Origin of the sequence: Streptomyces sp. NPDC055955, assembly GCF_042270245.1 — a bacterium.
Classification (GTDB): domain Bacteria; phylum Actinomycetota; class Actinomycetes; order Streptomycetales; family Streptomycetaceae; genus Streptomyces.
This window is the reverse complement of record NZ_JBHJYS010000032.1, coordinates 1-57,671: the sequence shown is the minus strand read 5'-3', so window position 1 is coordinate 57,671 and position 57,671 is coordinate 1. Positions and strand designations below refer to the sequence as shown.

Sequence of the window (57,671 nt, the reverse complement as noted above, 5' to 3'; positions counted from 1 at the left end):
GTGGCGGAAAGCCTCACAGGCAACAAGTTCCTCGACACCATATTTGGTAAGGCCCTTGACTAATCATGGGCCGAAGCCGAAAGAATCAGTCCGCTCAAGTTGCTTTCTGGTGAGTGGTGTTGGCTTCGAGGGGACTCGTTCATGCATGTCACCCGTAGAACAGTGCTGGCCGCGAGCGCGGCCGGCTCCATGGCCGGGACGTTCGCGCTGCCCGCGCCCGGTGCGGTCGCCGCCGACCGCACCGGACCCGTCGGCCGCCGCACCGTCGGCCTCGACGACGGATGGCGGTTCGCGCTCGTCAGCCCCGACGCCATCACCGATCCGACGGGAGCCTACGCGGACGCCGAACAGCCCGGGTTCGACGACGCGGACTGGCGGATGGTCGCCGTCCCCCACGACTGGAGCATCGAGCAGACCCCCACGACGGAACACAACACGACCAGCGGCACCGGCTTCCTGCCCGGTGGACTCGGCTGGTACCGAAAGAAGTTCACCGTCCCGGCCGCCTGTGCGGGCAAGCGGATCTCCGTCGAGTTCGACGGCGTCTACATGGACGCGAACATCTACGTCAACGGCGAACTCGTCGGCAACCACCCCTACGGCTACACCGGGTTCGCCCACGACATCACCGACCTGCTGCACGTCGACGGCGCCACCGCCAACGTCCTCGCGGTGGAAGTCCGCAACCGGCTGCCCAGCAGCCGCTGGTACTCGGGCAGTGGCATCTACCGCCGCGCCCGCCTGGTGATCACCGAACCGGTGCACGTGCAGCGCTGGGGCACTTTCGTGACGACGCCCGACCTCGCCGCCACGCTCGACAAGGGATACGCGACAGTCGACATACGCACGGCCGTCGTGAACGACTCGGGTGAGACCGCATCGGCCGTGACCGTCGTCTCCACCGTCCGCGACGCCAAGGGCCGCCGCGTCGCCCGCACCGAATCCGTACTCAAGGACGTCGGGCCCGAACCGGCCACGGCGCACAGTCACATGACCCTCCACAAGCCGCAGTTGTGGTCCATCGACACTCCCGGACACCGCTACACCCTGGTCACCGACCTGCGTGTGGACGGCCGCACCGTCGACACCCACCGCACCCGCTTCGGCGTACGGCACGCGACCTTCGATCCGGACAAGGGTTTCTCGCTCAACGGCACCCACGCCAAGCTCAAGGGTGTCGACCTCCACCACGACCTCGGCGCGCTCGGCGCCGCCGTCCAGCCCGACGCCGTCCGCCGCCAGCTGACGATCATGAAGTCCATGGGCGTGAACGCGCTGCGCACGTCCCACAATCCGCCCGCGCCCGAGGTGATCGGGGCCTGCGAAGACCTCGGCATCGTCATGCTCGTGGAGGCATTCGACTGCTGGCGCACCGGAAAGAACCGCTACGACTACGGCCGGTTCTTCGACGCCCACAGTGACGCCGACATCGCCGAAATGGTGCACGCCGCCCGCAACTCGCCCGCCGTCCTGATGTGGTCGATCGGCAACGAGATACCGGACTCCACCCGCGCCGAAGGGGTGGAGATGGCGCGGCGGCTCGTCGCCGGCATCAAGGCCCTCGACACGACCCGGCCCGTCGTCATCGGCTCCGACAAGTACCGCTCGCTGCCCGCCGCCGGGTCACCGGCGGACCTGATCCTGGCCGAGCTGGACGGCCTCGGCCTCAACTACAACACCGCCGCGTCCGTCGACGCGCTGCACGCCCGCTACCCGCACCTGTTCCTCTTCGAGTCCGAGTCGTCGTCGGAGACCTCCACCCGCGGCGCGTACCAGGAGCCCGAGCACCTCAACACCGGGGAGAACCACACCCCGGGCCGGCGCGCCACCTCCTCGTACGACAACAACCTCGCCTCCTGGACGATGAGCGGCGAGTACGGCCTGAAGAAGGACCGCGACCGGCGCTTCCTCGCGGGCGAGTTCCTCTGGTCCGGCATCGACTACATCGGCGAACCGACCCCGTACGACGTGTTCCCGGTGAAGGCGTCGTTCTTCGGCGCGGTCGACACGGCCGGGTTCCCCAAGGACATGTACCACCTCTTCCGCAGCCAGTGGACCGACGAGCCGATGGTGCACCTGCTGCCCATGGACTGGACCACGCACCGGCCCGGCCAGGAGGTGGAGGTGTGGGCGTACGCGAACGTCGCCGAGGTCGAACTCTTCCTCAACGGCCGTTCGGTGGGCGTGCGTTCCTTCGACGCGAAGAAGACCACCGACGGCCGCGCCTACCTGGAGACCACGGAAGCGACGCATGACGACAGGACGGTCACTTCCGGTCCCTACCCCGGCAGTTACACGTCGCCGAACGGCAGCGCCGGGAAACTGCATCTGTCGTGGAAGGTTCCCTACGCGGCAGGCGAGCTGAAGGCCGTCGCCCGAGCCGGCGGGAAGGTCGTGGCGACAGACGTGCTGCGCACCGCAGGAACGCCGCACAGCGTGCGGCTGACCGCCGACCGCGGGTCCCTCGCAGCCGACGGTCGTTCGCTGGTCTTCGTCACGGCCGAGGTCGTCGACGCGCGCGGCGTGGTCGTCCCCGACGCCGAGCACCTCCTCGAATTCACCGTGAAGGGCGGTGCGCTGGCAGGCCTCGACAACGGCAGGCAGGAGAGCGCCGAGCGGTACCAGGCCAGCACGCGCACCGCCTTCCACGGCCTCGCGCTCGCCATGGTGCGGGCGGGAACCGAGCCGGGATCGCTGACCGTCACGGCCGCCGCCGACGGGCTGCGCTCAGGCAAGGTCTCCGTGCGGGTGGCAGGACCGGCGGGCGGGCCCGTCACGCCGGCCGACCCCTTCGCCCCCGACCCCGGTCCCGGAGCCACCGCGTACCCCCTCGCCGACGCGAGTTACTCCGGCGCGACGGGCACTCTCCCCGCCGCCATGCTCGACGGGGACCCGGCCACCCAGTGGTCCAACTCCTTCCAGAAGGCGGCCACCGCCCTGCTGCCCGCCTTCGACGGCGCCCGGCCCACCGACTGGGTGTCGGTGGCATGGGCACAGGAGCGCGAGATCGGCCGGGTCGAAGTCTCCTTCACGGTCGACGCGAAGCACTCTCTGCCCGCCTCGGTCGACGTGTCCGTATGGGACGGAAAGGGCTACGTCGCCGTGCACGACGCCGACATCGACTGGGCAGCGACCTCCGGTGAGCCGACCGTCATCACCTTCGACGCGATACACGGCAGCCGCCTCCGGCTGGACCTGACCAGCGACAGGCCCGGGGAACCCGCCGGAGCGTTCGGCATCGCCGCGCTCGATGTGGCCGCGTCGTGACCGGACCGAACACCATCGACCCCGCATGGCTGCCCGACGCGGCGCTGCGCGGCATCGGATCACGGCGCGTCACGGTCGAAGGAGAAGGGCCGCTCGTCGACACCCTGCGGGCCGAAGTCGCCCACGCACAAGACAAGTTCGCCACCTCGCCGACCGACGGACACGTCGCATTCCGACTCGACGCCGAAGCCGACACCGGCCCCGAGGGTTTCACCCTCACGCGGTCCGGCGGACGCACCACCGTCACGGCTGCAGCAACTGCCGGCCTCCTGTACGGCTACTTCCACGTCGTCCGCCTCGGTGCCGCCGCGTTCACCGACGCCCCCGAGCAAACCCACCGCCCCGCCCTCTCCCGGCGCATGCTCAACCACTGGGACAACATCGACGTCCACCCCGTGATGGGCCAGGTCGAGCGCGGCTACGCGGGCGGCTCGCTGTTCTGGGACGACGGACGGCCGCGCGGGGACCTCGGCCGTGTCCGCGCCTACGCACGCCTCCTCGCGGCATGCGGGATCAACGCCGTCTGCGTCAACAACGTCAACGTCCATGCGACCGAGGCCCGACTCCTCACCGACCGCATCGACGAAGTGGCAGCCATCGCCACGGAGTTCCGGGCATACGGCATCAGCGTCCACCTCTCCGTGAGCTTCGCCGCCCCCGTCGTCCTGGGCGGGCTCAGCACCGCCGACCCGCTCGACCACGGCGTACGGGACTGGTGGCGCACGGCCGCCGACCGCGTGTACGCACACATCCCCGACTTCGGCGGCTTCGTCGTCAAGGCCGACTCCGAAGGACAGCCGGGGCCGTTCGCCTACGGCCGCAGTCACGCCGACGGCGCGAACCTGATCGCCGACGCACTCGCCCCGCACGGCGGCACCGTCCACTGGCGGGCCTTCGTCTACAACCACACCCAGGACTGGCGCGACCGGAGCACCGACCGGGCGCGCGCCGCGTACGACCACTTCGCACCGCTCGACGGCCGCTTCAGGGACAACGCGGTGCTCCAGGTCAAGCACGGACCGATGGACTTCCAGACCCGCGAACCCGTCTCCCCGGTCATCGGCGCGCTGCCCCGCACCCGGGTCGCCGTCGAACTGCAGGCCACCCAGGAGTACACCGGGCAGCAGCGGCACGTGTGCGCGCTCGCACCCATGTGGGCCGAGGTCCTCGGCTTCCGACCCGAGGGTGACGACGGCCCGACCGTCGGCGGGCTCGCCGGCAGCGGCGGACTCGTGGCCGTCTCGAACGCCGGAGCCGACCCATACTGGACCCGGCATCCGCTCGCCCAGTTCAACCTGTACGCCTTCGGCCGCCTGGCGTGGCAGCCGGACGCCAAGCCCCAGCAACTCCTGGACGAATGGATTGAGTTGACCTTCGATCCGGAGGAAACCATCGACCCCGAAAGGCTTCGCTCCGGCCTCCACGCGGTACTGCGCGACTCCTGGGCAACGTACGAGAAGTACACCGCGCCGCTCGGCGTCGGCTTCATGGTGCAGCCCGGACACCACTACGGGCCCAGCGTCGACGGATACGAGTACAGCCCCTGGGGCACCTACCACTTCGCCGACCGCGACGGCATCGGCGTCGACCGCAGCCGCGCCACCGGCACCGGATACGCGGCGCAGTACTCCAAACCCTGGTCGCAGACGTACGAGACGCCCGAGAGCTGCCCCGACGAACTACTCCTCTTCTTCCACCACGTCCCGTACGGCCACGTCCTGCACAGCGGCACGACAGTGATCCAGCACATCTACGACACCCACTTCGAGGGCGTCGAGGAGGCCGAGGCGGCACAGCGCGTGTGGGCGTCGCTGGCCGATCTGGTGGCGCCCGCGCGGCACGCCCGGGTGGCCGAGCTGTACGAGGAGCAGCTGAACAGCGCCCGAGAGTGGCGGGACCACGTGAACAGCTACTTCCTGCGCAAGTCCGGGATCCCGGACGCGGGCGGGCGCCGCATCCACTGACGGATCAGGCGACCCGCAGAACGCACACGCCCAGCGGGTCGAGCCCGAGGGCCTCGCCGGGCTCATACGCCTTGCCCGTCAGGAGGTCCGTCGCCGATTCGTGGACCGTCAACTCCGTCGCCTCGCCAGTGTGGTTGAGGAGGAACAGCAGACGTGTCCCGTCGAGGGCGACGCGGTTCGCCGTCTCCACCCCGGCCACCTCGGCGTACGGACCGACGAGACCGTGCCGGGCGAGCACCCGGCCCACCACCAGGTCCGTCCCCGCGTCATCGAGCAGCGTCCCCACGTACCAGCCCTCGCCGCCGCCGTCCCCGAAACGGTTGCGGGTGACGGCCGGTGTCCCCGCATAGAAGTCGGAAACGTACGTGGCAACGGGCTCGGCCCCCTGCGGCACCACCAGCTCGAAGACCAACCGGGCCGGTGCACGCACGCCGCTGAAGTCGACCGGGTTCGTCACCTCCCTCGCCCGGGAGTCCCATTCGTCGACCCGGACACCCATCAGCGGAGCGAGCGGACCCGGCACATCCGTGAGAAACGCGCGGTCGTGCTCGTCGCCACGCCCCGACAAGAACGTCGTGAGCACCGTCCCACCCCGCTCCGCCACCTCCTCAAGCCGTGCCGCCAAGTCCCCCTTCACCAGGTGCAGCAGGGGCGCCAGGACCACGTCGTACGCCGACAGGTCCGCCGTCACCGGGACGACGTCGACGTCCGCGCCCGCCGCGCGCGCGGCACGGTAGTAGGAGTGCACGACATCCTGATAGCGCACCAGCCGCGACGGGCCGTCCGACATCTCCAACGCCCACCAACTGTCCCAGTCGAAGAGCAACGCCGTCCGGGCGGGCGTACGGGCACCCAAGGTCGCCCCGCCCGCCTGCCCCAACTCCCGCCCCAGCTCAGCCACTTCACGGAAGACTCGCGTGTCGTCACGGCCCGCGTGCCCGATGACCGCACCGTGGTACTTCTCGCACGCTCCGCGCGAGGCCCGCATCTGGAAGTACAGGACCGCGTCCGCGCCGTGCGCCACCGCCTGCCAGCTCGCGAGACGCAGCTCGCCCGGCCTGCGCAGCGGATTGACATCGCGGCAGGCCGTCGTCGACGGCGTCTGCTCCATCAGCCAGAACGGGGCGCCGGCCTTGAGACCCCGCATGAGATCGTGAGCCAGCGCCGACCAGGTCGGTGGCGCATCCAGCGGCGGATAGCTGTCCCAGGACGCGAAGTCGAGATGTGGCGCCCAGCGGTGATAGTCCAGCGGCCGGTACATACCCATGAAGTTGGTCGTCACGGGCGTGTGCGGACTGCGGGCGCGCACCGCCTCCTTCTCGGCGACGAAGCAGCCGAGCAGCGCGTCCGTGGTGAACCGGTGGTAGTCGAGCGTGATGCCCTGGAACGCCGTGTGGTCCGGACCTCGCCAGTGCTCGGTCAGCGCGCTCGGCGGCTCGATCTCGGACCAGTCCGTGTAGCGGTGCGACCAGAAGGTCGTCCACCACGCGTCGTTGAGCGCACCCAGTGAGCCGTACTTCTCGCGCAGCCAGCCACGGAACGCCTCCGCGCACAGATCGCAGTAGCAGGCTCCGCCGTACTCGTTGTTGATGTGCCAGGCGAGCAGCGCCGGATGGTCCGCGTACCGCTCGGCGATCCGTCCCGCGAGCGCCGTGGACAGTCGACGGTACGCGGGGGAGCTCGGGCAGAAGTTGTGCCGCTGCCCGTAGCCGTGCCGGCGGCCCTCGAAGTCGGTGCGGTTCACCTCCGGGTGCGCCTTCGCGAGCCAGGGCGGCACCGCGGCCGTGCCGGTGGCGAGGACGACGCGCCGCCCCTCGGCCGCCGCCCGGTCCACGATCCGGTCGAGGACCGTGAAGTCGTAGGTGTCCGGCGCGGGCTGGAGCAGCGACCACGCGAACACACCCACCGTGAGCGTGTCGATCCCGGCCCGGGTGAACAGCCGGTGGTCGGCGTCCCAGACCTCCTCGGGCCATTGCTCGGGATTGTAGTCACCGCCGTAGGGGATGCCGGGGGTGGCGGGCACGCCGTTCATGCGGTGAAGTCCTCCTGGGTCTCGGCGATGATCGGGCGGCTGGTGTGCAGCAGTGACAGGAGCAGCACCGGAGCTAGTAGCAGGGGCAGTGCCTCGGTCCACCACACGGTGGCCGCGGTCGTGACGACGAGGAGACTGGCCGCGCCGAGCGTGGCCCGTCCGTGCCGCAGCAGGTAGTACCCGGCGAGCCGCGCCGTGTCGACGGTGCGGAAGGTGAACAGGGCTGTCAGGACCAGCGCGTGTGCGCCCCAGAGCAGCGCGCCCACGCCGATGACCCCGAGCAGGACCGCCCACCAGCCGGGGAGGCCCGTCGCGGCGAAGTGGGTGAGGCTGTACGCGATGAGGGTCAGCCAGGCCAGCAGCGGGAGCCATATCCGCAGCGCCGGGGCGGAGTTGAGGCGCAGCCCGCGCAGATAGGAGCGGGCCGGGCGCAGTTCCGTCAGGTCGTGACCGCGGTGGTGCAAGGCGTAGAGGGCGGCGGACAGGGCCGGGCCGAGCGGAGTGAGACACAGCGCGGCCAGCGGCAGGTTCGACGGGTCCGTGCCGAGGAACAGCAGGCCGAGCAGGCCGGGCGCGAGGGTGAGGAGCAGCAGGCCCTCGACGGTGAGGAGGGTGTGGATGAGGGCGCAGGCCCGCGACAGGGGTCCGTCGCCGAAGAGGCGGGCGGTGCGCGGCAGGGTGGTCCCGGCGGAGCCGGTCTGTGCGGCGCTCATCCGGGTCCCCTGCCCCCGAGAATCCGGTCCTCGTCCCACCAGTCGGGCGATTCCTCGATCACGGCGCTGAGTTCGACCAGCGTCACTTCGTTCCTTTCCAGCGTGAGGTCGACGTCGGCTCTGAAGTCGGCCGTGGGCAGGCGGAGATGGGACCGGGATGGCTCCGCGGCCTCGTGCAGCACGTCGAGCTGGTGCGGGCGTGGGGAGCGGGGGCTGCCCATCCGGCGCCATGCCGTGTACGCGTTGCCGCGTTCGTCGTCGACGCTGGAGCGGCGCAGGAAGGCCGTGCCGCGCTCGGCGTCGCCGACCGGGACGGAGAGCCGCAGCGTGTGACGGCCGGTCCCGGGCGGTGCCCACGCCAGGACGGTGACCCGTCCGTCGGGGTGCCGGGTGACGAGATGGTCGTCGCCGCGGGCCAGCACGTCGCGGCCCATACGGGCCATGAAGGCGTACAGGTGGTAGGTGGGCTTTCTGACCTGGCGGTGCGTCAGGAGTCCGAAGCCGCCGTGGAACAGCGCCGTCGGGACCCCCACCTCCTCGAACATGTCGCTGAAGGTCCAGTACGAGAAGGAGTCCACCAGGTCCCCGCCGGCCGCCAGGACCGGGGCCAGGTACGCGGCGTGGAAGGCGGTGTCGTGGATCGGGTTGTCCGGGCGGTAGGAGGAGTTGAACTCCGTGATGTGGACCGGGAGGTCGGCGAGTGACGTGCCCTTCAGTTCGCGGCGCGGAGCCTCGAACTGCGCGAGGAGACGCTCGGCCGGGGCCAGGGTCTGGTACGTCCCGAACGGGACGGGCTGCGCGGGTCCCGAGGTGTACGCGTGGCGTGACACGAAGTCGACCGGAAGGCCCCGCCGCTCCACGAACTGGGCGAACCGGGCGAGCCAGCCCTCGTCTGCGCCGGGTGACAGGGCGGGCCCGCCGACCTGGAGCGAGGCGTCGACGTCTTTCACGGCGTGTGCTGTCGCCTCGTACAGCCGGTGGTAGGCCGTCTCGTCGGCGCCCTGCCAGAAGTCCGGGAGATCCGGCTCGTTCCACACCTCGACGGGCCAGCCGCGTACCTCTTCCAGGCCGTAGCGGTCCACGAGGTGGGTCATCGTCGCGCGTACCAGGTCCGCCCACTCCCGGTGTGAGGAAGGTGGGGTCACGTTGCCCTGCCACCAGAAGACCGTCTGTGCGCCGGACGCCAAATCGCCGGGCATGAAGCCGAGTTCGAGGAAGGGGCGGATACCGAGTTCCAGGCAGGCGTCGATGACCTGATCGACGTAGGTGAACGCATGATGCACTCGTCGGGCGCCCTGCCACACGTAGGGCCGGTACACGCCCATCCCGTCGCTGAACAGGCCGTGGCCGCGGATGTGCCGGAAGCCGATCTCCTTCTGGATCAGGGCCAGGGAGTCCTGGTAGTCGCGCCGTAGGGCGAGCTCCAGGCGGCCCGTGCCGACGCACGCCCGCCATGCTTCGGAGAGCTCGCCCTGCGACTCGGCAGGGACCCGGATCATCCGTTCTCCTTCTTGTACCGCTCGTAGGCCTTGTTGTGCAGATCCACGAGTTGCTGCATGTTCTTGGCCTTGAGTTCGGCGACGTAGTCGTCCCATTCGGACAGTGGCCGCTTGCCGAGAGCGAACTTGAGGGTGTTCTGGTTCATGTGGTCCGTGAGGGGCGTGTCCCAGAGCGAGGCCTGCTCCTGCTCCGCGGCCCGCAGCGGGTGTGCCGGGGCGATGGGCATCTGCTCGCGCAGTGCCATGACGTCCTGGAACTTCTTCTCGTCCGGGCTGAAGGAGGAGGACACCAGCTCCCAGCTGCCGCCGTAGGTGAAGACGCCGTTGAAGAAGCCGTAGTCCTTCTGCAGGTCCTTCGGGGCCTTGGGGTCGGAACCCATGAGGCTGATGCCGGGCTTCAGCTTGTACTGACTGCCGGACTTCGTGTAGGTGACCCCCTCGACACCCCACTTGCAGAACGTCTGGCCCTCGTCCGAGTAGAAGAGCCAGTCCGTGAACTGCATCAGCGCGACGAAGTTGTCGCTCTTGAGCGCCTTGCTGGAGATCATGAGACCGTTCTCCATGCGGATGCCGTCGATCACGACCTCACCGGCCGGGCCGATCGGCACCGGAATCATCTCGATCTTCGCGCCCTTGACTTGCCGCTCCAGGTTGTAGCGGTACTTCTGCACCAGCTCCTGCGGGTTGGCGCTGATCGCGAAGGATTTCTGGGCCAGCAGCTTCTTCACCGCGTCGTCATCGGTCTGGGTGAAGCTCTCGGGGTCCATCAGCTTCTCGGCGACCAGCTTGCGCAGATACGCGAGGACCTGCCGGAACTCGTCCATGGCCCCGGTGAAGACGAACTTCTGTGCTTTCGCGTCGAAGCTGATGTTCTGGTAGTTCCAGCCGGCCCGGACGCCGTACGCCTGCCCGAGATAGCCCAGGAGGGCGCCCGCGGGGAAGACCGTGTTGGTGCTCCAGCGGTCGGAGAGGGGGTAGCTGTCGGGGTGCTCCGCCTTGATCGCCTTGAGGACGTCGTACACCTCGTCCCATGTCGTCGGCAGGCTCACGCCGATTTTGTCGAGGACGTCGGTGCGGAAGGACAGCGAGTATCCGGACTTGGGCTTCTCGTGGAGCCCGGGCAGCAGGTAGTACTTGCCGTCGGACTGGCGGATGGAGTCGAGCTCGGGCTCCAGCTTCCACCGCTTCACCTTGTCCTGGAAGTTGGGCATCAGGTGCACGTACTCGCTGACCGGCAGGATCGCGCCCGACGAGACGAACGCGACCTCGGAGGGGTGGTACGTCTTCGGGATCAGGAAGGGGGCGTCACCCGAGCCGATCAGCAGGCTGCGCTTCTTCTCGTAGTCGCTCAGCGGGACGTCGACGGGCTGCAGTGTGATGCCGGTGCGCTTGGTGACCTCCTTCCAGAAGAGCCAGCCCTTCTTCAGCGGGTATGTCGGGTTGTCGTTGTGCAGGACGGAGAAGGACAGCGCTCTGGTCGCCTTGAACTGCTCGCCGGCGTCGTACTTCTTCATGGCGCCGTTCTGCTTCTTCGACAGGTCCTTGCTGTCGCCGCCGTCGTCACCGCTGCCGCAGCCGGTGAGTGCGGCGAGTCCGGCGAACCCCGCCGCGGCGAGCAGCGACCTTCTCGACAGCTGGCCCGTGTTCGTCACGTGAACTCCCAAGTCTTGTCGATCTGTTGATGCGTGAAGGGGGTGTGCTCAGCCCTTGACGGCGCCGAGCATCACGCCCGAGACGAAGTACCGCTGCACGAAGGGATAGACCGCGAGGATCGGCAGCGCAGTGAGGACGATGGTCACCGACTGGATGTTGGCGGCGGCCTGGGTGAGCTGGTCGGTCGCGGCCCCCGCGTTGCCGCCCTCGGTGGCGCCCGCGATGAGGTTGCGCAGATACACGGTGACCGGCATGAGCTCGGCCCTGTCCATGTACAGGAACGCCGAGAACCATGAGTTCCAGAACGACACCGAGTAGAAGAGCACCATGGTCGCGATGACGGCTTTGGACAGCGGCAGTACGATCCGCAGCAGAGTCCCGTACGCGCTCAGGCCGTCGATCTGCGCGGCCTCCTCGAGTTCGGCCGGCATGTTCTCGAAGAACGCCTTCATCACCAGGAGGTTGAAGACGCTGATGGCGTTCGGCAGGGCGATCGCCCAGATCGAGTTCTTCAGGCCGATGCTGGTGATGAGCACGTAGTTGGGAATCAGGCCGCCGGAGAAGAACATCGTGAAGACGGCGATGCCGACGAGGAACGTGCGCCCGCGCAGGTCCTTCTTCGACAGGACGTATGCGTAGAGCGTGGTGAGGACCATGGCGACGGCGGTGGAGAGCACCGTGTAGAGGACGGTGTTCCCGTAGCTGCGCCAGAACGTCCCGTCCTGGAAGACGATCTTGTACGTGGTGAGGTTGAAGCCCTTGGGCCACAGTGTCACCTCGCCCGCCCGGATCTGGCGCTCCCCGCTGAAGGAACGGGCGACGATGTTGATGATCGGGTAGAGCGTGACCACCACGACCAGGGTCAGGATCACGGCGTTGACGCCCTGGAAGAGGCGGTAGCCGCGGGTCGGGCTGTTCACGGACGTCCCGGCGCGGGGCCGGGTCTCGATGCTCACCACAGGCTCGTCCCCACGGTCTTGCGCGACACCCGGTTCGCCGAGGTGATCAGCACGAGGCCGATGACTGCCTCGAACAGTCCGATGGCGGCGGCGTAGCTGAAGGAGTTCGACTCGACACCGGTGCGGTACAGGTAGGTCGAGATGACGTCGGCCGTCGGATACGTCAGTGGGTTGTAGAGCAGCAGGATCTTCTCGAAGCCGACGACCATGAACGTGCCGATGTTGAGGATCAGCAGGGTGACCATGGTGGGGCGGATGCCGGGCAGTGTGACGTGCCACGTCTGCTGCCAGCGGTTCGCGCCGTCGATCCGTGCCGCCTCGTACAGGTCCTCGTCGATGGTGCTGAGCGCGGCGAGATAGAGGATCGTGCCCCAGCCGGCCGTCTGCCAGACCTCGGAACCGACGTAGATCGTGCGGAACCAGCCGGGTTCCTGGATGAACCGGACCGGATCGTGGCCGAACGTCGCGAGGACATGGTTGACCGGGCCGTCCGACGCCAGCATCTGCACGGTGATGCCCGCGACGATCACGATGGACAGGAAGTGCGGCAGATACGAGACCGACTGCACGAAGCGTTTCACGGCCGTGCGCCTGACCTCGTTGAGCAGCAGGGCCAGCACGATCGGTACGGGGAAGCAGAACAGGAGCGTCAGCAGGCCCATCCACAGCGTGTTCCGGAAGACCTGCCAGAACGTCGGGTCGCTGAGGAACATCTGCACATAGCGCAGCCCCACCCATTCCTCGCCGAGGATCGAACCGCCCGGCTCGAAGCGGCGGAACGCGATCACGTTGCCGATCATCGGCAGGTAGCGGAAGACCAGGAAGAACAGGATCGGCAGCACCGCAAGGGAGTACAGCTGCCAGTCGCGGCGAAGCGATCGGCGCCAGGAGCGGCGGCCGGCCGGGGGCTTCCTGCCGGGTGGCGGGGCGGGCGGGCCGCCGGTGCGGGGCTGGCTGCCCGTCATGGTGGGGGAGCTCATGCTGGGCCTTTCGTCACACGGGCAGGCAGAGGTCATCACAGAAGCGGGGAAAGACGCACCGAGAACTTTCAGGAATCTTCCGGTAACGTCGCCGCAACCTAAAGCCGCTCCCGACCCCTGTCAATGGGTGCCGCGTCAAAGGGAGTTGGCTCCGTTCCCGGCTGTGAGGTGCCTGTGCCCGCCTTCGACCTGCCCCTGGACGAACTTCAGCGCCACCGACCCGAGCCCGACGAACCCGCCGACTTCGACGCGTTCTGGCAGGCCACGCTGAAGTCCGCCGCCCACCGCGAACCCCTGATCAGCGTCCGCCCCGCCGACAGCGGCCTGCGGCTCGTCGAGAGCTGGGACGTCACCTTCCGCGGCTTCGCCGGAGATCCCGTCAGCGCCTGGTACACGCGACCCGCGGGCAACAGCGAACTCCTGCCCGCGGTGGTCGAGTTCGCGGGCTACGGGCGCGGCCGCGGCCTCCCGCACGAGCGCCTCACCTGGGCGAACGCCGGATACGCCCACCTGCTCATGGACAACCGCGGCCAGGGCGACCAGTACGGCAACGGGGGCGCGACCCCCGACCCGCACGCGAGCGCTCCCGGCGGCCCGGGGCCCGCTGTGCGCGGGCTGCTCGATCCCCACGACCACCACTACCGCCGTCTGATCACCGACGCCGTGTGCGCGGTCGCCGCGCTGCGGGCCCTGCCCGGAGCCGACCCCGGCCGGGTGGCCGCGGTGGGCAACAGCCAGGGCGGGGGAGTGGCCCTCGCCGTCGCCGGACTCGTCCCCGACCTCGCCGCGGCTCTGATCACGGCACCCTTCCTGTGCGGCATCCGGCGCGCCCTCGACCTCACCGACGTGGGGCCCTACGGCGAGATCGCCGCCTACCTCGCCGTGCACCGGGGCGCGGAAGACGCGGCGTTCCGTACGCTCGCCTACGTCGAGGGCATCTCCTTCGCCCGGCGCGCTCACGCCCCGGCCCACTTCGGAGTGGGCCTGCGCGACACCGTCTGCCCGCCCAGCGGCGCCTACGCGGCGTACCACCGCTACGGCGAACACGCCGGGACGGACCCCGTCCGGGAGATCCACGCCTACCCGTTCAACGGCCACGAGCACGGCGACGCGGTGCACGTACGACGTCAACTGGCCTGGCTGCGACAGGTGCTGGAAGCCGGGGTCGCGTAGATTCGGGTCCGGGCGTTCGGCGGGTCGTACAAAAACGCGGCTTGACCGGCGCGTGGTCGACGGCATGTCCTACGGTTTCCGGAAGGAATCCGGAGAACTTTCAGGATGCAGAGGTCGATGGAGGTGGGGAACGTGGCCCGGGTTGGCGGGACAGGCAAGGCAGCCGCGCAGAGCCCGGACGGGCCGGCCAAGGTGACGATCACCGAGATCGCGCGGGAGGCGGGAGTGTCGGTCCCGACCGTCTCGAGGGTCGTCAACGGGCGCTCCGACGTGTCGCCCGCCACCAGGGCGCGGGTCGAGGACCTGCTGCAGCGGCATGGCTACCAGCGACGTCCGCCCGCTCCCGGCGACCGGGCGGCGCTGCTCGACCTGGTCTTCAACGACCTGGACAGCCCCTGGGCGGTGGAGATCATCCGGGGCGTGGAGGAGGTCGCGCACGAGGCCGGGGTCGGCACGGTGGTCTCCGCGATTCACGACCGGGCGGGCGCGGCCCGGCAGTGGATGACGAATCTGCGGGCCCGCGCGTCGGACGGGGTGATCCTCGTGACCTCGGTCCTCGAACCGGGGCTGCACGACGAACTGCGGCGCCTGGGCGTGCCGCTGGTGGTCGTCGACCCTGCCGGTTCACCGGCCACCGAGGCGCCGACCGTCGGTGCCACGAACTGGGCGGGCGGGATGGCCGCGACGGAGCACCTGCTGGGTCTCGGTCACCGCCGGATCGGGTTCATCGAGGGCCCGCCCCGGCTGCTGTGCTCGCGCGCCCGGCTCGACGGGTACCGGGCCGCTCTGGACGTGGCCGGCGTGCCCGTAGACGACGCGCTGATCGTGCCCGGCGACTTCTACCACGAGTCCGGATTCACCGGCTGCAACGCGCTGTTGGAGCTGGCCGAACCGCCCACCGCCGTCTTCGCCTCCAGCGACCAGATGGCGCTCGGGGCGATCGAGGCGCTGCGCCGGCGCGGGCTGCGGGTGCCGGAGGACATGAGCGTCCTCGGGTTCGACGACCTCCCGGAGGTGCGCTGGTCGGCGCCACCGCTGACCACGGTCCGCCAACCACTGGCGGAGATGGGCAAGTTGGCGGCGCGCTTCGTCCTCGACCTGGCCCGGTCCGTAGCACCGGCCTCGTCACGGGTGGAGCTGGCGACGGAACTGGTGGTCAGGGCCAGTACGGCGGAGCCGCGGCAGAGCTGACACACCCGGCACCCATCGGGGGTGTCAACGGCCATTTGTGTCCGGGCCGTTGACACCCCCGTCGTGTGTCCGTAACTTCCGAAGCCGTCCACCGATAGTTTCGGAACACTTCCGGAAGGCGGTCATGTCAGCCTCCGTCTCCCTGCTCCCGCCACTCCTGCGCGGAGTCCGTGCGGCAGCCCACCGGAGCCATCGCGAGAGGCAGGGCCAAGGGCCGGCCGGTCACCGGCCCGGCGCCGATATGACGGCACCGTCGCCCGAACCCCACCTGCTCGTAGCGCACTTGAGGAGTTCCATGGCTCAGCCTTGGCAGGACACCACCCTGCCCGACCATGTCCGGGCGGCGGACCTGCTCGCCCGGATGACCCCCGAGGAGAAGACCGCCCAGCTGTCCAGCGTGTGGCTCGGCGCCGACATCGACACCGACACCGCCGCGGTCGCCCCGGGCCAGCACGCGTACGTGGCGCGCAGCGCTGCCCTCGACGCCTTGCTCCCGCACGGCCTCGGACACCTCACCCGCCCCTTCGGCACCGTCCCCGTCGGACCGGCAGAGGGGGCCGCCCGGCTCGCCGCACTGCAGCGGCGGATCCGTGCGGGCAACCGCTTCGGCGTGCCCGCCATCGCCCACGAGGAGTGCCTGACCGGCTTTGCCGCCTGGCAGGCCACCGTCTTCCCGACCCCGCTGGCCTGGGGCGCCACCTTCGACCCGGCCCTGGTGACCGAGATGGCGCAGGCCATCGGCGCGTCGATGCGCGCGGTCGGCGTCCACCAAGGCCTCGCCCCGGTCCTCGACGTCGTGCGGGACCCGCGCTGGGGCCGTACCGAGGAGGCCATCGGTGAGGACCCGTACCTCGTCGGCACCATCGGCACCGCGTACGTACGGGGCCTGGAGGCCGCCGGGATCGTCGCCACCCTGAAGCATTTCGCCGGGTACTCCGCCTCGCGCGGCGCCCGCAACCACGCCCCGGCCCCGCTCGGCCCCCGCGAGCTCGCGGACGTCATCCTGCCCCCGTTCGAGATGGCCGTGCGCGACGGCGGCGCCCGCTCCGTGATGGCCGCCTACAACGACATCGACGGCCTCGCGGCCCACGCCCACCCCGGCCTGCTCACCCACGTCCTGCGCGAGGAGTGGGGGTTCACCGGGACCACCGTCGCCGACTACTTCGGCCTCTCGTTCCTGGAGTCCGCCCACAAGATCGCCGACTCGCCCGCGGAGGCCGCCCGGCTCGCGCTCGCGGCCGGGGTCGATGTCGAACTGCCCACCGCCCGCTGCCTCACCGCGGCCGACCACCTCCCCGGGGACCTCCTCGACCGGGCCGCCCTGCGCGTCCTGACCCAGAAGTGCCAGCTGGGCCTGCTCGACCCCGGCCCCGACCACGAACAGGACGGCGACGACGCTCCCGTCGACCTCAACCCCCCGCACCTGCGCGACCTGGCCCGCAGGGCGGCGCAGGAGTCCGTCGTGCTGCTCGCCAACGACTCCGGCGTCCTGCCGCTCGACGACGGCCTCCGCATCGCCGTCGTCGGACCCCTCGCAGACGAACAGGCGGCCATGCTCGGGTGCTACACGTTCCCCCGGCACGTCGGTGTCAACCACCCCGAACTGCCCACCGGCATCGATGTACCGACGCTCGGTGAGGCGCTGCGTGCCGAACTGCCCGGGGCCGAGTTCGTCGACGACCCCGGGGCGGCCGACGTGTGCGTGGCTGTCGTCGGCGACCGCTCCGGCCTGTTCGGGCGAGGATCGTCCGGCGAGGGCTGCGACGCCGAGGACCTGGAACTCCCGTACGACCAGGGCGCATTGCTCGACGAGGTGGTCGACCGCGGCACCCCGACCGTCATCGTCGTGCTCAGCGGGCGGCCGTACGCGCTGGGCCGCTGGGCGGACCGCGCCGCCGCCGTCGTGCAGGCCTTCTTCCCCGGACAGGAAGGCGGCGGAGCCGTGGCGGGGGTCCTGTCCGGGCGCGTCGAGCCGTCCGGCCGGCTGCCCCTCGGCGTGCCACGCACCCCCGGCGGCCAGCCCGCCCCCTACCTCTCACCGCCACTCGGCCGCCACGGCGCCCCGAGCAAGGTGGACCCCACCGCCCTCTACCCCTTCGGGCACGGCCTGTCATACACCACCTTCGCCTGGGACACCCCGCAGTGCGAGGCCCCCGAACTGCCCACCGACGGAGAGACGTCGATCCGCCTCACCGTCCGCAACACCGGCGAGCGCCCCGGCACCGAGGTCGTCCAGCTCTACCTCCACGACCCGGTCGGCACCGTCGCGCGGCCGGAGGTCCGGCTCGTGGGCTACGCCCGGGTCCCGCTCGACGCCGGGGCGTGCGCGGAGGTCCACGCCACGTTCCCGGCCGACCTCGCCGCGTACACCGGCGCCGACGGCCGCCGCGTCGTCGAACCCGGCGCCCTCGAACTGCGTGTCGCCGCGTCCAGCACCGACATCCACCACGCCGTGCCGCTCACCCTCACCGGGCCGGTACGGGAGGTCGGGCACGAGCGGCGCATGCGGTGCGAGCTGCGCGTGAAGTGACGCGCGCGGCGCCGCCGCGAGCAGGTCCGCACCAAGGCAACCACCCGCACGGCGGGCATCGCCCTGATCCACCGCCTGCGGCCAGGCAGCGAATGAACCACCCACTCGCACACTCCAGTTGAGGAGCCGAACCATGCGCACTCCCGCACGCCGCACCCGAGCCAGAGCCGCTGCATTCGCCGCGTCCACGGCCCTGCTGCTCGGTATCGCCGCGGTCCCCGCCGCCCACGCGGACGGCGCCCGGCACCGCCCCGCGACGCTCGACGACCTGGCCCAGCGGACCGGCCGCTACTTCGGCTCAGCCGTCGACAACCCCGAACTCGACGACACCGCGTACGCCGACCTTCTCGGCAGTGAGTTCGGCGCCACCACCCCCGGCAACGGCATGAAGTGGTACGCCACCGAACCCCAGCGCGGCGTCTTCGACTTCACGGCCGGTGACGAGATCGTGGCGTACGCGAAGGCCCGTCATCTGAAGGTGCGCGGCCACACCCTTCTGTGGCACAGCCAGCTGCCGAGCTGGCTGACGGACGGCACCTGGACCGCCGACGAGCTGCGCTCCATCCTCAAGAACCACATCACGACCGAGGTCAAGCACTACAAGGGCAAGGTCTTCGCCTGGGACGTCGCCAACGAGATCATGAACGAGGACGGCACGTACCGGGAGAACATCTTCTACAAGACGCTCGGCCCCGGCTACGTCGCCGACGCGCTGCGCTGGGCGCACGCCGCCGACCCGAAGGTGAAGCTGTACCTCAACGACTACAACGTCGAGGGGCTCGGGGCGAAGTCGGACGCCTACTACACGCTGATCAAGCAGCTCAAGGCGGACCGGGTCCCGATCGACGGCTTCGGCATGCAGGCGCACCTCGCCCTGCAGTACGGCTTCCCGAGCGACATGAAGGGCAACATCCAGCGCTTCGCCGACCTGGGCCTCGACGTCGCGATCACGGAGCTCGACGTCCGGATGATCCTGCCCGCCGACGCTGCCAAGCTGACCCAACAGGCCGACTGGTACGCCCAGGTCACCGACGCCTGCCTGGCCGTGCGGCGCTGTGTCGGCATCACGCTGTGGGGCTACTCCGACCGGCACTCGTGGATCCCGGCGGTCTTCTCCGGCCAGGGCGCGGCGCTGCCCTGGGACGAGAACCTCCAGCGCAAGCCCGCGTACGACGCGATAGCGAAAGCGCTGGCGGCGGCCGCGAAGTAGACCGCGGGGGCAGATGTCCGATTCGCCAGAGCGGGCGCCCTCGCCAGGGCCGCCGACCGCCGGGTGACGGCAGAGCCGCTTGTCCCGCGGGCCCGACAAGCCCGTGGGACAAGCGCGCGGGTCACCCGCGGCCGTGGCCCACAGGATACGAGTGGCCGACCGCGATCTCGTCGATCCTCAACTGGTGGTAGTAGGGGACGACGGTCGCCGCCGACCAGGTGCTGTCCACCTCCAGCCTGATGTAGCGGGCCGTGGTGTCCAGGTCCACGTAGCGGGTGCTGCGGGCGCTCTCCATGACACCGGTCCTCACCGGATCGCCCCAGTGCTCGCCGTCGTCACTGACGAAGACCTTGTAGTCCTTGATCCGGGCCGAGTCCTCCTTCCTGCCGAACGACTCACGGTTGTACGTGGGCGACCATTCGGTCTGGTTCACGGCCAGGTACCGGGCCTTCTTGACGGCCCCTAGATCCAGCGTGACCGAGACGGGCACCTGCCCGTTCGCGTCCCAGTACCGGGTGAGGTCGCCGTCGGTGAGGTTGGTCGCCGGGTGGCCGTCCTTCGACGACGTGGCGGTGGCCCGCACCGTGTCGGACGGGTACAGACCCTGGCGGTGTCGCACCGTCTCGACCTTGAAGACCGTGTCGTACGGGTCCCAGGTGGTGATGCCCTTGAGCGTCACGGTGCCGTCGTGCTGGTCGAAGGCGATCCTCTCGCCGGTACGCAGATCGCTGATCCGCTTCACCTTCGTGCCGTTGTCGCGCACGACGAGAGTGCCGGAGTCGCCTCCCGTCGGCCGCGTCGTGACATGGATGTACTGGCGCGTCGGATCCTCCTTGGCCACCGTGGTGTAGCCGTACGCCCCGTCGTTCCAGGCACCCGGACGCAGCCCGCCGTAGAGATAGCCGCCGCCCTCCACGCTGTGCAGCGACTCCCAGATCGGGTCGAGATACTTCGACATGTAGTCGGTGAACGCCTGCTGCTGGGGTGGGAACGTCCCGTCCACCTGGGCCTGGAGGTCCATCAGGGACTTGTACGACGTGCCCGCGTTGGCCACGTAGCGGCGGATGTTGAGCGCCGTGTCGACCGGACGGTCCTGACCGTCGTACCACCAGGCGCCGCTCGACGGCACCTTGTAACAGGACTCCGTGAGGCGCGGCATGGACGTCCAGTACGCCGCCGGCATGTCGTAGTCGGGCGTCATACCCGTCTTCTGCTCGTTGCTGACGGTGTCCATGATCGGTGTGTCTTCGTTGTTGTTGCTCAGGAGCATGTCCGGGCGCTGCTCACGGATCTGCTCGTACAGGTGGTGCTGCTCCCAGTACTCGTTGTCGTTGTCGATCCAGAAACCTTTCAGGTCCGGGTAGTTGTGCATCACCTCGAAGAAGTTGTCATAGCTGAACTCGCCGAAGCCGGGGCGCGTCGTCAGGTCGACGTCCTTGCCCTTGTACGCGGAGTAGGCGGCGGAGTCGAAGGACTCAGGGCCCATGACGTCGTGCCACTGCGGATCGTCGGTCATGTAGAGGATGACCTTGATGCCTTCGGCCTTGGCCGCCTTGATGAGCTCCCCGAGGATGTCGCGCTTCGTCGAGCAACTGCCGGGGATCTTCGACGGCCAGGGGCGGGCATAGCCCAGGCGGCTGTGAAAGGTGGCCAGGACGATGTACGAGCCGTGGATCTTCTGCGTCTCCTTGACCCAGTAGTCCGGGTTCCAGCCGCTGTCGTTCACGGCCTTCTGCCAGGAGTCGCAGTCGTAGTGCTCGGGCTGGGTGTACATGCCCCAGTGCAGGAAGAGACCCGCGGTGGAGTCGCGCAGCCAGGTCTGGCGCGGGTTGAACATGCCCGGAACCGGGTCCGCCTGCGCGGTGGCGGTCATGTCGGGGGCCGCGGGGGCGGACGCGGGGGTGAGCAGGAGGGGGCTGAACAGGGCGAGCAGGGCCGCCCACAGGGCCCACAGGCGCCGTGGCCGGCGCGCTGGTCTGCTGGACATGAGGGGTTGTTCCTCCTTCGGGTGCGGCACCGTGATCTTGCCGGGACAAGGGAACTGCCGTGCAGGGGAGTTGGGGGACCTCCTCGGGTTCAGTCGGGTGGCCGGACGGTCAGCAGGCCGGAGGGCGGTACGTCGAGGCGGACCGCCCCGGGACCGAGGGTGTGCGGGCCCGAGTGGGTGACCCGGCCGCGTGCGTCGTACGTGGTGAGCGTGGCCGGCACCGGGCCGTGCGCAATGACGCAGACCAGGCCGTCCGCGGCGGTGGCGTTCACCAGATCGGCCCGGGGATGACGCATCAGGTCGAGCGGTACGGGGCGTTCGGCATGCGCGACGATCACCTGGGCGTCGCCGGCGTGGGCCCGCACGAGGGGGTACAGCTCGTCCGGACGCCCCGGCTCCATCTCGCCGTCCAGCAGGACGGGGTGCAGTCGCTGCCACTGGCACAGCCAGAACGTCAGGGACTCGCGATGGTCTGAACTCAACTCGGCCAAACGGCAGGACAGTTGGGGAACCGCGTGCAGCACGGACTGGATCTGCCGGGCCACCGTCTCGGCCGTTGCGTCCGGGTCCCACATCAGCATGTCCGAATGGACGGCACCGCCGGTCGCGCAGAGCGCCGCGTCGATCGTGCGGATCCGGTTCGCGGTGGCGTCGGCCGGGCAGTCGGTGGCACGCAGCAGATTCCCGTACGCGCTCATGCCGGGGCCGAGATAGGGCTGGCGCAGTTCGATCAGCGGGCCGCGCGGGCACAGCGAGCCGAGGGTGGCGCGGAGCTCCCCGAGCAACAGCGCCATCGCGGGTCCTACCGGGGCGCCGCCGTCATCCGCGTACACGGTGGCGTCGTCGAGGAAGTCCAGCTTCAGGCCGTCGAGCCCGTGGTCGGCGACGAGCCGGGTGCACATGTCCAGGACGTGTGCGCGCACCCGGGGCTCCCTGGGGTCGAGGACGTGTGCGCCCGGCGCGGTCGGGCTGGGGGCGCGGGCGTACGGGGCGAGCCGCCGCCATGCGGGCGAGTCCGGCCCCAGGAGCAGCGGGGCGATCCACGCCATGTACGCCAGGCCCAGGCCCTGCACGTGGCGCACATGCCCGGCGAGATCGGGGAACTTGGCCGTGTCCACCCGCCAGTCGCCCGCCCAGGCGTAGCCGCGCTCCCGGCCGCCTCGCTGCCAGCCGTCGTCGAGGATCAGCAGTCCGCAGCCGAGTGCGGCGGCGTGCTCGGCCTCCCGCGCCACGCCGTCGGCCGTGACCTCCTGCCCGAAGGCGTACCAGGTGGAGTAGGCGGGAGTCCGGCCCGCCTCCGGCAGGGCCAGTGGCGGAGGCTGCGCGGAGCCGACGAGCCGTCGGCGCAGTGGGCGCAGCGCCGCCGCGGGGGAGGGGCTGTGGCCCGCGAAGAGCAAGGTGAACGGATGCCGTCCGGCGCTGAGTTCGAGATGCACCGCGAACAGCTTGCGCTGCTCCGAGACGCCGAAGACCAGGTGCGTCTCGGCCGTCGCGTCCTGGGCGGCGAAGGCGAGCAGCGTCCGCCCAGACGTCTCGTACAGGCAGCCGATCGCGCTGCCGTGCACCAAGCCGGCGTTCAGCCGACCGGCCCAGTCCGGCGGCAGGGACCGCTGCCAGCCGGCGTCCGGGTGCCAGTAGCCGACGGCGTCCCGCAGGGGCGTCAGCAGACGGATCTCCACGGCGGCGCCCTCGGGGGCCGGCACGTCCAGTGCCTTCACCGCGTCGGGGAGTTCGCGCACGACGGGCTCCATGGGCACCCCGTCGACGAGCACGGCGACGCTGACCTGGTCGATGAGTGCGGTGGTGGGCGTGGGCGGGCGTTCTGCCGTGGTGACCGCGATCGACGTCACGTATGCCCTCCGGGGAGGCGGCTGCGGGGACGGGTGGCCGATTCGTGAGCGTTCCCGTGAGCGTTCACGGAGTACCTTGGAGCCGCCGCATGTCCCCGTCAAGACCGCTGCGAGGGATTCCTTGGTTCAGCTTGATCACCTCAACTACCCCTTGGCGAGGCATCGTTGACAGCAGGGAACGAGCTGCTCATCATGTCCGTGAGCGCTCACGTGAACCGTCCGGCAGCGACGACGGACGGCACGTGGACAGGCGGAGAGAGGAACCTTCCCGAGATGCCCACCCCCCGCACGTCCCGGCGCGGGCGTCACGGCGTCACCATCGACGACGTCGCCCGCTCCGCGGGTGTCTCCCGGCAGACCGTCTCCCGCGCCATCAACGACAAACCGGAGATCGACCCGGACACCCGGGCACGGATCCTGGAGGTGGCCCAGACACTCGGCTACCGGCCCAACCGGCACGCGCGCGGCATGGCCGGCCCCGCGACGACCACACTCGGCCTGGTCGTCGCCGATGTGCTCAACCCGTTCTTCCCCGAGGTCGTCGCCGGCGTGATGGAGGCCGCCGACGAGCGCGGCTGGCAGGTCGCCGTGTACAGCACCGGGTCGGCCCTCGAACGTGAGCAGAGGGTGGCGGCCACGGTCGCCGACCATGTCGACGCGTGCGTCGCCTACTTCTTCGCCGAGAGCGCCATCGAGCGGGTGCGCAGCACCGGTATCCCCCTGGTGCTCCTGGACCACGACACCCGGCCGCCCGCCGCCGGCGGCGTCCGCATCGACTTCGAGTCCGGAATGCGGCAGGCACTCGGGCACCTCATGGCCGCCGGGCACCGGCGCGTGGTCATGCTCGACGACAAGGCCCGCGGCGACGAGGCTGACCCGCACTCCCGGCGCGCCCTGTTCCTCGCCCTCGCCGCCGAGCGCGGCCTCGACACCGGAGGGACACCGGTCGTGCCCGTGGCCAACTCCGTGCAGGGCGGCGCCGACGGCATGGACCGCCTGCTCGCCGAACACCCCGGCACCACCGCCGTCCTCGCCTACAACGACCTGATCGCGGTCGGAGCCATGCGCCGAGCGCTGCGCCGGGGCCTGGACGTACCGGGCGACTGTGCCTTCGTCGGGTGCGACGGCCTGATGCTCGGCGAACTGATGGACCCGCCGCTCACCACGCTGTACGTCGACAAGCGCCAGGTGGGACGAGCAGCCGTCGAGCAGGTCGAGGCGCTCGTGCAGGGCCGCGGCCCGCTCGCCGAGCGAGTGATCGTGCCGCAGTTGGTGGTACGCGAGTCGGCCTGAGCGGAGCACGCCGGCCGGCCCCAGACGCGGCAAGCGGCACACCGCCTGCCCGCAGACGCACGGAGCGGCGACCGCAACAGCGCCAGGAACCGGCCCACCTGCTTCTCAGGAGCGCCCCTCATCGCCTGTGGTTCGATTCCGCGTCGGCGCGTGGGGGCGTAGCGTTCCGAGTGATCGACCGACCGGTATGAGGAGGCCGACGTCGCGACGTCGGCCGGAAGGGGCACGCATATGCTCGGCGGAGTCAACGGAGGCGGCAGCGTGCCCGACTGCTCCCTGATCGACGAGATCGTCCGCGAGAGTGCCGGCAGGACGCCGGCCGTTACGCCGGAAACCGAAGTCGGCACCCCTACACCCCAGTTGGCCGCCACATGAAGCGGCCCGCACCCACGGATGCGCCATGGATGGTCCTGATCGGCCCGGCCGGCACCGGGAAGACCACCCTCGGCCAGGAGATCGCGAGAAGGGCGCAGAGGCCGTTCGTCGATCTGGACGCCGCTGCCGATGAGTACTACGCGCAGGTGGGATGGAGCATCGCGAGACTCCGCGAGCGCATCGCGACCGTCGGACGCCTCGCGGCGGAGACCGAGTGGGAAGGCGCCCGGGCGCACGCTGTGGCGCGTGTGGTGGCCGACCGTCCTGACGCCGTGATCGCACTGGGCGCAGGCCACACCACCTACACCGACCCCGTACACCTGGCCGACGTACGCACCGTGTTGGGACACTGCCGACACGTGGTCCGGGTTCTGCCCTCACCCGACCGCGAGATCTCGCTCACCCTCCTACGGCAACGCTGCACAGCGACCAAGGGGCAGTCCTGGATCATCGACGGACACGACTTCCTGGGACAGTGGCTCGACGACCCCGGCGCGCGACAGCTGGCGACGCGGACGATCTATACGGAGAAGGAGACTCCCGCTCAGACCGCAGCGCGGCTGATCCGATACGCCTGAGCAGAGCGTCGTGGGGAAGCGGGGGCCGGCCCCCGGACAGGACTCGGTGATGACCGATGCGGCGAAAGCAGTCCTCGACGGCGGCCACGAGGTCCGGTGCTCGCCTCGCAGGTACGCAGCGATGCCATGAAAGGCATGGCTGATCCGCGTGACGAGCGGCTTCGGCGGTCTCGGACGTCACGGCCGCATCCAGGAGACGCACCGTGAGGGGAACCAGGCTCAGCGGGACTTCGACGCCGAAGACGAGAAGGCGTCGGTCGGCACGCCGGACGTGGTCCGGCCTTGGCCTTGTTCCGCGACGAGGCGGAGCACGCGCTCTCGCTCATCACGGCCCCAGGTCTCCTTGGTCAAGAGGATGCCGACGAGCCCGATCACGGCCGCGCCGAGGTAGAGCAGGGCCGCGCCTGGCCAACCGAAGGCCCCTACCAGGGCCGCGGCGAGCAGCGGGGCGAAACCGCCGATGGCCGCGGCGATCTGGTACCCCAGCGAGGCTCCCGAGGTACGGGTCGCGGTGCGGAACTGCTCGGTGAGCAAAGAGCCCTGGGTTCCTGTGAGTGATGCGTGGATGAGGCCGATTCCGATGATGAACACCGTCGCTACGAGGGCGGGCCGGGCGGAGTTGGTGAGGAGATACATCGGGAACGCGAAGAGGATCGCCGCGACGCAGGCCGCAATGTACAGCGGACGGCGTCCGATGCGGTCCGTGAGCGCGCCCGCGAGGAAGGTGACGGCGACGGCGAGGAGGCTGGCGGCGGTGATGGCGCCCAGAGCGACGGGCCTGAGATCGGGGTGGCGCTCGGTGATGTAGTTGAGAAGGTAGGTGGCGGTCGAGTAGTAGGCAAAGGATTCGACGACGCGCAAGGCGATGACACGCAGGATGCCCCGCCAGTCGTCAGCCAGGGTGGCCCGGAGCGGGTTCTTCTTGGTCTCGCCGCCGGCCTGGGCTTCCTGGAATTCGGGGGATTCGGAGAGCCGGGAGCGAACGATCAGAGCGACGATCACGAGGACGGCGCTGAGCAGAAAAGGCGTCCGCCACTGCCAGTTGCCGTCGAGGGTGTCGCTCCACGCGAACACACCGCTGGCCAGGGCAATGCCCAGCGGGTTGCCGGACTGGGGTATCGCGGCGAACATGCCCCGACGGTGCCACGGTGCGTGTTCGTAGGCCATGGTGATCGCTCCGCCCCACTCGGCTCCGAACGCGAGGCCCTGAATCATGCGGATGGCCACGAGCAGGATCGGTGCGAGCACGCCGACCTGTCCGTAAGTGGGCAGCGCGCCGATGAGGAACGTGGCCGCGCCCATGACGGTCATCGCTGCGACGAGGACGGGTTTGCGGCCGAACCTGTCGGCGAAGTAGCCGCCGATGGCGCCTCCCAACGGGCGCATGACGAAGCCGACGGCGAGAGTCGCGAAGGAGAGCAGAGTGCCGACGAACCGGTCGCTCCCGGGAAAGAAGACCGCTCCGAAGTAGAGCGCGGAGGCTGTGCCGTACGCGATGAAGTCGTAGTTCTCGACGCTGGTGCCGAAGGCGGCCGCGATCGCCGTCTTGAAGCGGTCCTTGGAACCGAGCGCGCTTCGCCGTTCGGCGGGGGTACTGCTGGACATGTGGTTCTCCTTGATCGGTCGCCGGACCGTTGCCGGCGTGTGCGCAGCGAGGAGGAGGGGCCGCACGAAGGCAGGCCGGGGCCATTGAGCAGCTGTTTCGGGCATGCCGAGGAGCCGCCCGGCGTAGTCGTCCTTGGGCAGGGCGAGTTCGGAGTCGGCGACAGCGCGGGCGCTCTCGCCGAGAGAGATGTGGGAGGTGGGTCAGGAGGCCGGGGTGACGGCGTCGAGCGCGTTGAGTTTCGCGACGCGACGACGGGTGTCCTCGTCGTCGTCGAAGACGGCCCCGAGGAACTCACGGATGATGTCGGGCACGAGTGCGTGCGGGACGAGCCAGGCCCCCATCGCGATGGTGTTGGCGTCGTCATGCTCGACGGCCTGGTGGGCGGAGTAGGGCTCGTGGGCGAGGCCGCAGCGGATGCCGGGCAGCTTGTTCGCGGCCATGACGGCGCCCTGGCCGGTGCCGCACACGAGCACGGCCCGATCGGCGGCGCCGGAGAGCACGACTTCGCAGGTGGCGCGGGTGATGTCCGGGAAATCCACGGGCTCGCAGCTGTGGGTGCCGCAGTCGATCACTTCGTGGCCGAGCGCCTCAATGGCCGCGTGGACGGAGGCCTTGAGCGCGTATCCGGCGTGGTCTGCGCCGAGGGCGACCTGCATCGTTGGTCCTTTCAAGAGGGGTGCACCGTCTTCCGCCTGACGGGTGAGGGGCGTTGCAGTGCTGGGGCGTGTGTGCCGGGGATGCGGCCAATCGGGCTGGGCAGCCCTTGAGCCCACGCTGCGCGGTGGCGTCAGCGCAGTGACTGTCTTGTGGGTGTGGTGTGGGGCATTGCCCGCTCGGCCGCGGGCCCCATCAGTTGCACACCCATGCGCTTCGGAGAAGTGCTCTCCGCTCGGCCGACTGTGGGGCGGTCGATCGGGCTGCGGGAGATCGGCCGGGATGAGGAGAATGCCTGAGGCGATCGCTGTCCTCGGTGGAGGCGGCGCCGAGGGCGATCCGCATCCTCACCGGATGTCCTGCACGGACCGGTCGACGAAGGTGGTGGGAACACGTTGTCCGGGTGCGGCGCGGTCTGCGATGAGGTCGACCAGCCCACGTACACCGAGCCGGCCGATCGACGACGCGTCGTTGCGGACCGCGCTGATGGGCGGCGAGGTGAACTCGAACCAGTCCAGGTCGTCGAAGGAGACGACCTCGATACGGGATGCCTGCTCGGCGCCGAGTCGCTCGCGCAGTGCGCGGACGGCTCCCAGCGTCGTCTGCCCGTTGGCACCGAACACGGCCGAGAACGTGACACCACGGTCAAGGACGCGACACATGGCCTCTGCCGCACCGCCGGCCAGGAAGTCACCGGCGTCGAGCAGTCTGTCGTCGGTACTGATGCCGTGCGCCTGACGCCCGGCGAGGTAGGCGGCGCGGCGCTCGGCTCCGGTGGAGAGTGTGTCCGGGCCGCCGATGAACGCGACGTCGTGATGCCCCCGGCGCTGCAGCCAGGCGAGTACCTGCTGGACGCCTTGAGCGTTGTCGGTGCCGTACAGCGGCGCGTCGACGCCCTCGATCGAGCGGTTGAGGAACACCAGCGGCAATCCGGACGCCAGCGTGGCCGCCACCTGCGGCGAGACGGTGCCCTGCGGCGAGAACAGCAGGCCGTCGATGCGTTGAGAGGCGAAGGTCCGAAGGTAGGCGTCGGCCTGCTCGGCGTCCTCGTTCGCATTGGCCAGCAGCACGGTGTAGCCGTGGCGGCGTGCCTCCTGCTCGGCGGCGTGGGCCAGCTCGGAGAAGAACGGGTTGCGGATGTCCGAGACGATCAGTCCCAGTACCTCGGTCCGGGCCCGCCGCAAGGACCGGGCGGGTCCGTTGGCGATGTAACCGAGCTCCGCCGCGGCCGCGAGCACGCGGGACCGGGAGTCGGCCGAAGTCTGGCTGCTGCCGCTGAGCACCCGGGATGCGGTACCGAGTGCGACCCCGGCTCGTGCCGCGACGTCTTTGATGGTGGCCATCCGCCCCATCTCCTCGTGGAAACGTTTCCATGAACCGAACAGAACTAAGATCGCACATCGACTGCGAGATGAGCAAGGTTCCGAAAGGCACGCGGGAGCGCGGGGCCGGTGCCGAAGTGCCTGACAGCCGTGCGTACTTCGCTGCTGGGCGCGGGCTCTGAGACGGGGGTGGGGGGACTCGCCGCCCGGACGACGCATGGCTCGGCGGGTCCGTCGGAACGGCTCCACGCCCCCGCTGTCGCCGTTGATCACGTCATGCGCTCTGCCCGCGCGGGAGACACGGGCGGGGGAGTCGGGTGGTCTCCCGTAGGGCGGGGCAGTTCGGCAAGTCGCTGTCGGAACTGGTTCCGGCGCCCTGCGGATCCGCTGGGAGCTCCGCGACGGCAGACGCGAAGCCTGCCTCACTTGGGAGGTGCACACCTCTGCTGGCGTCGGCTCAAGGAGCACCGTCTGTGATGCCGACGCGACAGCGGCCTTCTACAGCGAGGCCTTCCGTTCGTCGGCATCGAGGCCGCGAAGTGTCCAAAGCCCGTACAGGGCCAGCAGCGGTTTGACGACCATCCATTCGCCAGGACGGTAGTCATCCGCTTGCACGAGCTTCTTGGCGAGATCAGGGCGCTGCCGCCGCAAGTACGCACGCGCCTTGAGCCCGTGAGCCGGCTGGGAAGCGATCTTGATGCGGTCGACGCCCTCCAACAGAGGGATCACGTTCCTGATGTTCTCCCATGTCGTCATGCTCTTGTCCTCGAGAAGCACTGTGCCGTCGAACGCGAGCGCCGACTTCGCGTAGTCAGCCATCAACCGGGCCTCCGCAACGCCACCGCTGGTGGCACCGCCAGTGAAGACCACGCGAGTGTCACGGGCGCTGTCAGCGGCGATGGACCGGATTCCAGCACGGACGCGCCAGCGGTTGATGAAGTTCGCCGTCGCTTGGGGGTTTTGGTAGCCCAGCACGATCACGGCCTCGGAATCGCCCCCGCTGTTTCCGACGAGAGCGCGAGACCAGCGCCGGTTCAACCACTCGCCCCAGGCCAATGTTGCAGCCCCAGCGATCGCGAGTCCTGTACTTCGTCGCATGCGGCGACTCTAGGGCACCTCGCTAATCAGCAGCGAGGCGCTAAGGCTTGTCCCGCAATGATTTTCTCCTGCGTGTCGGCCGGTCACGGCGCGATGGCCGACCTATCCGGAGAGGTTGAGGTTGTGCAGGCGGGCGACGCCGAGCATGGCGTGGTGGACGCCGTCACCTTTGAGACGGCAGTCGCGGAGGGACTTCCAGGTCTTCATTCGGGCGAAGGTGTGCTCGACGCGGGCGCGGACCTGCTTGTGGGCGCGGTTGTGTTGCCGTTTCCAGTGGGGCAGTTCCTCGCCGGCCCGGCGGCGGTGCGGCATCGCGAGTCAGGTACCTGGATGGCCGCCGTCGGCGATCGTCACGGTCTTGCCGACGGCGGCCTGGACGTCGGTTGGGCCACGGATCGGATACCGGACCACCCCCCAGACAGAACCAGGGATGCAGCTGCATTTCAGAGCTGGATACCTCGCCGCCGACCGCGCCCGCCGCCCTAAAGGTAGTCCTGCAGCTGTGTGGAGTAGGCCGAGAGTCAGTCCAGGGAACTCACTTCACTACGACGTTGTCACCGGCCGAAGTCGACGGCCCGGTGGTGGTGTTGCCGTAGTAAGCCCAACGCCACGTACCGGTCTGGGATGCCTTCACGGTCGTCCTGAGATCACCCGAGCCGTTCGCGTATACCTTCTTCACCGTGGTGTAGGAGGTGGCTCCGGTGGGCTTGAACTGCAGGGTCACCAGACGGCCTTCGTAGGAGGCGTACTTTCTGGTCTCCCAGTTGGCCCGCGTGACCTTGCCGGTCACGGTGATGGTCTTGCCCTTGGCCACCGGCTCGGGCGAGGCGTTCACGGTCAGGCGGGAGTTGCGCTTGACGTAGGCCGTGAGGCCCTCGTCATCGGTGTCACCGCCGCCGCCCTGGAAGTAGACCTCGGCCGCGACCTTCCAGGCTCCGGCCTCGCTGTTGCGCATCTCCCACTCGCTCGGGTCGAAGTACATCGTCTCCTTGAAGTCGCACACGCCGGTGCTCACCTTGATGCAGTCGCTCGTCTCGATGGCGTGCCACAGCCGATCACCCGTCGGGTCCGCATTGCCGCGGTACAGGAACACCGCCGGCCACTTCCACTCGTGGGTGGTCGCCATCCGGAAGGATGCGGGCGCCGCGACCTCGTTCGACACCCCGATCACGATCGCATTGCCGCCGTTCACCTGGACGCGGGTGAACGAGACCCCGCCTTCGGCCGCCCCGGCCGGTCCCGCGGCCATGGCCGTGAACACCGCCGCCGCGCCACCGGCCGCGACAGCTCTCCAGAACTTCTTCCCCACCTGATCCCCGATCTCTGTACTGAACGGCGCCGGAGACTCATCGTCCGGCGCCTTTCAGACAGCCGGGATCCACACGGGGTTGTACACCCTTGGATCACGATCGGGCATCAGGCGATCGTCGCCTCGCACGAGGCGGTCGGCACCGGTCGAAGATCATTTACGGGACTACCTTTAGCCCCGCCACGAACGACCCGGCAGCCCGGCAGCCCCAGCCCGGCAGTCGGGCCAAAGGCCTCTTGGCCTCATTTCGAGGGTGGATACGGCGGCAGATGCTGTGCCCCCGCGAGACAACCGCTCTGCCATTCGTCCAGGTACGGGGCTTGGTAGAAGAGTTCACCGCATTTCTGCCGGGCGGCGTCGGCCGTGATCGTCTCGTCGGCGTCAGGGATTTTCTGCCCCGCCAGATATCCGTCCCGATAGACGTCGGCCCGGCTCTCGCCGTGGCTGCCGTTGCTGTGGCCCTTGGTGGCTGTGGCGTTGCCGACGCCGTAGCCCGCCGCGAAGACAAGGAGGGCAGCTGTGGCCGAGCCGATCGCGAGCCGCGCCTTGGGTATCGGGAATGGGCGGCTCGGTGCGTCGTCCTTCGCGGACATCTGGTCTCCTCAGGTGAGGCCGCTGAATCGATCAGTAGTGTGACCGCCGGCTCGGCGCGTGTCAGCTGCTTATGCGTTCCGCCGGTTCCTGAGGGGGTGTTGAGGCCTCGGCGGCCAGGGGTGGCAGCCGATTCGGGGCCGGCCGTGGAATGACAAGCTGAGAGTGCGGGTGGCGGCGGCCGTGAACGGCCTGCGACTGCCCATTGCCCATTGACGATTGACGTAGGCGTCGCAGGGAGCACCTCGGCAACGAGGCACTCCCCGAAGGCCGCACTTATGCACGCTCGGCACTTCATGGCACGGCGGGAAACTATGGCCGACAGACCCTCGTGAGGTGTTGGCGCGATATGCGGGGTGACCGGCCTGCTCGCCCTGGAGGCAGTTGCTGCTGTCGTAGTCGGCAGGGCACATGGGTGATGGAGGAGCGACTTCCCGCCCCGGCGGCGCGGGAAGTCGCGCTCGGGCGTCTGTGATGGGTCCATGTGCCATTACTGCGGTTGCCGTGAGATTCCGTTGATCAAGGAATTCATCGCCGAGCATGAGCGGGTTACCGACGCGGCAGGGGACGCGGTGCGGGCGCTGGAGCGTGGTGACACCGCGACCGCGCGGGAGCTGGTCGTCCTGATGTCACGGGAGCTGGCCACGCACTGGCAAGGTGAGGAGGACGGTCTGTTCGCGGTGATGCGGGACGATCCGGAATACACGGACTACATCGACGCGCTGGTCGCCGAGCACCGTGAGCTGGCCGTGCTGCTGCCCGCCCTGGACCTCGCTGACCCCACCGATGTACGCCGTTTCAGGGAGGCGGCCGACGAGCTGCACCGTCACATCGCCAAGGAGGAGGACGGACTCTTCCCGGCGTCGCTGACGGCGCTGTCCGGCGACGAGTGGAACGCGTCGATGGCAGCGTGGCGCGCCGCGCATCCGCAGGAGAGCCTGGGGTAGGCCCAGTGTCGAGCCGAGCGTCGCCCAAAGCGGGTACAGGAAAGCCGCTATGAGCGGGGCGACAACGATGATGGGAGCACCGGCGAGCTGCCCACCGCCGAACGCAATTGACAAACCTTCCTGACCCGATGAGTTCCTGGGTGTTCTGCTCGGTCCATGACGTGAGGGCTTCACCGGCGGCCTGCTCGCCGACGGCATGGCTCCGCTCACCGCGCATCGGCCGGGCGGTCGCCCGATCCGCTGAAGTATGGACGCGCGCCTGCTCTGACCGCTCAGAGGCGCGACCGCCAAGTTGCTTGTAGCGGTGAGCCCTTGAGGTGCGGACGGGCCTGGGCGCAGAATCGTTGCCGGCGCTGTAGGCGGGGTGCGGCGGGAAGAGGCGATGGGCATGTCACGGAGGCGAAAGATTGCCTTGGCCGGATTGGCGGCGGGAGCTCTGGCCGTCGGCGCGTGTTGGGTCTTCGGGCCGGGCTTGATCATTGCCTGGGCGGACAACGACCCGGTGAGGTAGGGCCGAGTGTGGGCAGTCGTGAACCATCGGGCCCCTCTGGGGTGGCCGCCGTTGTGGTGGTCCGTCTGTGGGGTGCGTGACTGCCTTGTACGGTGCGGCGGTTGAACGCGTCGCCGGTGTCGAGCCGACGATGCTGAGCCCCATACGGTCGTGAGGTGTGCCGCCGGACACGGGCCATGAGTGTGTTGGGCAATTCGCCTCGCCAGAACTCGCGCTCGCCCGTGCGCATGAAACCCGCGACGCTCGTCGAAGCGAAGCGAAGCGAAGCGAATTGAATTGAAATGAAACGAAGCGAGTGTGGCGTGGCCGGGACCGTCTGACCGGGCTCGCGGCCGAGACGGAGTCAGCGGACCCCGGGTGGCGGATGCCGCAGAAGACAGGTTTCTTCCAACCGCTGTGCGTGGCGTGCGCGGACGCCTCCTCGGCCTGGTCGCCCGCGTGATCATCCACCGCCACGACCGACGCCTTGGTCAGGATTCTCAAGCCTCTTCCGAGGAAGGGCCCTTCGAAGGCGGGTTCTTCGGGTACCGGACGAAGAGGACGCCCTGGACCTCACCGTCCGGTGCGCTGTAGAAGTGCGGGGCGTCGGCCGGCCAGTGGGCGTGGCCGCCGGGTCCGGCCGTCTGTGGGGCGTCCGGCGGGCCGACGACCGCCGTTCCGGAGAGCACCATCAGGCTTTCCGTGGTGTGCGGGACGTGTGCGGCCGATTCCTGAGTGGCGCCGTCGGCGATGGTGACGCGGAAGACGTCGGTGGCGGCGTCCTCGTCCTCGTGCCGCTCCAGGAGCACCGCGGTGACGGCGCTGCCCGAGACTCCGCCCGTGCCCGCCGCGACGCCGGGCGGTGGGTCGTCGAGGACGGCGCTGACCGGGCGGCCGAGCGCGGTGGTCAGGGCGTAGAGCGTTTCCAGGGTGGGGTTGCGCCGACCCGTCTCGAGTTCGGAGAGCGTGCCCTTGCCGACGCCTGAGCGGCGCGCGAGCTCCGACAGGGACAGGCCGTTGTCCTGCCGCAGCCGCTTCAGCCTGCGGCCCACCTCGTCATTCAGTCCCATCTGCCCGGTTCTGTCCGTTCTGCGCTCGCCGACGCTTTGACGTGCCGCCACCCACGTCCTTAGTGTTCCACAAACAGAACGTTCCGTTTACGGAACACTCGGAACCCGCTCTCCCGCACCCAGCCCCCTTCGGAAGTGATGCCCGCATGTCCCCGCTCGCCCGTATACGCGCCACCGCACCGCCCTCGGCCGTGGCGGCGGGGCTCATCGCGGTCACCGTCGGCGTGACCAGTGCCGCTGCCATCGTGTTCACCGCGGCGCGGGCCGCCGGCGCTGACGCGCGGGAGATCTCTTCATGGATGCTGGCACTCGGCGTCGGAATAGCCGTGACCTGCGCGGGCCTCTCGCTGCGCTACAAAGCCCCGGTCGTCACCTCCTGGTCGACGCCGGGAGCCGCGCTGCTTGCCACGAGCCTGAGCGGGGTGGGCATGGCAAAGGCGGTGGGCGCGTTCGTGTTCAGCGCTGTGCTGATCATGTTGAGCGGTCTGACGGGGTGGTTCGCGCGGATCATGGACCGCATCCCGGTGCCGCTGGCATCGGCGCTGCTCGGCGGTGTGCTGCTCGAGTTCGGGACAGGGCTGTTCTCCCAGATGGGCGGCAGTTTCGCCGTCGCGTTCCCGGTGTTCGTGCTGTACCTCCTCGCGCGTCGGCTGCTGCCGCGCTACGCGGTGTTCATCGCGCTCGGTGGCGGAATCATCGCCTCCGTCCTCACCGGGGGTTGGCATCTGGAACGGGTCCGACTGTCGCTCGCGCAGCCGGTGTTCACGGCTCCCGAGTTCGACTGGAAGGTGCTGATCAGCGTCGGCGTGCCCCTGTTCGTCGTCACCATGGCCTCGCAGAATCTGCCCGGGGTCGCCGTGCTGCGGGGGTCCGGCTACGAGGTGCCCATCTCGCCGGTCCTGACGTGGACGGGGGCGGTGCAGGCGGTGCTCGCGCCGTTCGGGGCGTTCGGCATCAACCTGGCCGCGATGACCGCCGCGATCTGCACCGGCGACGAAGCCCACCCCGACCGTCAGCGGCGCTACCTCGCCGCCGTGTGGGCCGGCTTCTTCTACCTGTGCGTCGGCCTGCTGGGCGCGACCGTCGCCTCGCTGCTCACCGCGATGCCGCACGCGCTGGTCCTGGCCGTCGCCGGGGTCGGCATGCTCGCCACGATCGAGGCGGCCCTGGCCAGTGCCCTGTCGGACCCCGGATCCAGGGAGGCGGCCGTCGTCACCTTCCTCGCCACGGCCTCCGGAGTGACGCTGCTCGGCATCGGATCCGCGTTCTGGGGGCTGCTCGCGGGCGTGCTCACCAGCGTCATCGCGTCGGTGGGACGGAGGCGCGGCGCCGCCGCAACCGCGCCCGCCCCACGGTCGGTCACGGCAGCTTCGCGCACACCTGAGCGAACCTCCGCGTGAACACCGACCACGCCGCGATCGCAGCGTCTTCGTGGGCCACGGCTTCGGCGTGCAGCCGCTCCCTGTCGAAGCCCCGGGCCAGCTTCTCCCGATCCCACCCGGCGATCCGCTCGGCCTCCGCCTCCGGGTGAAACTGCACACCCCAGGCCCGCGCCCCGACTCGGAACGCCTGGTGGGGGCAGGCCGCGCTGGACGCCAACCAGGCGGCGCCCGGAGGGAGTTCGGTGATCGCGTCGACGTGCCTCTCCATCGCGGGAACTGTCGCGCCGAGCCCGTACAGGAGCGGATCGTCGGCGGCTTCGGGGCGCAGCCGGATCTGTGTGCTGCCGAACTCGGGCCGGCCATGATTCGCTCGTACGCTGCCGCCCGCGACCTGTGCGAGCAACTGGCCACCCAGGCAGATGCCGAGCACGGGTGAGCCGTCGTCCAGCGCCTGCGCGACGAGCCGGCGCGTGGCCGGGAGCCAGGGCGCGCGCTCGTCGTCGTCCGGCAGGAAGCCGCCGCCGAGCACGAGGAGCGGTCTGCCGTCGAGCGCCGCGGGCAGGGCCTCACCCTCGTAAGGCCGCAGCACTTCGAGGCCGAGTCCCGCCTCGCGCAGCCACGCCCCGACCCGGCCGGGACCGCCGCTCCTGGTGTTCTGCACGACCACGGCGGTCGGCGGGCCCGGTGCGTGCGAGGACGTCATCTCCTCAGCTCCCCTGCTCGGCATCTGCGTTCGGCTGCGTCGACCTCTACGTCGGTCAAGGCAGCAGATCAGGATGCGACGCGCGACGTCAATGGCCCGTCGGCCGCCCCAATTCGAAGGGCATGTCCCGACTCGCAGCCGCCGAGATCCGCCTGGCCCGGTGCCCCGCAACGGCCGAGCGCCGCCTGTCCGCACATCTCGTCGCGGTCGCCCGCATAGGCCCGTCCTGATGCGGAAGGCGTGACTTCACACCGCGTCGCCGAGCGGCCGGGTCGCTCGCGAACGGCCCCTCAACCACCGACAGGGCCCGCCTCGAGCGGCGGTCGGATGTGGGGTCAGGGGGCCGCCTCCTCATAGGCCGCGCAGGCGTCGAGGAGGCGGGCGTCGGTGAGATGCCGGCCGATGAGCTGGAGGCCGGTGAGCTGGAGGCCGACCGGGCCGGCCGTCCGCGGTCCGGCCGGCCCGGATGATCGGCGCGGGAAGGACTGCGAGGTTGGCGGCGCGGGGCGTAGGGAGGCGGTCGCGTCAAGATGAAACCGGAAGGGGTCCGCCTTGGGTGTCGTGCACCGAGGCGGCCGTGACGATGGCGAGGCCAGGCGTGTGGGTGGCCACGTGAGACTTGCGCCCTTTGATCTTCTTGCCGATGCCGATGCCGATGCCGATGCCGATGCCCGACGCCGACACCCGACTGGGCCCGGCGGGATTCGCGGAGGTCTTCACGCTCCTCTGCGCACCGATCACGACAGTGGACGGGGCGGCGACCCACTTTGCGTCAACGTGCCCCATCGGTCACATGTCGGATGCCCCGGGCAGTACTGCCACACCATCTCTCGCTCCGAGCCCGCCCGGCTCGGAGGCCCGGCATGCCTCGACTGGGTTCACCGACCGGCTCTGGCGGTGGGCACGGCCCTGGTCAGCGACCATACGATCAAGAGATCGATTGCCATGACGGTGATGGACCAAGCCGGGTAGTACGGAATGAACATGAATTGGGTGATCAGGCTGATCGCTGCCACGCTGATGCCGGCCCCGCGCCCCCAGGCCTTGCCGGCCACAACTCCTAGGCCGGCGACGACCAGGGCCACGCCGATCACAAGATGAAGCCAGCCCCACGCGGTCAGATCAAACCGATAGGCGTACCGAGACGACGCGAACACGGTGTCGCCTGCGATGCCGGATGCGCCCAGCAGAATGCTCAGCGGCCCGCTCACCAGCAGGGCCACCCCGGCGAACAGAGTCGGTCCGGTGATCGGTTCGCTGCTGTCCGGGCTCTTTGTTCCTCTCGGACCCTTGTCGGGCATTGCTGCCATGCCGTGGCCTTCCTGTCCGGCGCGGCGACTGAGGGACACCGCCCGTGCGAGGCCGGCCGCGCTCCCGTGCCATCTTCACCTCAGTCTCGCGACGTCGCGACTGCAATCCGCCATACGCGGGCCCGTGGCTGTTGCTCCGGGCGACGCGGATCACGTCGCGCAAGCAGCAGTTCGGGCGGTGGGCGCCATGCGATGCCGCCCAGTCCTGTGGCAGGGACGCTGCGGTGGGGTCAGGCTGGGAACAGGGGGCCGAGTCAATCATGGGAGGCGCCGTGGGCAACCTGGTCGTCGTGGGGGTGGATGGTTCGCCGTCCAGCCTCGCAGCGGTGGAGGCGGCGGCTCGAGAAGCGCGATGGCGGCGTGCCGGTCTTCGCGTCGTGTACGCCCTCTGGCCAGTGATCTCGCCCGGTCCCGTGCCGACGGCCGCAGCACCCTTCGGGCCACCCGAGGGAGTGCTGCCGGACGAGGTGGAGAGCGCGCTGACCCAGGCGCTGCATCGTGCCGCCAGCGTGGCACCTCAAGTGGAGATCACCCATGACGTGGTGGCCGGCGAGGCGCTGACGGTGCTGGAGGCTCAATCGCGGGATGCGGATCTGGTGGTCATCGGTTCCCGGGGCAGGGGAGGCTTCGTAGGGATGTTGCTGGGATCGACGGCGGTCTACCTGACAGCCCACGGCCACTGTCCGGTGATGGTGGTGCGCGGGGAACCGGACGACGCCGGGCCGATCGTGCTGGGCGTCGACGGGGCGCGGGCAGGTGAGGAAGCGGTCGAGTTCGCCTTCGCCGAGGCCGCGCTGAGGGGTGCTGAAATCGTCGCCCTGCACGCGTGGACGCCGGACAGCGTGCCCCTGCCGCTGGCTCCGCCGCAGTTGGCGGACGTGCCTCAGGCGGGCGCGGTCGCCGAGAACGAGGAACGTCTGCTGGCCCAGGCACTCGCGGGTCGTCAGGAGAAGTATCCGCAGGTCCCGGTCAAGCACGAACTGGTCCTCGGCGTGACCCACGAGGCGTTGATCGAGGCGAGCAGGACCGCCCAGCTCGTGGTCGTCGGGGCAAGGGGGCGGGGTGGCTTCACCGGGTTGCTCCTGGGATCGGTGAGCCAGGCGCTGCTGCAACAGGCTCACTGTCCTGTCACCGTCGTCCGCGGCAAGGAGTGACGCCCCTTCCCCGGATCGGCCCATCGACGAGGGGAATCGGTCTGCCAGGGCTGCTGCGTTGAGTGTTGCCGGTTGCCGGTTGCCGGTTGCCGGTGTGGGGCCCCGACGCACCACGCCCATGCGCCGGCTGCGATCCGAGCGTGCCGTCATCTCCGTCGTCCACCGTCTGTGCCCAAACAGGTCGACGCCCTTGACGTCATCGCCGAGCGGACGGGCGGCACCTGGTTCGCCCAGCAGATAGATGGCCGTGCCGATGCGGGCGCGGCTGGTGTCGATGACAGGACTGCTTCTCGACCGCGGCGCTCGACCAGCTCGCTCAGGAGCTCAGTGGCGAGCCTTCCCCGTCCGTCGGGTTCATCGACTCGCGCAGGCGTGCGCTCGCCATCCGCATGTGCTCGGCCATCGCGCGGTCCGCGGCTTCCGGGTCGCGGTCGCGGATGGCCTTGAGGACGGCGTCGTGCTCGCACAGCGTGCCGCTGACCGTGCCCTCGATGTCGCTGACGCGCTCCATCCACACCTGGAGCAACGCACGGATGCTGTGCAGGATGTCGCTGAGGACCGTGTTCCGGGCGATCGTCGCGCACTCCAGGTGGAAGGCGATGTCGGCGTCGATGAATGCCTTGACGTCGCTGCCCGCCTCCCGCATGTGCCGCAGGTGCTCCTCCAGGCGTGCCACGTCCTCGTCCGTCGACCGCTCCGCGGCGAGCCGGGCCGAGACGCCCTCCATGTAGGTGCGCACCTCGACGAGGTCCTGGGTACGGCGCTGCCCCAGCATCAGGCCCCAGTTGATGGCCCGCGGCAGGAACTCCGAGGTGCCCTCGCGGACGTACGAACCCGAACCCGGCCGGATCTCGATGATGCCGAGCACGTCGAGTGCGGACAGCGCGCCGCGGACGCTGGAGCGCGCCACTCCGAGGGCCTCGGCGAGCTGGCGCTCGGCGGGCAGCCGCGTACCCGGCTTGATGTTGCCCGCGGAGAGGTGATCGAGAAGACGCTTGGCGACCTCGCTGACCGAGGACTCCCGCACCACGGGGCGAAGGAGTTGGGCGAGGTCGGGCTGGGAGCCGGCGGCGTGGGAGGGCTGACTGGTCACGGTCACCAGTAGACCAGACGGGTCGTCGCCGGTGTCCGTCGGTCGCGTGCGGAATCCCTTGCCGTCCGCTTTGTCAAGGGTTCAACGATGACGAAGAAGTGCGACGCTCGCCACATTGGTAAATTGGTGACCAATTTGAGGTTGAGGCATAGCGTGAAGCGCAGATCGGCCCCGGCGTGGCCAGACACCGCTGACCCGCCCCTCGTGCCGTGAGTGACCCAAGTCCGGACAGAGCTGTCCGGCGAGTCGAGGAGTCGCCATGCCTGCCAGCACCGCGCCGCCCGTGACGGAGACGAGACCAGCCGTCGAAGCGTCGGCGATCAGGAAGATCTCGATCCGTCTCGTCCCGTTCGTGGCCCTGATGTTCTTCGTGAACTATCTGGACCGCACCGCGGTGTCGTTCGCCGAACCCAATGGCATGGGCCAGGACCTGGCGCTGACCGCCGCCCAGTTCGGCTTCGCGTCCGGGATCTTCTTCCTGGGCTACATCGTGCTCGAGGTCCCCAGCAACATGGCCCTGCACCGCTTCGGCGCCCGCCGCTGGCTGGCCCGGATCATGGTCACCTGGGGCATCGTCTCGTTGCTCTTCACCTGGGTGAACACCAGCGGAGAGCTCTACGGCCTGCGGTTTCTCCTCGGTGTCGCGGAAGCCGGGTTCTTCCCCGGCGCGATCCTCTTCCTGAGCCAGTGGGTACCGAGCCGACACCGCACCAAGATCCTGGGACTCTTCTATCTCGCGCAGCCACTGACCACGGTCTTCGGCGCTCCGCTCGCGGGCTGGCTCATCGGCCACCACGGCCTGTTCGGCCTCGAAGGCTGGCGCGTGATGTTCCTGTTCGTGTCGATCCCGGCGATCCTCCTGGGCGTCATCGCGTGGTTCTACCTGATCGACCGCCCCGCCGACGCCAAGTGGCTCACCCCCGGCGAACGGGACTGGCTCACCAGGGAGCTGGCCGCCGAGAACGCCCAGAAGACGGGCCACGAGACCGAGCACGCCAGGGGCGATCTCAAGGCCGCCTTCACCAACGGCCGTGTGTGGCTGCTCGCCGTCGTCTACTTCGGCTTCGTCTACGGCCTGTACGCGCTCGCGTTCTTCCTGCCGACCATCATCAACGGCTTCCAGGAGCAGTACGACACCACGCTCAGCGTGATGGACAAGGCCTGGATCACCGCGATCCCGTACCTGCCCGCCGCCGTCGTCCTGTTCTTCTGGACTCGGCACGCCACCCGGCACGGCACCCGCACCTGGCACGTCGCGGGGCCCGCGGTCGTCGGCGGTGTCTCGATCCCGCTGGCCCTCTACATGGGCTCGCCCTCGGCCACTGTCGCCGTCATCACGGTCACCGCCTGCTCCATCTTCGCGGCGCTCCCGGTGTTCTGGGCTGTGCCGTCGCGCTTCCTGACCGGGGCGGCCGCCGCGGCCGGCATCGCCCTGATCAACACGGCGGGCAATGTCGCCGGGTTCGCGTCCAGCTACGTCACCGGCTGGCTCAAGGACTGGTCCGGCAGCTACTACCTGCCGCTCTATCTCGTCGGCGTCTTCATGCTGCTGTCCGCCGCCCTGATGATCTGGCTCGCCGCCCGCACCTCCTCGTCCCCGTCCGCCCCTTCAGCACCCGCGGAGAACCAGCGATGACCCGCCTGTACAACGACCCCGCTGCCTTCGCCGACGAAGCGCTCGAAGGCTTCGCCGCCGCCCACCGCCGCTGGGTGCGACCGGTTCCCGGAGGCGTGGTGCGGGCCACCGCGAAGACGCCGGGTCAGGTTGCCGTCGTCGTCGGCGGCGGCTCCGGCCACTACCCGGCCTTCTCCGGTCTGGTCGGCCAGGGTCTGGCGCACGGCGCCGCCGTCGGCAACGTCTTCGCCTCGCCGTCCGCCCAGCAGATACGCACGGTGGCCAGAGCCGCAGCGTCCGGTGGGGGCGTCCTCCTCCTGTACGGCAACTACGCGGGCGACGTCCTGCACTTCGGGCAGGCCGCCGAGCGACTGAACGCCGAAGGCATCGCCACCCGCACCTTCGCCGTCACCGACGACCTGTCCAGCGCCGCACCCGACGAGGCCCACAAGCGCCGCGGCATCGCCGGCGACCTGCCCGTCTTCAAGGCCGCGGCGGCCGCCGCCGAACAGGGCCTGCCGCTCGACGAGGTGGCCCGCGTCGCCGCCTGCGCCAACGCCCGCACGCGCTCCTTCGGCATCGCCTTCTCCGGCTGCACGCTGCCCGGCGCCGACCACCCGCTGTTCACGGTCCCCGAGGACCGGATGGCCGTCGGCCTCGGCATCCACGGCGAACCCGGCATCGGTGAAGCCGCCGTGCCCACCGCCGACGAGGCCGCCGAACTCCTCGCCTCCACGCTCCTGAAGGAACTCCCCGACGGCGTCACCGCACCGGACGGGCAGCGCGCCGCCGTCATCCTCAACGGGCTCGGCTCGGTGAAGTACGAGGAACTCTTCGTCGTGTACCGGCGCGTGGCCCGGCTCCTCGCGGACGCGGGCGTGCGGACCGTCGACCCCGAGGTCGGTGAACTCGTCACCAGCTTCGACATGGCCGGCATCTCCCTCACCCTGACCTGGCTCGACGACACCCTCGAAGCGCTGTGGACGGCGCCCGCCGACACCCCCGCCTACCGCAAGGGCAGCGTGCCCGAGGCGGTCGCCGCGGAGGAGGACGAGGCGTCGTACGAGACCGGGAGCGGACCGGAGCCGTACGCCGCGAGCGACGACTCGCGGAGGGCCGCCGCCACGGCGCTCGACGCCCTCGGCCGCATCAAGGAGACCGTCGACGCGCACGCCGACGAGCTGGGTCGCATCGACGCCGTCGCGGGTGACGGCGACCACGGCATCGGCATGCAGCGGGGCTCCTCCGCGGCCTACGAAGCCGCCCTGCGCGCACGGGACTGGGGGGCGGGCGCCCAGTCGCTGCTGACCGCCGCCGGTGACGCCTGGGCGGACCGGGCGGGCGGTACCTCCGGAGCCCTGTGGGGCATCATCCTGCGCGCCGTGGCCGACACGCTCGGCGACACCGAACGGCCGACCCCGACGACCCTCGCCCACGGCGTCCGGCAGGCGTCCGACAGTGTCCGCAGGACCGGCGGCGCCGAGGTCGGCGACAAGACCATGGTCGACGTCCTCGTCCCGTTCGCCGAGGCACTCGTCCAACGGGTCGGTGAGGGAGCGGAGTTGGCCACCGCCTGGGCCGCGGCCGCGGACGTCGCGGAGCGGGCCGCCCGCGACACCGCCCGGCTCGTCCCGCGCGTGGGCCGCGCCCGGCCGCACGCCGAGAAGTCCCTCGGCACCCCCGACGCGGGCGCCCACTCCCTCGCCCTCATCGTCCGCGCCGTCCACGGCGCGCTCGCCACCTGCCGGTAACTCCCCCTAAGGAACAGCCACATGAGTGAGAAGCTGCGGATCGTCGTCGGCTGCGACGACGCCGGATACCAGTACAAGGAGGCCCTCAGGAAGGACCTCCAGGCGAGCGGCCTGGTCGCCTCCGTCACCGACGTGGGCGTGGACGCCGACGGGCACACCGCCTACCCGGAGATCGCCATCGCCGCCGCCGAGACGGTGGCACGCGGCGACGCCGACCGGGCGCTGCTCGTCTGCGGCACCGGCCTCGGCGTGGCGATCGCCGCCAACAAGGTCAAGGGGATCCGCGCCGTCACCGCCCACGACTCCTTCTCCGTGGAACGCGCCGTCCTCTCCAACAACGCCCAGGTGCTCACCTTCGGGCAGCGTGTCGTCGGCCTGGAACTGGCACGCCGCCTCGCCGCCGAGTGGCTCACCTACCGCTTCGACGACTCCTCGCCCTCCGCGGCGAAGGTCCGGCTGATGAGCGACTACGAGAACGAGCCCGAGGCCGCCTGATGACTGCCCCCGTCCTGCTCGGGGTGAGCCTGAAGATGTACTTCGGCCACCACGAGACACTCAACTGGTCCCGCAGAATCGTCCAGTTGGCCGATCGGCACCCCGCCGTCACCAGCGGGGCGGCCCGCCTGTTCGTGCTCCCCGCCTTCCCGGCGATCGTGCCCGTGGCGGGCATCCTCGCGCGCAGCGGCGTCGACGTCGGCGCGCAGGACATCGCCACGGAGGACGCAGGCGCCTTTACGGGCGAGGTCTCCGGCCCGTACCTGAAGGAGATCGGCTGCCGCTACGCCGAGGTCGGCCACGCCGAGCGCCGCCGTCTCTACGGCGAGGGCGACACCGTCGTCGCGGCGAAGACCGCGGCCGCCCTGCGCAACGGACTCACCCCGGTCCTGTGCGTCGGCGAACTGGATCCGGTCGAGCCGGAGGAGGCCGCCCGCCGCACCCTCGCCGAGGCCGCGCGGCTGCTGTACGGCATGAGCGGCAAGGTCGTCCTCGCGTACGAACCCCAGTGGGCGATCGGCGCGCCCGAACCCGCCTCGGCCGAGCACATCACCACGGTGTGTTCGGCGCTGGGGGAGTGGCTCAACTCCCGTCCCCAGCAATCCGGTTCGACCGTCATCTACGGCGGCAGCGCGGGCCCCGGACTGCTCAGCCGCCTCGGCGGCTCGGTCGGCGGCCTCTTCCTGGGCCGCTTCGCCCACGACCCGGCGGCCGTCGGGCGGATCCTCGACGAGATCGAGGCCCCGGCCTCCCCGGCGGCGGTGGCGTGATGGCGTACGGCATCAGTACGTACGCCTACTTCTGGCGGATCTCGGAACGCGCGCCCAAGCCGCTTTCCCTGCTCGACATGCTCGTCGACACCAAAGAGCAGGGCGGGGAGGTCTTCCAGATCTGCGACTACCCGGGCATCGAGTCGTACGACAGCGCGCGCCTGGCCGACATCCGGGACGCCGCACGGGACCTGGGCCTGTGCCTGGAACTCGGCACACGGGGCGTGCGCCCCGACCATCTGGCCACGTACCTGGACATCGCACGGCAGTTGGACGTCACCCTCGTCCGCTCGATGATGAACACCGTCGACCACCGCCCGGACGTCGACGAGGCCGTCGCACTGCTGCGTCAGGCGCTGCCGGGGTACACGGACGCGGGAGTGGCCCTCGGTCTGGAGACCTATGAACAGGTCTCCACCGACGACCTGCTCGCCGTGGTGAAGGGCGTCGACAGCGACCGCCTCGGCGTCGTCCTCGACCCCGGCAACAGCGTCGCCCGCCTGGAACGCCCCGTCGACGTCGTCGACGCGACCGCGCCGTACGTGGTGAACATCCACGTCAAGGACTTCGCCTTCACACGCCGCGACGGCTGGGTCGGCTTCACCTACGCCGGCTGCCCACTGGGCACGGGCCTCCTGGACTACGACGCCATGATCGCGGCAGTCCGGCCGCACGAACGCGGCATCAACCAGATCGTGGAGCACTGGCTCCCGTGGCAGGACGAGGGCTTCGACACCACCGCCCGGCTGGAACACCAGTGGACGCAGCACAGCATCAGCACCCTGCTGAGCAACACCGTTTCGAGCACCACCCCTTTGAGGAGCGAATGACCATGGCCACCGACAACAAGACCGTCGCCGTCATCGGGGCCGCCGGCAAGATGGGCCGGCGAGTCTCCGACAACCTGGTCGAGAGCGACTTCCGGGTGCTCTTCAGCGAGGCCTCCGAGAAGGGGCAGGAGCTGATCCGCTCGCTCGGCCGCGACCTCACCGACTCCGACATCGCCGCCAAGGAAGCCGACGTCGTCATCCTGGCCGTGCCGGACATCGTCCTCGGCACCGTCTCCGAACAGCTGGTGCCCCTGATGAAGCCCGGCGCCGTCGTGCTCACCCTCGACCCGGCCGCCGCCTACGCGGGCCTGCTCTTCGCCCGCGACGACGTGCACTACGCCTGCGCTCACCCCTGCCACCCGTCCGTCTTCCTGGAGCGCACCACCAAGGAGGAATGGGCGGACACCTTCGGCGGGATCGCCGCGCCGCAGGAGGTCGTCGCCGCGTACGAGGGCGGCGACGCCGAGAAGCAGGCCCTGGCCGACGCCGTCATCCGCGTCATGTACGCCCCGGTCGTCGACGTCCACTGGGTGACCGTCAAGCAGCTCGCCGTCCTGGAGCCGACGCTCGTCGAGACCATCGCCTGCATGGTCGGCGCGCTGCTCACCGAGGCGCTGCACGAGACGGTCCACACCGTCGGCGTCCCCGAGAAGGCCGCCCGAGCGATGCTGCTCGGCCACACGCAGGTCGCACTCGCCAACACGCTGAAGGGCTCCAACCCGTTCTCCGATGCCTGCCTCATCGCGATGGACTACGGCCGCGAGTCGATCGTCCGCGACGACTGGAAGAAGGTCTTCGACGACGCGGAGCTCGACAAGGTCATCACACGGATGCTGAAGATCAAGGAGATCAAGCGCTGACAGCCACTCGGTACCAGGGCACCGTCAGGACGAGCCTTCCGTGGGCCCGGTGGGAGTCCAGACTCTCCCCGGCCCCGGGGGCGATGGCGAAGGTGCGGGCGCTGCCGATCAGAGGACGGACGCGACCCGTCCGTGACTGACGGCAGAGGCCGGGCACCCGCTGCGGCGATGACCGCACCGAGTTCGGCAGCTCGATGCAACTCGTGCGGAATACACCGAAGTTGACGACCGACTGATCCATCTTCTTTCGCCGTGTCCTGCCACCCGGCGGACGGCCGCCCGCTGATCACCAGCTCCCTGGGCATCACCAGCGTGGCGTTCAGCCGGGAGGGCCGCCTTGAGCATCCCGCACTCCGAGGAGAACCCGATGGACCACGCCCCGGGCGCCGAGGCACTCAGGCTCACCCAGCCCACCGCCCCTGCCAGCCCCGACGAGTTGGCCGACGTCACCGCACGCGCCGTGGACCGCTGGTCCACCGCGCACTCGCCGCGCCTCGCCGAGTTGATGACCTCTCTCGTGCAGCATCTGCACGCCTTCGCCCGCGAGGTCGAACTGACCGAAGAAGAGTGGATGCAAGCGATCGAGTGGCTGACGGCCACCGGCAGGATCAGCGACGAAAAGCGCCAGGAGTTCATCTTTGCCTCCGACGTCCTCGGCCTCAGCATGCTGGTCGTCGGCCTCAACCACCGCTTCACCCCCGCGGCCACCCCGGCCACCGTGCTCGGCCCCTTCCACATCGACGGCTCGCCGGAGGTCCCCTGGGGGCACGACATGTCGGACGGCCTGCCCGGCACCCCCCTCTACGTCACCGGGCGCGTCACCTCCACCGACGGCACACCCTTGCCCGGTGCCGTCCTCGACGTCTGGCAGGCGGACGCGGACGGTGCCTACGAGGCCCAGCTGCCCGAGGCCGACGAGGCCCGGCTGCGCGCCAAGTACCGTGCCCGCGACGACGGTTCCTTCTGTATCCGCACGATCGCGCCGCGCGGATACTCCATCCCGATGGACGGCCCTGTCGGCGACCTGATACGGCACACCGACATCAGTCACTACCGACCCGCCCACTTCCACGTCCTCCTCGACGAGCCGGGCCACCGCAGGCTGATCACCCACCTCTTCCAGGCGGGCGCCGCGTATCTCGACACCGACGTGGTCTTCGGCACCAAGGACGCCCTGATCGTCCCCTTCACCCCTCGGCCGACAGGCCCGTCCCCGGACGGCGACACCTGCCAAACCCCCTTCCTGGAAGCCGAGTTCGACTTCGTCCTGCAGGCGGAGTGAGTCCGGCGCCCGGGTCGGCCGACCCGGCAAAACGGTGCCCTGCTGGGGCTCGGGGCGGATGCGGGGAGTTTCCCTCGGCACGTTCCGCCCTCGATCGACGACGAACAGTTCCCCTGAGTGGGGCGAGAGCCCGGATCCGGTGAATCTGCACATTGAATGCGCAACTGCGTCACGAGACCGTGGTTTCCGCCCGAGAGGCTCCCGGATGATGCCTTGTTGGTGTGAAGTGTCCCGTTCGGGGTCACCGTGGCGAAATCCTCACCCCTCGACGCGTTGCAGCATGTGGACAAGCTGGCACCATCTCGTGTGCGGGAGCGCACGGATGAGTAGCCAGGGCGTTCAACTGCTGTGACGGGAAAACTGATTGATTGGGTGGCGGAGCGTTCCGTGGTTTGATCGTTTGCGCCGCCGGGCCCGCGTGAAGGTCTCCGAGATCCGAGGTTGCGCGCCCGCGGCAGTGGCCCGCCGTCTGTCCCCAGCGGGGGCCGCTCCCCTTGTGGAAACCCGTACGAAGGGAAGTCTTTTCATGAACTCCGCTCCCCAGGTTCAGACCGCTGAGATCTCCGACGCCGAACTCGACAACGTCTCCGGCGGCCTGAGCCCGCACGCCAGCGTCACTGCCGGCCCTGCGACGCTCAGCGACGCGAGTGTCCTGGCTCAGCTCGACGCAGCCAAGAACGAGGCCCTGGGCGCCCTCGGCCAGTACCACCAGGCCGGCGTCAGCGTCTCCTTCTGATCGATAGCCTGCCCGTCGGTCGGTGAGGTTCCTTCCGGCCCAGCGGCGACCTCGGCGAGGCAAGGCCTGGGCAGGTTGAGTGGTACGAAAGGCTCCTGGCGGGCGCGGGTTCTCGATCAAGATTTCCTGTGACTGCCAGGAGCTTCGCGTACTCGTGCGCCTGCGGCCGGCGGAAAGAGGCCACAGGTCGGAGGCCGTGCTCTCGTGGTGGAGAGGGCGGCCTGTGGTGTGTACGGGGCGTGGTGGTCCGCGGGGCCACATGTCCTCGGGGCCCGTCGGTAGCGGTGCCGAAGGCAGACGAGTCGGGCTTGCCGAGTCGGCGGAGACCTTCGGGCCCCGCAGCACTGCGATCGGATCCTGCGGCCGATATGACCAGCCCACACCGACCCGGCGCGCCCTCAGATGTGTCGGAGCGTGTATTCCGCGCCGGCATAGGCGCCGCCCTGCAGCTCGCCCGCAGCCCTGGTGCCGTCCGCCGGAAGACGCGAAGCGAAGGCTTCGGCATCGTCCACAGGCACGTACCCCAAATCCGCCGCGGCCTCGATGTCCCAGAAGCGGCGGGTGTTGGCGGAGACGGCATACGCGGTCGCGAAGCGCACGTCGGGAGCGGTGAGAGCCCCGCGGATGAAACCGAGAGCGTCACGAGGGCTCAACCACGTGGACAGATGCCGCTGCTCGCTCGGTGCATCCTCGAAACTCCCGATACGCAGGCACACCACCGACAGGCCGAACTTGTCGGCATACAGCCGCCCGAGCGCCTCCACCGCAACCTTGCTCACCCCGTAGAGGCCGTCTGGGCGTGCGGGCATCTCAGGCGTCACGGTCTGCGAGACCGGATAGAAGCCGCCCACGCGGTTGCTGCTGGCGAGCACCACTCGCCGGACCCCCTGCCGGCGCACGCCCTCCAACACGTTGTGTGTCCCGCGGACGTTTCCGTCCAGCAGTTCCGGCAGTGGCGCTTCATCGGGGATCCCACCCAGATGCACCACCGCATCCACGTCCTTGAGGGCCGCAGTCACCGCGTCAGCGTCACGTAGGTCGATTCGGTGCACGTCTTCTGTCGGCGACTGCGCGGTGAGCCCGACACGATCGATGAGCACCAGCCGCGACACGTGATCACGCAGACCGGCCCGCACTGCCGAACCGATCCGCCCAGCAGCACCAGTGATCGCCACCGTCTCAAGTCCTTTTCTCATGACGCCCAGCCTGCCCCATCCCGCGGACATCCAGGACCCCGCGAGCCTTCCGCGACCAGTCCGGAACCGAGCGCCCTTCGTGGATGCGCCATGAGGCGATCGGCGAGGCATTGTCAGCCGTGACATCATCCTGGCGGGCACGGGCACGGGCACGGGCACGGGCACGGGCACGGGCACGGGGAGCGGCCGGACGCGGCGCTTGCCGCGCTTGCGGCTCAGGTTCAACTGCCGTGTGCCGTCATTTTCCTCATGGTTGCACCCTCACCTTCGCCAACTGGAATTCTCGGTCGCTCAGTTGAAAGCGGCCGCAGGCTACCAAGCCGAGTCGTCCCACTGATCCAGGAGAGCCTCGTCCGTGACGTCGGACAAGGGTGGGGCGCCAGACGTCAGTGACTGTTCTGTCCAGATGGTCTTGCCCCGTTTCGTGTAGCGCGTGCCCCACCGTTCGGCGAACTGGGAAACGAGGTAGAGCCCGCGGCCGCCTTCGTCCGTCGCCGCGGCCCGGCGCAGGTGCGGGGCCGTGCTGCTGCCGTCCGCCACCTCGCAGATCAGGCTGCGGGCACGCACCAGCCGGACCGTGATGGGCCCGGTTCCGTAGCGGATGGCATTGGTGACCAGCTCGCTGAGGATGAGTTCGGTGGCGAAGCTTAGCTCTGCCAGGCCCCAGACGGTGAGCCGGCCGGTCACCTCGGTTCGGATCCTTGCTACTTCGGCCGGGTCGCGGTTCACCGCCCATTGGGCGATGTGCTCGGTGTCCAGCCGGCGGGTGCGGGCAACGAGCAAGGCGACGTCGTCGCTCGGTTGTGCCGGCAGCATGGCGTCGAGAACACCCTGGCATGTCTCGTCCGGAGTCCGGCCGGGCAGCCGGGCCAGCGCGGTGCGCAGCTGGTCCAGGCCGGTGTCGATGTCCCGATGCCGGTCGGTGAACAGGCCGTCGGTGAACAGGACCAGTCGGCTGCCTTCGAGCAGCTCCAGACTGGCGGTCTCGAACGGTTCGCCGCCCAGCCCGAGGGGCGGCGATACGGGGATGCTCGGGAAGGACACCGTGCCGTCGGGCCGTACGAGCGCGGGGCCCGGGTGGCCTTTCGTCGCCATCGTGCAGCACCCGGTGGTCGGGTCGTAGACGGCGTAGAGGCATGTCGCGCCCGAGATCCGGGCGGTGCCGGTGCTCTCGTCGATCGTGGTGACCAGCTCGTCGAGGTAGCTCAGCAGCTCGTCCGGCGGCAGGTCCAGCGTGGAGAAGTTGTGGACGGCGGTGCGCAGTCGGCCCATGGTGGCGGCCGCGTGCAAGCCGTGTCCGACGACGTCCCCGACGACCAGCGCGACCCGTGCGCCGGGCAGCGGAATGACGTCGAACCAGTCGCCCCCTACCTCGGCCTCTTCGGCCTGCGCGGGCAGATACCGATAGGCCGCGTCCACCGCGTCCTGGTCCGGCAGTGCCTCGGGCAGCAGGCTGCGCTGCAGCGTCACGGCAGTGGCGTGGGCGTGGGTGAAGCGGCGGGCGTTGTCGATGCAGACGCCCGTCCGGCCTATCAGCTCCCCGGCCAGAGAGAGGTCATCCTCGTCGAACGGATCGGACTCCTGGGAGCGCCAGAAGTTGGCCACCCCCAGCACGACGCCGCGGGCTCGGACCGGAACGGTGATGAGGGATCGTAGCCCTGGCTCATGGATGTGTCCGGCCTGCTGACCTGAGTGCTCCGAGCATGCACGGGTGTCGGTGAGAACCGGTGCGAGCACGGCTTCACGGGTCTTGAGCGCTTGCGCCTGGGGAGTGGGAGGGGCATAGGTGACCAGCTCGTCCGTGGCGAAGGAGGTGGGGCAGGAGTCGGCTTTTTGCCGTGGACTGTCGCCGGTGAGAGAGAAGGCGGATGCAGACGCGACGTCCCCGTGTCCGCCGCTGGTGTGCCGCTCGGTCGCAGCGTGCTCGTCGGCCGATGCCCCAGTGCTTGTCCTCCTGCCGCCATGCGGCGGCGCAACGCTGACTGCCACGCGGCGCAGCGGCCCGTCCAAGGCTGTCGGCTCGTCGCCCCGCAGTACCGGGTCCGCCAGTTCGAGCGTGACGAGGTCGGCGAATCCGGGAACGGCGACGTCGGTCATCTCCTGGGCGGTCCGGCGCACGTCCAAGGTCGTACCCACCCGGGCGCCGGCGTCGTGGAGCAGGCGCAGCCGTTCTCCGGCGGCCTCCGCCCGGCCTGCGAGCGCGCGCAGCTCCGTGGTGTCGCGCAGGGTTGCCACGCTGCCCGCCGGGCCGTCGGGCACGTCGGTGGGCCGTATGTTGATCGCCAGCAGCCGGTCGCCGGCTGGGCACACGGCGTCCGAGACTGCGCGGCCGGACGTCAGCAGCTCGACGGTCGGCGGGTCCAACCTCAGGTCCGTGGCCTGCTTGCCCTCGGCGTCGGGACCCAGATCCAGCAGGCGTCGCGCTTCGTCGTTCGCCAGCAGCAGGCGATGGTCGGCGTCCATGATCAGTACGCCCTCGCGGACCGAGTGCAGCACCGCGTCGTGATGCTCGTACATCCGTGTCATCCCGGCCGGGCCCAGGCCGTGCGTCTGCCGCCGCAGCCGCCGGGCGAGCAGCACGGTTCCGCCCGCCGAGAGGATGAGGGCACCGGCCGCTCCACCCAGCACCAGGGGTAGCAGGGCCCATGCGGTGTTCTGGACTCGTTTGACCGTGATCCCCACCGACACCAGCCCGGCGACCGTACCGTTGTCCCGGGTGACCGGCGCGATCGAGATCACCGTGGTGCCCGTGCTCGCCCTGAAGGTGCGGGTGAAGGTTCCCTGGGTCAAGGCCTGTTTGTACGGGCCGACCACGTGTTTGCCGATCAGCTTCGGGTCGGGGTGGGTGTACCGGATTCCCTGGGGACTGAAGACCACCACCGCGTCGACGTCCGCCCGGCGCTGGATCTGTTCCGCCCTGGGCTGGAGGACCGCGGTGGGATCGGGCCCGTCCAGTGCCTGCATCATGCCGGGCGCTTGCGCCACGGCTTCGGCGACCGCCCGTGTACGGTGCTCCGCCTCCTGAGTGGCCGCGCTGCGCGACTGGAACACCAGCGTCACCACCGCGACGGTGACGAGTACCACCACCAGCCCCAGCTGCACCCACATCGATTGGCCGGCGAAGCTGTGCAGGCCCAGGGGCGGGAGAGCTCGCCGCGGCGCTGGGTCTGCTGCCTGGCGGCGGCGCTTGCGCATTAGGCTTCCTCACCTGCCGCAACCCCGACACTGCCCTTCGGAGACCGAAGAGGGACGGCAGGATCGCGGCAAAAACTTCCCTATATATATCTTGCCGTTCTTGTATCGCTTACGTTGTATGGCTTCTTCTGGGCTTTACGCCCGAAAGAATTCAACAAAATGTCAATATCGGTTGACTTGCTCAGGATTCATTGACATTCCACTGAGCGGCGCGTTGACTTCACCATAGCGGAAAGAAACTTCCACATTACGGATGTTGCGCGGCTCGCACACTTCGTCTTCCGCTGGGGCTTTGAATGCCGGCCCAGGCGTCGGGATGCACTCATGCATCGGCGGCGTTCCCCCGCTCCACCCGCGGGTGCCGGCGTACGGCTCAGCCATCGACCACACCCGCAGTTCCGGCCGTGCCGCATGCTCTCGCGGCCGTCCGCGACTGCATGAGGAGGTTCGTCCCATGAGACCCGTGTACCTGCTCGGCACCATCCCGTTCATCGGGATTCTGGGCGGCATCTTCTTCGCCAACAGGGTGACGCCCTACGTCCTGGGGATGCCGTTCATCCTCTTCTGGCTGGTCATGTGGGTCGTCCTGATCGCGGCGACGATGGCCGTGATCTACCGGCTCGACCCGGCCAACCGTGAGGAGCCCACGTCATGACCGCGCTCGCCGTCATCTTCGTCTTCCTCGCCGCAGCCATCGCGCTGGGCCTTCGCGCCCGGCGCGGCAAGGACATGGACCTGGAACAGTGGTCGGTGGGCGGCCGCGGCTTCGGAACGACCTTCGTCTTCCTGCTGCTGGCCGGCGAGATCTACACGACGTTCACGTTCCTCGGGGCATCGGGCTGGGCGTACGGCAAGGGCGCGCCTGCCTACTACATCCTCTGCTACGCCTCGCTTGCCTACGTCCTGTCGTACTGGCTGCTGCCGCCGATCTGGCGCTACGCCAAGGAACACCGGCTGATCTCGCAGTCCGACTTCTTCGTGGCCAAGTTCAGCAGCCCGCTGCTGGGAAGCCTCGTCGCCGTCGTCGGCGTGATCGCGATGATTCCCTACCTGGTCCTCCAGCTGAAGGGCTTGGGCATCATCGTCTCCGTGGCCTCGTACGGCCATGTCTCCGCGCACTGGGCCATCGTCATCGGCACGGTCGCCCTGACCGTATATGTGACGATCTCCGGCATCCACGGCTCGGCCTGGACCGCGCTGCTCAAGGACATCACGATCCTGGCGGTCGTCCTCTTCCTCGGCCTCTACCTTCCCCTGCACTACTTCCACGGCATCGGGAACATGTTCCATGCCGTCGACCACGCCAAGCCGGAATTCCTCACCCTGCCGTCCAGCGGGATGAGCACTTCATGGTTCGCCTCCACAGTGCTGCTGTCGGCGATCGGCTTCTACATGTGGCCGCACACCTTCAGCGCCAGCTACACAGCGCACAACGAGAAGGTCTTCCGGCGCAACGCAATCTTCATGCCGCTCTACCAACTGGTGCTGCTCTTCGTCTTCTTCGCGGGCTTCGCGGCGATCCTCGTCGTACCTGGCCTGAAGGGCGCGGACGCCGACCTTTCGCTACTGCGCATCACCACAGCGACCTTCCCGCCGTGGGCCGTCGGCATCGTCGGCGGAGCCGGCCTGCTCACCGCGCTCGTTCCCGGTTCCCTGCTGCTGATGACCTCCGCGACCTGCCTGGCGAAGAACGTCTACCGCGTTGCCCGCCCGGCCACCTCCGAGGCGCAGATCGGTCGGACCGCGAAGCTGCTCGTCCCGGCACTTGCCTTGGTCTCCCTGTACTTCACCTTCAACGGAGGCAGCTCGCTGGTCTCTCTCCTGCTGATGGGGTACGCGCTGGTGACCCAGCTGTTCCCGGCGGTGCTGGGCAGCCTTTCGCGGCGGCCGGTGGTCACCAAGCAGGGTGCGGCCGTCGGAATCATCGTCGGTGTGAGCACCGTTGCCGTCGTCACTCTCACCGGCGTCACCGTGGGCAGCCTGTTGCCGTACCTCCCAGAGCCGGTCAAGGACCTCAACGTCGGCATCATCGCGCTCTTCCTGAACGTCGTGGTCACGCTCGCGGTCTCCGCCGCGACGCGCGAGCCGGCATGCCAGAAACTGCCCCTCGCGACCGAGAGGGTCTGAACCCCGGCTGGTCATACGTCGGGTGGCGCGCCTCCCCATGTGCAGGCCCCTCGGCGAGGGGCCTGCACGTTGGCATCGGTGGTGTCCGGTCGCAGGCGGTTGCCACCAGGGGCTCGATCCGGGCTGGTAGGCCAGGTCGCTGCGATTACCCAGCCCGATAACGCCGAGCTTGATGTCGTCCAAGGTGCTTGCCCTTTCAGAAGGTTTCGAGCTCAGCGGGGCCCTTGATGACCGGGACGATAGATCAGGAACATATCCTGCTGCATGGTGGATTTGTGCTTGATTCTGAGGGGTTTGGGGTAGCGTCGACCGCCACGGTGGCCACGTTCTCGGGGTGCTGCGGCCAAGCGAGAGTGGAGTTTCACCCCGTTGAGAGGTGGGGTTGGGCGGCCGGCATGAGGGGCGGGTTTGGGCTGACCGGATCCTGGCGTCAAGACTTTGAATGTGATTCACTGACCACAGATTGACAGATGTATCCGAAACATGTGACAGGTAGGGCGCCTTTCAGTCGCTCGGCGATCCCATGCCCGACACGGATCGCTGTGCCGTCCGGACCGCCGTGACATGGATCGACATGGAAGTGGATCGACGTGAAAGGGGAGCGCCGTTGACCCGCGCAGCCCGCAGCACCGCACCCGCGCTGGAGCCCCCGGGGGAAGGGCCTGGTTACCGTCCCGGCTACGAGGTCGCGGCCGAACGCATCCTGGAACACCTCGTACTCGCCGACCTACAGCCAGGTGCCCGGCTGCCCACAGAGCAGGACCTGGCCGACCATGTGGGGATGAGCCGGACCGTGGTCCGCGAGGCGGTGAAGATCCTCTCCGCCCTTGGCCGGCTGTCCGTGCACAAGGGCCGCGGCATCTACGTCGCCCAGCCCGACCAGTCCTCCTGGCAGCACTCCGTGACCCACTTCCTGCCCGCCGACCTGCACCAGGTCGACGAACTCTTCGAATTCCGGCGGCACTTGGAAACCACCACCGCCCGCCTGGCTGCCCAGCGCGCCACCCCCACTCAGGTCAGGGCTGTCCGCGAAGCCGCCCATCAGTCCGCCCGGGCCGCCCAGCAAGGTGACATCGACGCCTTCAGCCGCGCCGACGACGCCTTCCACACCGCCATCGCCGCCGCCACCAACAACTCCTTCCTCACCGCCGTCATCGACACCCTGCGCCGCCTGCAGCACCAGGTCACCGCCATAGGACTGGCAGGCCTCACGGGTGGTTCCCTGCACGACGCCGCCGCCCAGCACGAGGCCATCACCCACGCCATCGCCGCTGGTGAACCCACGTACGCACACACCCTCATGGCCCATCACATCGACCGGACCACCCACCAGTTCCAACGAGAGATCCGGCACCGCATCACCCCCGGCCGCCCCAACGCCTGAACCGCACACCATCACCCATGAAGGACATTCATGCGAATCACCGACGTGACTGTGGAACTGGTCGATCTGCCCGCTCAGCCGCCCTTCCGGTGGCGAGCAGGGCTGCCCGGTTCGGAGCCGGCGGTCGTGGGCGGAATTCTGCGGGTCCACACGGACGAAGGTCTGGTGGGCGAGGCGCACACGAGACGTGGGCTGATCGTCGCCGACTTGGTGAACCGCCGTATACGTGAGGACCTGCTCGGCCGCGACCCGCTGATGCGCGAGCTGCTGTGGCACCGCCTGTGGGAGCTGGACCGTATAGAGGAACTCCCCCTCTACGCCCTCGGCCTGGTCGACGTAGCGCTGTGGGACCTGGCAGGCCTCGCGGCCGGGCAGCCGGTCCACCGGCTGCTCGGTCCCTACCGCGAGGCCATCCCCGCCTACGCGAGCACGGTCACCTTCGGCAGCGTCGAGGAGTACCTCGACGTGGCCGACCAGTGCCTGGAGCTCGGCTACTCCGCCATCAAGCTGCACGCGTGGGGAGACGCGCGAGCCGACGCGGACCTGTGCCAGAAGCTGCGGGCCCACGTCGGTGACGCGATTCCACTCATGTACGACGGCTCGGCCGGGTTCGATCTCGCCGACTCGGTGTACCTCGGCCGTGCACTGTCCGAGGCGGACTACCTCTGGTACGAGGAGCCGATGCGTGAGTTCAGCGTGACCGCTCACCGGTGGCTGGCCGAACAGGTCGACATTCCCCTGCTGGTCGCGGAGACCTCCGACGGCGCGCATTTCAACGCTGGAGACTTCATCATGGCGGGAGCGGCGAGCCGGGTCCGCACCAGCGCGCAGCTCAAGGGTGGGATCACCGGGGCCCTGCGCATCGCGCACCTGGCCGACAGCTTCAACCTGCGGGCCGAGGTGCACGGCAGCGGAGTGGTCAACGCCCATCTGTGCATGGCGATCCCCAACACCACGTACTACGAGTCCCTCGTGTACACCAACCCTGTACAGCGCGAGCCTGCGGTCGGCGCCGACGGGCTGGTGCGGGCGCCGACGGCCCCCGGCATCGGCTTCGACCAGCCGGGCTGGTGACCCGTGCGACGCTACGCCGCGGTCATACGTCTGCGCGCGGAACTCGAGGCGGAATATCGTGCCTTGCACGCGGCGGCCTGGCCCGAGGTCCTCGCGACCCTCAAGCGCGCCCACATCGGCAACTACTCGATCTTCCTGCGTGACGGCCTGCTCTTCAGCTACCTCGAATACACCGGCGATGACTACGCGGCCGACACCGCGCTCATCGCCGAGTGCCCGGTCACCCGGGACTGGTGGGCCCGTACCGACCCCTGCCAGCAGCCACTGGACAGCGTCGGCGACGGCGAGCGGTGGGCAACCGCCGAAGAGGTCTTTCATCTCGAATGACATCAGGGGTGAGCGGCAGGGGGCGGCGGACTCAACTGAGTCCGCC

45 protein-coding genes and 1 pseudogene are annotated in these 57,671 nt (G+C 69.4%); 24 read left to right on the top strand and 22 right to left on the bottom strand.

Translation table 11 applies throughout. The annotated features are described in order from the left end of the window. Positions 1-141 precede the first annotated feature (141 nt). Complete coding sequence (locus ACFC96_RS41570; RefSeq protein WP_376617637.1) at positions 142-3,267, top strand: glycoside hydrolase family 2 TIM barrel-domain containing protein; 3,126 nt, start codon at positions 142-144, stop codon at positions 3,265-3,267. Next, complete coding sequence (locus tag ACFC96_RS41565) at positions 3,264-5,231, top strand: alpha-glucuronidase (RefSeq protein ID WP_376617635.1); 1,968 nt, start codon at positions 3,264-3,266, stop codon at positions 5,229-5,231. Before ACFC96_RS41570 ends, ACFC96_RS41565 begins: the two co-directional genes overlap by 4 nt. Positions 5,232-5,235: 4 nt before the next feature. Here ACFC96_RS41565 and ACFC96_RS41560 read toward each other — a convergent pair whose 3' ends face one another. The 6 genes from ACFC96_RS41560 to ACFC96_RS41535 are packed head-to-tail and all read right to left on the bottom strand — an operon-like array spanning position 5,236 to position 13,067. Further along, the gene (locus ACFC96_RS41560; RefSeq protein ID WP_376617633.1) at positions 5,236-7,263 is read right to left on the bottom strand and encodes a beta-galactosidase; all 2,028 of its coding nucleotides are present in this window, start codon (positions 7,261-7,263) and stop codon (positions 5,236-5,238) included. Next, positions 7,260-7,976 carry a hypothetical protein gene (locus ACFC96_RS41555; protein WP_376259675.1) on the bottom strand — a complete coding sequence of 239 codons (717 nt, stop codon included), beginning with the start codon at positions 7,974-7,976 and terminating at the stop codon, positions 7,260-7,262. The genes ACFC96_RS41560 and ACFC96_RS41555 overlap by 4 nt, the downstream gene beginning before the upstream one ends. Next, the gene (locus ACFC96_RS41550) at positions 7,973-9,475 is read right to left on the bottom strand and encodes a xylan 1,4-beta-xylosidase (protein ID WP_376259677.1); all 1,503 of its coding nucleotides are present in this window, start codon (positions 9,473-9,475) and stop codon (positions 7,973-7,975) included. Before ACFC96_RS41550 ends, ACFC96_RS41555 begins: the two co-directional genes overlap by 4 nt. Next, complete coding sequence (locus ACFC96_RS41545) at positions 9,472-11,127, bottom strand: extracellular solute-binding protein (RefSeq protein ID WP_376617631.1); 1,656 nt, start codon at positions 11,125-11,127, stop codon at positions 9,472-9,474. Before ACFC96_RS41545 ends, ACFC96_RS41550 begins: the two co-directional genes overlap by 4 nt. A 48-nt stretch (positions 11,128-11,175) precedes the next feature. Beyond that, a complete protein-coding gene (locus ACFC96_RS41540) occupies positions 11,176-12,084 on the bottom strand; it encodes a carbohydrate ABC transporter permease (protein ID WP_376617629.1) in 909 nt (302 codons plus the stop codon). After that, positions 12,081-13,067, bottom strand: coding sequence for an ABC transporter permease subunit (locus ACFC96_RS41535; RefSeq protein WP_340458073.1), 987 nt, complete (start codon positions 13,065-13,067; stop codon positions 12,081-12,083). The genes ACFC96_RS41540 and ACFC96_RS41535 overlap by 4 nt, the downstream gene beginning before the upstream one ends. Before the next feature lie 174 nt (positions 13,068-13,241). Between ACFC96_RS41535 and ACFC96_RS41530 the strand changes: the two genes are divergently transcribed. The 4 genes from ACFC96_RS41530 (at position 13,242) to ACFC96_RS41515 (ending at position 19,171) form a co-directional block, all read left to right on the top strand. Continuing rightward, entirely contained in the window at positions 13,242-14,240 is a 999-nt protein-coding gene (locus tag ACFC96_RS41530; RefSeq protein WP_376617627.1) for an acetylxylan esterase, read from the top strand. 132 nt (positions 14,241-14,372) lie between these two features. Beyond that, entirely contained in the window at positions 14,373-15,431 is a 1,059-nt protein-coding gene (locus ACFC96_RS41525) for a LacI family DNA-binding transcriptional regulator (RefSeq protein ID WP_340458071.1), read from the top strand. Positions 15,432-15,726: 295 nt separating this feature from the next. Beyond that, complete coding sequence (locus ACFC96_RS41520) at positions 15,727-17,961, top strand: glycoside hydrolase family 3 N-terminal domain-containing protein (protein WP_376617625.1); 2,235 nt, start codon at positions 15,727-15,729, stop codon at positions 17,959-17,961. A gap of 133 nt (positions 17,962-18,094) precedes the next feature. Further along, entirely contained in the window at positions 18,095-19,171 is a 1,077-nt protein-coding gene (locus ACFC96_RS41515; protein WP_376617623.1) for an endo-1,4-beta-xylanase, read from the top strand. A gap of 121 nt (positions 19,172-19,292) precedes the next feature. On the opposite strand, the gene ACFC96_RS41510 is transcribed toward ACFC96_RS41515, so the two are convergent. Continuing rightward, positions 19,293-21,158: an alpha-L-fucosidase gene (locus tag ACFC96_RS41510; RefSeq protein WP_376617621.1), complete on the bottom strand. Its 1,866-nt coding sequence runs from the start codon at positions 21,156-21,158 to the stop codon at positions 19,293-19,295. Positions 21,159-21,247: 89 nt separating this feature from the next. Next, positions 21,248-23,008: an alpha-galactosidase gene (locus ACFC96_RS41505; protein ID WP_376617619.1), complete on the bottom strand. Its 1,761-nt coding sequence runs from the start codon at positions 23,006-23,008 to the stop codon at positions 21,248-21,250. 273 nt (positions 23,009-23,281) lie between these two features. On the opposite strand from ACFC96_RS41505, the gene ACFC96_RS41500 reads away from it, so the two are divergent. Continuing rightward, entirely contained in the window at positions 23,282-24,301 is a 1,020-nt protein-coding gene (locus tag ACFC96_RS41500) for a LacI family DNA-binding transcriptional regulator (protein ID WP_376617618.1), read from the top strand. Positions 24,302-24,705: 404 nt separating this feature from the next. Next, complete coding sequence (locus tag ACFC96_RS41495; RefSeq protein WP_376617616.1) at positions 24,706-25,254, top strand: shikimate kinase; 549 nt, start codon at positions 24,706-24,708, stop codon at positions 25,252-25,254. 219 nt (positions 25,255-25,473) lie between these two features. Here ACFC96_RS41495 and ACFC96_RS41490 read toward each other — a convergent pair whose 3' ends face one another. From ACFC96_RS41490 to ACFC96_RS41460, 7 genes and pseudogenes are all read right to left on the bottom strand, one after another. Then, positions 25,474-26,859, bottom strand: coding sequence for an MFS transporter (locus ACFC96_RS41490; RefSeq protein ID WP_376259698.1), 1,386 nt, complete (start codon positions 26,857-26,859; stop codon positions 25,474-25,476). Positions 26,860-27,060: 201 nt separating this feature from the next. Beyond that, positions 27,061-27,516, bottom strand: a complete 456-nt coding sequence (locus ACFC96_RS41485) for an RpiB/LacA/LacB family sugar-phosphate isomerase (RefSeq protein ID WP_376617614.1) — start codon at positions 27,514-27,516, stop codon at positions 27,061-27,063. A 345-nt stretch (positions 27,517-27,861) separates the two neighbouring features. Beyond that, positions 27,862-28,857, bottom strand: coding sequence for a LacI family DNA-binding transcriptional regulator (locus tag ACFC96_RS41480; RefSeq protein ID WP_340459628.1), 996 nt, complete (start codon positions 28,855-28,857; stop codon positions 27,862-27,864). 477 nt (positions 28,858-29,334) lie between these two features. Further along, positions 29,335-29,934 (bottom strand): YdcF family protein, encoded by a 600-nt coding sequence (locus tag ACFC96_RS41475; protein WP_376617612.1) that lies wholly within the window; start codon positions 29,932-29,934, stop codon positions 29,335-29,337. 102 nt (positions 29,935-30,036) lie between these two features. Next, positions 30,037-30,309, bottom strand: a pseudogene (locus tag ACFC96_RS41470) (transposase family protein); the annotation flags it as partial. Between the two features lie 160 nt (positions 30,310-30,469). Then, positions 30,470-31,243 carry a hypothetical protein gene (locus tag ACFC96_RS41465; protein WP_376617610.1) on the bottom strand — a complete coding sequence of 258 codons (774 nt, stop codon included), beginning with the start codon at positions 31,241-31,243 and terminating at the stop codon, positions 30,470-30,472. Between the two features lie 242 nt (positions 31,244-31,485). Continuing rightward, positions 31,486-31,836, bottom strand: a complete 351-nt coding sequence (locus ACFC96_RS41460) for a hypothetical protein (RefSeq protein ID WP_376259703.1) — start codon at positions 31,834-31,836, stop codon at positions 31,486-31,488. A 513-nt stretch (positions 31,837-32,349) separates the two neighbouring features. On the opposite strand from ACFC96_RS41460, the gene ACFC96_RS41455 reads away from it, so the two are divergent. Continuing rightward, entirely contained in the window at positions 32,350-32,781 is a 432-nt protein-coding gene (locus ACFC96_RS41455) for a hemerythrin domain-containing protein (RefSeq protein WP_376259705.1), read from the top strand. A gap of 990 nt (positions 32,782-33,771) precedes the next feature. On the opposite strand, the gene ACFC96_RS41450 is transcribed toward ACFC96_RS41455, so the two are convergent. Further along, positions 33,772-34,341, bottom strand: a complete 570-nt coding sequence (locus tag ACFC96_RS41450; protein ID WP_340460618.1) for an XRE family transcriptional regulator — start codon at positions 34,339-34,341, stop codon at positions 33,772-33,774. A gap of 146 nt (positions 34,342-34,487) precedes the next feature. Here ACFC96_RS41450 and ACFC96_RS41445 point away from each other — a divergent pair, with 146 nt between their 5' ends. Then, positions 34,488-35,741 (top strand): benzoate/H(+) symporter BenE family transporter, encoded by a 1,254-nt coding sequence (locus ACFC96_RS41445; protein ID WP_376617608.1) that lies wholly within the window; start codon positions 34,488-34,490, stop codon positions 35,739-35,741. Here ACFC96_RS41445 and ACFC96_RS41440 read toward each other — a convergent pair. From ACFC96_RS41440 to ACFC96_RS41430, 3 genes are all read right to left on the bottom strand, one after another. Continuing rightward, entirely contained in the window at positions 35,701-36,426 is a 726-nt protein-coding gene (locus ACFC96_RS41440) for a type 1 glutamine amidotransferase (RefSeq protein WP_376617606.1), read from the bottom strand. The two genes, ACFC96_RS41445 and ACFC96_RS41440, sit on opposite strands and share 41 nt — an antisense overlap. Before the next feature lie 525 nt (positions 36,427-36,951). Further along, on the bottom strand, positions 36,952-37,146 hold the full coding sequence (locus tag ACFC96_RS41435; protein ID WP_376617604.1) for a hypothetical protein: 195 nt from the start codon (positions 37,144-37,146) through the stop codon (positions 36,952-36,954). A gap of 158 nt (positions 37,147-37,304) precedes the next feature. Further along, positions 37,305-37,736, bottom strand: a complete 432-nt coding sequence (locus ACFC96_RS41430; RefSeq protein WP_340459068.1) for a hypothetical protein — start codon at positions 37,734-37,736, stop codon at positions 37,305-37,307. A 272-nt stretch (positions 37,737-38,008) separates the two neighbouring features. Here ACFC96_RS41430 and ACFC96_RS41425 point away from each other — a divergent pair, with 272 nt between their 5' ends. After that, positions 38,009-38,890, top strand: coding sequence for a universal stress protein (locus ACFC96_RS41425; protein ID WP_376259710.1), 882 nt, complete (start codon positions 38,009-38,011; stop codon positions 38,888-38,890). A 316-nt stretch (positions 38,891-39,206) separates the two neighbouring features. On the opposite strand, the gene ACFC96_RS41420 is transcribed toward ACFC96_RS41425, so the two are convergent. After that, positions 39,207-39,989, bottom strand: coding sequence for a FadR/GntR family transcriptional regulator (locus tag ACFC96_RS41420; RefSeq protein ID WP_340459067.1), 783 nt, complete (start codon positions 39,987-39,989; stop codon positions 39,207-39,209). A 253-nt stretch (positions 39,990-40,242) separates the two neighbouring features. On the opposite strand from ACFC96_RS41420, the gene ACFC96_RS41415 reads away from it, so the two are divergent. The 8 genes from ACFC96_RS41415 to ACFC96_RS41380 all read left to right on the top strand — a co-directional run bounded on the left by ACFC96_RS41415 (position 40,243) and on the right by ACFC96_RS41380 (position 48,322). Continuing rightward, complete coding sequence (locus tag ACFC96_RS41415; RefSeq protein WP_376226980.1) at positions 40,243-41,619, top strand: MFS transporter; 1,377 nt, start codon at positions 40,243-40,245, stop codon at positions 41,617-41,619. After that, positions 41,616-43,349 (top strand): dihydroxyacetone kinase family protein, encoded by a 1,734-nt coding sequence (locus ACFC96_RS41410; protein ID WP_376617602.1) that lies wholly within the window; start codon positions 41,616-41,618, stop codon positions 43,347-43,349. Before ACFC96_RS41415 ends, ACFC96_RS41410 begins: the two co-directional genes overlap by 4 nt. Positions 43,350-43,370: 21 nt before the next feature. Further along, positions 43,371-43,844 carry a ribose-5-phosphate isomerase gene (locus ACFC96_RS41405; RefSeq protein WP_376617600.1) on the top strand — a complete coding sequence of 158 codons (474 nt, stop codon included), beginning with the start codon at positions 43,371-43,373 and terminating at the stop codon, positions 43,842-43,844. Continuing rightward, the gene (locus ACFC96_RS41400) at positions 43,844-44,614 is read left to right on the top strand and encodes a triose-phosphate isomerase family protein (protein ID WP_340460267.1); all 771 of its coding nucleotides are present in this window, start codon (positions 43,844-43,846) and stop codon (positions 44,612-44,614) included. Before ACFC96_RS41405 ends, ACFC96_RS41400 begins: the two co-directional genes overlap by 1 nt. Beyond that, positions 44,614-45,444: a sugar phosphate isomerase/epimerase family protein gene (locus ACFC96_RS41395; protein WP_376617598.1), complete on the top strand. Its 831-nt coding sequence runs from the start codon at positions 44,614-44,616 to the stop codon at positions 45,442-45,444. Before ACFC96_RS41400 ends, ACFC96_RS41395 begins: the two co-directional genes overlap by 1 nt. Before the next feature lie 2 nt (positions 45,445-45,446). Beyond that, on the top strand, positions 45,447-46,304 hold the full coding sequence (locus ACFC96_RS41390; protein ID WP_340459738.1) for a phosphogluconate dehydrogenase C-terminal domain-containing protein: 858 nt from the start codon (positions 45,447-45,449) through the stop codon (positions 46,302-46,304). A gap of 337 nt (positions 46,305-46,641) precedes the next feature. Further along, a complete protein-coding gene (locus ACFC96_RS41385) occupies positions 46,642-47,586 on the top strand; it encodes a dioxygenase (protein WP_376617596.1) in 945 nt (314 codons plus the stop codon). 526 nt (positions 47,587-48,112) lie between these two features. Next, positions 48,113-48,322, top strand: a complete 210-nt coding sequence (locus ACFC96_RS41380) for a hypothetical protein (RefSeq protein ID WP_376617594.1) — start codon at positions 48,113-48,115, stop codon at positions 48,320-48,322. Between the two features lie 398 nt (positions 48,323-48,720). Here ACFC96_RS41380 and ACFC96_RS41375 read toward each other — a convergent pair whose 3' ends face one another. Beyond that, positions 48,721-49,497 carry an NAD-dependent epimerase/dehydratase family protein gene (locus ACFC96_RS41375; protein ID WP_376617592.1) on the bottom strand — a complete coding sequence of 259 codons (777 nt, stop codon included), beginning with the start codon at positions 49,495-49,497 and terminating at the stop codon, positions 48,721-48,723. Between the two features lie 333 nt (positions 49,498-49,830). After that, complete coding sequence (locus tag ACFC96_RS41370) at positions 49,831-52,626, bottom strand: SpoIIE family protein phosphatase (protein ID WP_376617590.1); 2,796 nt, start codon at positions 52,624-52,626, stop codon at positions 49,831-49,833. 541 nt (positions 52,627-53,167) lie between these two features. Between ACFC96_RS41370 and ACFC96_RS41365 the strand changes: the two genes are divergently transcribed. From ACFC96_RS41365 to ACFC96_RS41345, 5 genes are all read left to right on the top strand, one after another. After that, positions 53,168-53,368, top strand: coding sequence for a DUF3311 domain-containing protein (locus ACFC96_RS41365; protein WP_376259727.1), 201 nt, complete (start codon positions 53,168-53,170; stop codon positions 53,366-53,368). After that, the gene (locus ACFC96_RS41360) at positions 53,365-54,840 is read left to right on the top strand and encodes a sodium:solute symporter (protein ID WP_376259729.1); all 1,476 of its coding nucleotides are present in this window, start codon (positions 53,365-53,367) and stop codon (positions 54,838-54,840) included. Before ACFC96_RS41365 ends, ACFC96_RS41360 begins: the two co-directional genes overlap by 4 nt. A gap of 607 nt (positions 54,841-55,447) precedes the next feature. Next, positions 55,448-56,224, top strand: a complete 777-nt coding sequence (locus ACFC96_RS41355; protein ID WP_376617588.1) for a FadR/GntR family transcriptional regulator — start codon at positions 55,448-55,450, stop codon at positions 56,222-56,224. 30 nt (positions 56,225-56,254) lie between these two features. Continuing rightward, positions 56,255-57,298, top strand: coding sequence for an enolase C-terminal domain-like protein (locus ACFC96_RS41350; protein WP_376617586.1), 1,044 nt, complete (start codon positions 56,255-56,257; stop codon positions 57,296-57,298). Between the two features lie 3 nt (positions 57,299-57,301). Beyond that, positions 57,302-57,625 (top strand): L-rhamnose mutarotase, encoded by a 324-nt coding sequence (locus tag ACFC96_RS41345; protein WP_376617585.1) that lies wholly within the window; start codon positions 57,302-57,304, stop codon positions 57,623-57,625. Positions 57,626-57,671 lie beyond the last annotated feature (46 nt).

Excerpts from the sequence above, each read along its gene's own strand:
- ACFC96_RS41410 (WP_376617602.1), top strand. The coding sequence starts at position 41,616 with ATGACCCGCCTGTACAACGACCCCGCTGCCTTCGCCGACGAAGCGCTC.
- ACFC96_RS41405 (WP_376617600.1), top strand. The coding sequence starts at position 43,371 with ATGAGTGAGAAGCTGCGGATCGTCGTCGGCTGCGACGACGCCGGATAC.
- ACFC96_RS41395 (WP_376617598.1), top strand. The coding sequence starts at position 44,614 with ATGGCGTACGGCATCAGTACGTACGCCTACTTCTGGCGGATCTCGGAA.
- ACFC96_RS41570 (WP_376617637.1), top strand. The coding sequence starts at position 142 with ATGCATGTCACCCGTAGAACAGTGCTGGCCGCGAGCGCGGCCGGCTCC.
- ACFC96_RS41520 (WP_376617625.1), top strand. The coding sequence starts at position 15,727 with ATGGCTCAGCCTTGGCAGGACACCACCCTGCCCGACCATGTCCGGGCG.
- ACFC96_RS41370 (WP_376617590.1), bottom strand. The coding sequence starts at position 52,626 with ATGTGGGTGCAGCTGGGGCTGGTGGTGGTACTCGTCACCGTCGCGGTG.
- ACFC96_RS41390 (WP_340459738.1), top strand. The coding sequence starts at position 45,447 with ATGGCCACCGACAACAAGACCGTCGCCGTCATCGGGGCCGCCGGCAAG.
- ACFC96_RS41445 (WP_376617608.1), top strand. The coding sequence starts at position 34,488 with ATGTCCCCGCTCGCCCGTATACGCGCCACCGCACCGCCCTCGGCCGTG.
- ACFC96_RS41350 (WP_376617586.1), top strand. The coding sequence starts at position 56,255 with ATGCGAATCACCGACGTGACTGTGGAACTGGTCGATCTGCCCGCTCAG.
- ACFC96_RS41535 (WP_340458073.1), bottom strand. The coding sequence starts at position 13,067 with ATGAGCTCCCCCACCATGACGGGCAGCCAGCCCCGCACCGGCGGCCCG.
- ACFC96_RS41500 (WP_376617618.1), top strand. The coding sequence starts at position 23,282 with ATGCCCACCCCCCGCACGTCCCGGCGCGGGCGTCACGGCGTCACCATC.
- ACFC96_RS41400 (WP_340460267.1), top strand. The coding sequence starts at position 43,844 with ATGACTGCCCCCGTCCTGCTCGGGGTGAGCCTGAAGATGTACTTCGGC.
- ACFC96_RS41560 (WP_376617633.1), bottom strand. The coding sequence starts at position 7,263 with ATGAACGGCGTGCCCGCCACCCCCGGCATCCCCTACGGCGGTGACTAC.
- ACFC96_RS41480 (WP_340459628.1), bottom strand. The coding sequence starts at position 28,857 with ATGGCCACCATCAAAGACGTCGCGGCACGAGCCGGGGTCGCACTCGGT.
- ACFC96_RS41515 (WP_376617623.1), top strand. The coding sequence starts at position 18,095 with ATGCGCACTCCCGCACGCCGCACCCGAGCCAGAGCCGCTGCATTCGCC.
- ACFC96_RS41490 (WP_376259698.1), bottom strand. The coding sequence starts at position 26,859 with ATGTCCAGCAGTACCCCCGCCGAACGGCGAAGCGCGCTCGGTTCCAAG.
- ACFC96_RS41415 (WP_376226980.1), top strand. The coding sequence starts at position 40,243 with ATGCCTGCCAGCACCGCGCCGCCCGTGACGGAGACGAGACCAGCCGTC.
- ACFC96_RS41360 (WP_376259729.1), top strand. The coding sequence starts at position 53,365 with ATGACCGCGCTCGCCGTCATCTTCGTCTTCCTCGCCGCAGCCATCGCG.
- ACFC96_RS41485 (WP_376617614.1), bottom strand. The coding sequence starts at position 27,516 with ATGCAGGTCGCCCTCGGCGCAGACCACGCCGGATACGCGCTCAAGGCC.
- ACFC96_RS41440 (WP_376617606.1), bottom strand. The coding sequence starts at position 36,426 with ATGACGTCCTCGCACGCACCGGGCCCGCCGACCGCCGTGGTCGTGCAG.
- ACFC96_RS41365 (WP_376259727.1), top strand. The coding sequence starts at position 53,168 with ATGAGACCCGTGTACCTGCTCGGCACCATCCCGTTCATCGGGATTCTG.
- ACFC96_RS41460 (WP_376259703.1), bottom strand. The coding sequence starts at position 31,836 with ATGTCCGCGAAGGACGACGCACCGAGCCGCCCATTCCCGATACCCAAG.
- ACFC96_RS41510 (WP_376617621.1), bottom strand. The coding sequence starts at position 21,158 with ATGTCCAGCAGACCAGCGCGCCGGCCACGGCGCCTGTGGGCCCTGTGG.
- ACFC96_RS41380 (WP_376617594.1), top strand. The coding sequence starts at position 48,113 with ATGAACTCCGCTCCCCAGGTTCAGACCGCTGAGATCTCCGACGCCGAA.
- ACFC96_RS41550 (WP_376259677.1), bottom strand. The coding sequence starts at position 9,475 with ATGATCCGGGTCCCTGCCGAGTCGCAGGGCGAGCTCTCCGAAGCATGG.
- ACFC96_RS41555 (WP_376259675.1), bottom strand. The coding sequence starts at position 7,976 with ATGAGCGCCGCACAGACCGGCTCCGCCGGGACCACCCTGCCGCGCACC.
- ACFC96_RS41495 (WP_376617616.1), top strand. The coding sequence starts at position 24,706 with ATGGTCCTGATCGGCCCGGCCGGCACCGGGAAGACCACCCTCGGCCAG.
- ACFC96_RS41430 (WP_340459068.1), bottom strand. The coding sequence starts at position 37,736 with ATGGCAGCAATGCCCGACAAGGGTCCGAGAGGAACAAAGAGCCCGGAC.
- ACFC96_RS41475 (WP_376617612.1), bottom strand. The coding sequence starts at position 29,934 with ATGCGACGAAGTACAGGACTCGCGATCGCTGGGGCTGCAACATTGGCC.
- ACFC96_RS41450 (WP_340460618.1), bottom strand. The coding sequence starts at position 34,341 with ATGGGACTGAATGACGAGGTGGGCCGCAGGCTGAAGCGGCTGCGGCAG.